Genomic DNA, 49,003 nt, shown 5'->3' with positions numbered 1-49,003 from the left:
GGGCAGGATGCATGGCGGCGGGGAGGAAGAACAGGGACAGTTACGGTCTGAAAAGGTCGTGTTTATCAGGATTCCCGAAAACATGCCGGAACAGAGGGGAATCGTGCTTGATTTCCACGGGGGAAGAGGGTAAAGCAGGCCGCATGCCGCGCCCCCCTCTCACCTGCCTGTTTTTTCTATGTCTTTCCCTGCTGCTGGCCGCCTGTTCCTCCACGCCGAAGACCCCTCATGGCAAGCCGCTGATGAAGGACGGCAGGTACGCTTCCTCTTATGACGCCTTTGTGGCGGATCCCCAATACCGCTTCACGCGGGATATCTGGTACCATGACGAACGCATCCGGCAGGCGCAGACGCGGAACAGCAAAATCGTGGTTCACCTGAAAGACCAGCGCGGCGTGCTGTGGGTCAACAACCAGGTAGCCATGGACTTTCCCGTATGTACCGGCAGGTCCACCCATGAGACGCCCCGCGGGAAATTCTCCATCATTCAGAAGGATGCGGACTACCGTTCCCGGACCTATGGGAGCGTGTTTGATGCAAGCGGCCTGTGCGTGAATTCGGACGCCACTTCTTCTTCCCGCGTACCGTCCGGCGGCAAATTCATCGGCGCCAAAATGCCTCTGTGGATGCGCATTCACGGAGGAATAGGGCTGCATGTAGGCACGGTGTTCCGGGACGCCAACTCCCACGGGTGCATCCGGGTGCCGGTGGAGGCATGCCGCATTTTGTTTGACAAATGCGGCATGGGAACCACCGTAATAGTTCAGGAATAAGCGCGAGCGTGAATAATCGTTGATTCCTTACGGCGCATCTGTCACACTCCTGCAAGCTGATGAAAATGAAGGTTCTGATACGCTCCCTGGTATTGCTGGCCGGATTTGCCGGCCTGACGGCGGATATGGTCTGGGGTCAATCTTCGTCACGCCACTCGTCTTCCCGCGGGGGTACGCCCGTGCGCCAGGCTGCGGCGGAGCCGCGCGGGGAGGATGACGCCGTAGAAACGGTTGACCTGGGAGACAGGAAGAGTGATTCCGGCACGGCGTCCGGTGAACGTGAAGGCGTGGCTGACGCCCCGGAGATGCCCAGGGAAACGAACAAGGAGCAGAACGGCCTGGATTCCCTGTCCCTGATTCCCTCCCTCAATGGAGGGCGGCTGGACGCTGCGCGGGAGGCGCATACCAGCACGCGGCCTTCCGCCAGAACCATGGCCCTGCTGATTCCGGCTCCGCGCGGCCCCATTCTGGATCGCAACGGGGAGCCGCTGGCCATAACCTCCGTAGCCTATCAGCTGGCCCTGCGGTTTGAAATTTTTGAAAATCCCGACCGTTCCCGTGTGGTGGAATTCGGACGCAACTGTCTGGAACAGGCCAAGAAAATTGCCGGAAAGGCATGGTCCATTTCCGATGACCAGTTCTGGAAGCATTACGAACACCGCCGCTGGCTGCCTCTCCCGCTCACCAACGTCATCCGGGCGGAGGAGGCGGAAAAGCTGAAGGACAAGGTGAAAGGAGTGCGCGGCCTTCAGCTGCTGCCCATTTACATCCGTTCCTATCCGGAAAAGGAAATCGCCGGCCACATCATCGGCTATGTGGGTTCCAAGGGGAAACTGCCTACCGGCCCCATCAACCACATGGACCCGCTGTGGGAACAGGTGGAAGGCCGCGCGGGGCTGGAGAAGGAATTCAACAAGGAGCTGACCGGGACGCCCGGCGTATGGCGCCTGATGTTTGACGAGGACGGCAACAAGATTCTGGATGAACTGCAAATACGGCCCAAGCCCGGAGGCGCCATCGTCAGCACCCTGAACCTGAAATGGCAGAAGGATGCGGAACGCATCCTTTCGCGCGGCAAGAGGCGCGGCGCCATGGTGGTGCTGGATTGCGTGACGGGGGAAGTGCTGGTGATGGCCTCCACGCCGTCCTATGACCCGAACATGTTCATTCCGAACATTTCCCAGAAGGATTACGACGCCCTGCGCAACGATCCCGCCGGCCCCCTGGGCGCGCGCGCTTTCCAGGGGCGCTACCCCCCCGCCTCCACCTTCAAGGTGATGACCGTAGCCAGCGCCCTGAGGCATAACAAGATTACGGAAAATACACTGGTTCACTGTGACGCTTACGTCAAGATTGGCAACCACGTTTTCAATAACTGGAGCAAGACGCCTCTGGGGGATATCAATTGCATCCGCGCGCTGGCGATGTCCAACAACCCGTTCATGTACCAGATGGGACTCAAGCTGGGAGCGGAAGCCCTGATGGACACGGCGCGCGCGTTTGGCCTGGGTGAGCGCACCGGCCTTCCGATTCCGGACGATCCCGGACTGGTGCCCACCAGCGAATACATGGTTCGCAACTACAAGCGCGATTTTATGCCCGGGGACGCCGCCAACCTGTCCATCGGCCAGGGAACTTTGCTGGTCACTCCTCTTCAGGTAGCTCACATGATGGCCGGCGTGGCAAACGGGTACCTGCCCAGGCTGCAGCTTATCAAACAGATTCAGGACGGCAACTCCAACGTCATTTACGCACCCAAGCCCCAGGAGGTCCAGCGCCCCCTGCCGGCCTATGAACGCGCCCTGGTGAGCGTGCGCAAGGGCATGAGGGAGGTGATTGAAGGAGGTACGGGCGGCCGCGCACGCCTTTCCTATGCCAGCATCGCCGGTAAATCCGGTACGGCCCAATGGGGGCCGGAACGGGAAGACAAGCGTCTGGCGTGGTTCGCCGGATTCATGCCTTGTGACAATCCCCGCTTCGCCTATGTGGTGCTGTATGAAGGCCGCGCCCACGAACGGCTGGGCGGGGGGGCCGCCGCCGCGCCCATCGTAAAGGAATTCTTTGAGACGGAGAAGAAGGACATCAAGGCCATCATTGATCCTCCCAAGGATGACATCCCCGTGGCGGAACCGGTGGAGGAAACCCCTGAAACGGCCGCGGCTGCACTTCGCGGGCGCGGGGAATCCCCAGCCGTGGTACCGGACAACCTGCCTCCCGGCCTGTATGATCCGGAAGGGGTGGAACCCATCAAGGTTCATGAAATTCCCGCTGACCTGGATGATTCTTCCGATGCGGAAATCAAGGCGACCCCGGTGGGCGGTTCCTCCGGGAACGCCGGCCCGTCGGCTCCTCCCCTTTCGGAAGATCCCTCCGCAGCCCCCCTTGCGCCCCGCCGCGGAGATTCCGACTACATTCCCGGACTTCCCCACCAGATTCCCCGGCATCTCAACCATGTCACCCCTGTGAGCTCTCCACCACCGCCGGCTCCTCTTCCAGAGGATGATATTCCCATGGCGGAACCGCTTTAGGCTGGCTTTCCGCTCTCTTTTGAAAGGTTCAGCCCTCTTTCCATGATGGGAGAGGAGGAAAGTTTTCAAAGTTCTTCATGGATTTTTGGAGCAGCTTATTCGGCAGGATGAAAAGGCTGCCCGGAAGAAGAGGCATGGAACAAATGGCCTTCTGGAAGGAATATCAGCTGAATGCTGGCCTGAAGGGGCGGGTATGCTTTACGGATTTGTTGAAGATGCTTCCAGAGGTTTTTCCCGGTTATAAAGTCATGCATGGTCATTTGCTTCTTGATGTTTTTCATTCTGCTTGCGTCATTGAGGGGAAGAGCCTATATAATGCGGATGGTGTACGTCGATGAGACTGTGGCCGTGAGGAACGGCGCTTCTGTCGAATGGCATCATGACCCCATGTTTCAAGATAATGAAAACGCATTATTTCTACTCCATACCCTGTTTTGCGCTGACCTGCGCTCTTGCCGCCTGCTCGGACGACAATAAATCCTCTTCCGCCAAGGACGGACAGGACGCCGCCGGCTTAACTCCGGCTTCCGCCCTTGATCCTTCCGCTCCTGTAGCTTCCGATCTGGTGGCGAAGCGCGCCGAACGGCTCGGCCTGGCCGCCCTGTTCCCCAAAGACATGGGTATGGTGGCTGGCGTTTACGACATCCCCGGCATTATCAAAGGCGTTCAGAGTTTAAACATGGTCAAGACCTGGTGTTCCTGCTCCGCAGTGGGGAACGCTGATGAATCCATTGCCATTCCGGGAGAAGATGCCCCCAAGCCTGCCCCGGCGAAGTGCTCCATCAACAGCCCTGTCATTGACGCGATGATCGGCCTCGGCCCCGAATGGGCTCCGTGGTTGGATGGCGCTCAGGATGCTTTTACCAACATGGGCCTGAACCAGATGAAGAGCGTTGTAAGCAGTCTCAAGCTTTACCAGGCCGCCACCAATGGGAACAAGGATGCCAATGACGCGGAAATGAGTGAAATGGTCAACGGATACGTGGGGATGCTCGTGCAGTGGGCCTCCCTGGTGGATCTTCGTCCGTCCCAGGCCCCTACGGCTCCCGTGATGGTGGCCGCCAAACTGACGCCGGAAGCCGTGGCCCAGGTGAAGGCCACCCTGAAGGACGCCAACCTTCCGGAGGACATGGAGCTGCATGGGTTGGTCTCCCTGTACGACAAGACTTACAACGGTCTGGCCTGCAAGGTGGCGGAAGTGGACTGCAAGAAAGTGCGCGTGAAACTGGAAGAAAAGCTGAATGAGGCGAAAGGCAATTTCAACATTTCCCAGGAAGACATGGACCGCCTTCAGGCTGCTCTCAAGCGTCTGGACGAGTCCAAGCTGTACGTGGCCGTTGGGTTCGTGGATGACACCCTGGTGGGTTTTGTGACCACCAATCCTGAAAAACAGGTCCACCTGGCCGCTTCTCCCCAGGATTCCGTTCTGGCCCGTCCGGATTTCTCCATGGCTGACGCCCAGTTCCAGCATCCGGCCTATGGCCTGTTGTTTGCGGACAAGGCTTCCGTGAAGGGGCTGATTAACTTGGATATGGCTTATTACCAGGGAGTTCTGACCGGTTTGAAGGGCGTGATGCAGATGCTTGGCACTGACTGGAAGGTTGCGGATATGGCTCCTTCCCTGTCTGCACTTGATTCCATCAAGGGCAACGTGCTTGGCCTGTATGAAAAACTGGCCGGGAATGCTACATCCATTTCCTACTATGCATGGCAGGACCAGGGGGTCCATGTGGAGGCACGCATCTATCCGCTTGATATTTACGATCTGAACGCTCCCTCCTCCATGAATTCCGTGCGTCCGGGGGCGAATACCGTGCTGTATTCCTCCTTCCGCGTCAATCCGCAGATTATTGACATGGGCTGCTCCCTGTATGAAGACGTTGCCCAAATCGTCTGGGATTACGGCAATGCGTACATCTCCAACCCGAAGAACGACGTGAACGACCAGGTGCGCATGGTCGCTCCCATGCTCCAGATGGCCCGGCCCACCATTGAAGAACTCTGGAAGGCTTACAAGACCGCTCTTTCCGGCATCACGGATTCCGGCGTTTTTGTCATGGACATGCAGGGCGCTCCCAGTCCCATGCTCCAGAATGTTCCGGCTCCGCGCTTTTCCCTGGCGTATGAGGTGAAGAACCGCGCCGCCCTGGGCGAAGCCTGGCAGAAAGTGTCTGACGCCGCCAAGACGATCGTTACCCTGGCCAGCCAGGGCAAGATGGCGGAACTGCCCGCGGCCAAGTCTTCCGTGGACGGGGACGTCACCACGTACGATTACGAGTGCCCGCTGGGCGCCGACCTGAATCCGGTGGTGAGCGTGTCCGATTCCCGCTGGGCCCTCAGCATGCCGAAAGCGTTCGGTCTGGAAGTCCTCAAGGAATCCATGAAGGCTCCTGGACAGGTGGCGCCGCTGGAATTCCAGTTTAACCTGGTTCCGGTCCGGGACGCCCTGAAGAGCGCGGCGGACAGCAACAAGGATATCCAGAAAGCCGTGAAGACGCTTGACGTGATTACCTCCGACGTTACGGGCGTGCATGCCACAGGCAGCAAGGCCGCGGACGGCAGGGACGTGTATCATCTCCACGTGATTTCCGCTGCCAAATAACAGAGGCTTCCAATGGCATTTACGGGCTTCCGGGAAGAAATTCCCGGAAGCTTTTTGTTGATGGAGGACGTCTTGTTGGTGCCGTTCCGGCATTCCTCCACGGAAATCCTTTGGCGCTCGGAAGAGAAAACAGGGCTCTATCACCGCGGGCCGGTGGGTGCTTTAAATTGTATACAAATGTATATAATTTGCGTGCGTGCCAAGTTTTGGACTTGCCAAGGGAAAGGGGAGAGTACACAATCAGCACCGTCAAATAAAGGGAATGGCTTCCCTTTTCCGTATTTACAGGAGTTGGCACGAGTAATGGTGAAAGATAGACGATGAGCAGATTTTTCCAGTTCCTGTGGTTGGCGGCGGTGGCAGTGCCCGGCATGATGGGCGGCAGCGCATGCGCTGCGGAGGAAAGTGCGGAGCACGGACTGGAACAGGCCGCCCCCCATTTGTTTTCCATCCCGCTTCCCGGCGGCATTGAATTGCCGGTGTCCAACTCCATGCTGATGCTTTTTCTGGCGGTTCTTTTGATAGGCGTGGTCGTATGGTCCGCCACCCGCGCCATGCGCATTCTCCCGTCCCGATTCCAGAATGCGGTGGAGTATTTTTTTGAGACCCTGTACAACTTTGTGGAATCCCTGCTGGGACCGCGCCTGACGCGCAAGTACTTCTGGTATTTCGGGACCATCTTCACCATCATCCTGGTCAGCAACTACATGGGGCTTCTCCCCGGGGTAGGGACCATTACCTATGACGGAGTGCCGCTGTTCCGCGGCGCGAATGCGGACATGAACGTGACGATGTTCCTGGGCATCTTTTATGCGCTGATGTGGCTTTACTGGTCCATCCGGGAACAGGGTCTGAAAGGCTTCTTCATTCACTTGTTCGGTCCCAAGGGAAGATTGCCCGGCTTCATGGGATTCGTGCTGGTGCTCATCTTCATCTTCGTAGGGCTGGTGGACGTTCTGAGCATCACGATCCGCCCGATTGCCCTGGCAGCCCGTCTTTACGGCAACATTTACGCCGGGGAAACGATCATTGACACCATGGCCCACATGTTCGGCCCCGTACTCAGCTCCCTGTGCGTTCTGCCGTTTCTGGCGATTGAACTGCTGGTGGGCTTCATCCAGGCCCTGGTGTTCCTGCTCCTGACGGCGATTTTCCTGAAACTCCAGGTAGGGGACGGCGACTCCCACGGCCATGCAGCCAAGGATGAGGAGAAGGAACCGCCCGCTCCGGCCAGCCTGCCGCCCGGGAAGACCCCATGAGCCGCCCCGCCAATTTTCCGTTCCGGACCATGGGCAACCTGTGGGGGAACGTTCAACAAAAACATAAACCATACCAATAACATGATTGATCCTACTGCAATGACCTCCCTGGCCGAACTGTCCGGCAACGTGGGCTTCGGTCTCGTCACCATCGGCGCCGGCATCGGCATCGGCATGATCGGCGCAAAAGCCGCGGAGGCCACCGGGCGCAATCCCGGCGCTTCCTCCCCCATCATGGTGATCGCCATTACGCTGGCCGCCCTGATTGAAGGCGTGGCCCTGATCTCCATTTTCGTGAAATAACCCGGAGGCTCCGTTTCCGGAGGGAGTTTTCTCCGCTCCGGGACGGCGCTGCCGTTCCTGCCGGTCCGGAAAACTTCCGGCATGTTTCAACCTGTTCATTTTATGCTGAATCTCATAGCCGACCAGTCCTGGAATCCCTTTGCGCCCTTTGGAGTGACAAGCTGGGAACCTTTTCTTGCCAATCTGATTGCCTTCATCCTGATGGTGGTGATTCTGCGCTACCTGGCGTTCAAGCCCATCCAGAATGTGCTGGAAAAAAGGCGCCAGCGCATTGAGGAGGGAGAGGAAATGCGTGAGGAAAGCGAACGCCAGCTGGCCTCCGTGAAGGAACAGACGCATGAAATGCTGGTGGAAGCGGGGGAAAAGGGGCAGGAAAAGATAGACGCCGCCAAAGCCGCCGCCGCCCGCCTGCTGGAGGAACAGGAAACCGTGGCCGCCCAGAAGGCGGAAGAAATCGTTAAAAAAGCCCGGCAGCTCGCGGAACTGGAGCAGCAGAAGGAGCGCGACGCGTTGAAAGAGCAGTTCGGCCAGCTGGTGGCCCTGGCTACGGCCCAGGTTACGGGCAAGGTGCTGACGGAAGAGGACCAGCGGAGAATCAACCGGGAAGCGATCGACAGCCTGGATTCCTGAAATACTTTATGAAAATCGGAAAGGACACGCAAAACGCCGCCCGCAGGCTGTTCCGGCTCTGCATGGACGGGAATTCCGTAGCGGAGGACCGCGTGCGCCTGATCGCCCGGAAAATTGCGGAACGCAAGCCCCGCAATTACGCCGCCCTGCTGACGGCCTTTTACCATATGGTGGAATACGCCGTAAAAAGCCGTACGGCCACCATTCAGAGCGCAGTGCCGCTGACGGAGGAGGAACGGTCCCAAATTCAGGCCAGATTGACGGCCAGATATGGCGACGGGCTTTATTACCACTGGGAAGTGGAGCCGGACCTGCTGGGAGGCGTACGCATCCAGGTGGGGGACGACGTGAAGGACGGCTCCGTGCGCTCCAAGATTGACCGCCTGGCCGACCTTGCCCGCAACCTTTCCAATTAACCAACGAATTATTTTCCCATGAGCAACATACTTCAAGAACTCGAAGCAGAAATTAAAAAAGCCACGGCTTCCGTCAGCCAGGAAAACGTGGGCGTCATCCGTTCCGTGGGGGACGGCGTCGCCAAGATCGAAGGGCTGAGCGGCGTGATGCTCAATGAAATGATTGAGTTCCCCGGCGGCGTGATGGGCCTGGCGATGAACCTGGAAGAGCATGAGGTGGGCGCCGTGATTCTGGGGGATGATTCCAATTTGAAGGAGGGGGACCTGGTCAAATGCTCAGGCCGCCTTCTTTCCGTGCCTGTGGGCCATTCCCTGCTGGGCCGCGTGGTAAACACGCTGGGAGAACCGATTGACGGCAAGGGGCCGATTGAGGCGGAAGCCTATTATCCTGTGGAAAAGATCGCCTCCGGCATTATTTCCCGCCAGTCCGTCTCCGTTCCCGTGCAGACGGGCATCCTGCCCATTGACGCCATGATCCCCATCGGCCGCGGCCAGCGTGAACTGATCATCGGGGACCGCGCCACCGGGAAAACCGCCATTGCCATGGATACCATGATCGCCCAGGCGGAACAGAACCGCCTGGCGGAGGAAGGCAAACTGCCGGACCACCAGCCCCTTTACAACATCTATGTGGCTATCGGCCAGAAACGTGCCAACATCAGCCGCCTGGTGGCGAAGCTGGAGGAAACGGGAGCCATGAAATATTCCATCGTCGTGGCGGCTTCCGCCTCCGATCCGGCCGCCATGCTGTACCTGGCTCCTTATGCGGGATGCGCCATGGGGGAATACTTCATGGACAAGGGGGAGGACGCCCTGATCGTGTATGACGACCTCTCCAAGCATGCCGTGGCCTACCGCCAGATTTCCCTGATTCTGCGCCGCCCTTCCGGACGTGAAGCTTATCCGGGGGACGTATTCTACCTGCACAGCCGCCTGCTGGAACGCGCCGCCCGCATCAACAAGGAGCACGGCGGCGGCTCCCTGACAGCCCTCCCCATCATTGAAACGCAGGCAGGCGACGTTTCCGCCTACATTCCCACCAACGTCATTTCCATCACGGACGGCCAGATTTTCCTGGAAACGGACCTGTTCTACCAGGGGGTGCGGCCCGCCATCAACGTGGGTATTTCCGTATCCCGGGTGGGTTCCTCCGCCCAGACGAAAATCATCAAGAAGCTGGCCGGATCCATCAAGCTGGACCTGGCCCAGTTCACGGAATTGCAGGCCTTCGCCCAGTTCGGGTCCGACCTGGATCCCAGCACCAAGGCCAAGCTGGCCCGCGGGGAGCGTATCGTGGAACTCTTCAAGCAGAACCAGTATGAACCCAAATCCCTGGGGCTGGAGGCCGCCGACCTGTACGCTATGCAGAAGGGTTATTTTGACGATGTTCCGGTGGACAGAGTCAAGGAATGCCAGAACGCCTGGGAAGCCTGCATGCAGGACCAGCATCCGGACCTGCTGGAAAGCATCCTGAAGGAAAAGGAGCTGACGCCGGAGATAGACGCCGGGCTTAAAGCCGCCATTGAATCCTTCAAGCTCAGCTGGAACTAACGATTACAGGAGCACTGACACATGGGCAACCTGAGAGACATCAGACGCCGGATCAAGTCCGTCAAAAACACGTCCCAGATCACCAGGGCGATGCAGATGGTGGCTTCCGCCAAGATGCGCCGCTCCCAGGATCAGGCCGTGAAGGGGCGCCCCTACATCCGCGCCCTGGCGGAAGTGCTCTACCACTTGCAGGATGAAATCGACACCAGCAACAGCCCGCTGATGCAGACCCACGGCGGCGCGGACCTGGTGCTGCTGGTGAATACGGACCGCGGCCTGTGCGGCGGCCTGAACGCCAATCTGGTCAAGATGGTCCGGGAACATGCGCCGGAAGGCGCCCATTACATCACCATCGGGCGCAAGCTGAACGCCACGCTGGCCAAGTGGAATGAACGGCTGGAAGCCACCTGGAGCCTGACGGACCCGCTTTCCCTGCTGGAATTGAAGCCGGTATTTGACTTCATTGTGCAGAAGTTCAAGACTGAGGAATACGGGCGCGTCTTTGTCGCCTTTTCCGGCTTTGTGAATACGATGGTCCAGAAACCCATCTTCCGCCAGCTCCTCCCCATTGAGCCGGAGCCTCTGATGAAAATGGCAAAGGCAGGGGGCGCTGCCCTGGACGAAGAAGACGTTCACAAACAGTTCCTGCTGGAACCCAGCCCCGCTGCGCTGCTGGATACCATCCTGCCCCTGTATGTTTTCCACGGTCTGGTCCAGATTGTGCTGGAGGCCCGTGCCTCCGAGCATTCCGCCCGCATGGTCGCCATGAAGGGGGCTACGGAAAACGCCAAGAACATCATCGACGGCCTTACCCTGGACTATAACAAGGCGCGCCAGACGCAGATTACCAATGAATTGCTGGAAATCACCACGGCCATGCGCGCCATGGAATAACATGGCCTCCGCTTTTCTTCCCCTCCTTTCAAACGAAACTCTCATCCCTTCTATTTCAATACCAACTTTTTTTCATGATGAATAACACAGGCACTCTCGTTCAGATCATCGGCGCCGTGGTCGATGCGGATTTTTCCCACGCTGAAACGCTTCCCGCCCTGCTGAATGCGCTGGAAGTGGATTATGAAGTTGACGGAAAGCGCAAGACTCTGGTGCTGGAAGTTCAGCAGCATATTGGAGACGGCTGGGTGCGTGCCGTAGCCATGAGCTCCACGGACGGCCTGCGCCGCGGCATGCCCGTGCGCGATATGGGGCATCCCATTGAAGTTCCGGTGGGGCAGTGCGTTCTGGGCCGCATTTTCAATGTACTGGGTGAAGCCGTGGACGAACGCGGCGAGATTTCCTGTGCCGGCATGAAGAGCATTCACCGCAGCGCTCCGCCGCTGGACGAGCAGTCCACCAGCACGGAAGTGCTGGAAACGGGCATCAAGGTGATTGACCTGATCTGCCCCTTCCTGAAGGGCGGCAAGATCGGCGCCTTCGGGGGGGCTGGCGTGGGCAAGACCGTGCTCATCATGGAGCTGATCAACAACATTGCCAAGGCGCGCAGCGGCCTCTCCGTCTTTGCCGGGGTGGGGGAACGCACCCGTGAAGGGAACGACTTGTACAATGAAATGATTGAATCCGGCGTGATCAACCTGGAAAAACCGGAGGAATCCAAGGTGGCTCTGGTCTACGGCCAGATGAACGAGCCGCCCGGCGCCCGTCTGCGCGTGGCCCTGTCCGCCCTGACGATGGCGGAATACTTCCGCGACGAGGAGCACAAGGACGTACTTCTCTTCATTGACAACATTTTCCGTTTCTCCCAGGCGGGCTCGGAAGTGTCCGCCCTGTTGGGCCGCACGCCGTCCGCCGTGGGCTACCAGCCGAACCTGGCGGAGGAAATGGCGGATTTGCAGGAACGCATCACTTCCACCAAGCACGGTTCCATCACGTCCATGCAGGCCGTTTACGTTCCTGCGGACGACCTGACGGACCCGGCCCCGGCCACCACCTTCGCCCACCTGGACTCCACGGTGGTGCTGGAACGCTCCCTGGCGGCCCAGGGGCTGTTCCCGGCTGTGGAGCCCCTGTCCTCCACCTCCAAGGCCCTGGCCCCGGAAATCGTGGGGGAAGAGCATTACAAGGTGGCGCGCGGCGTGCAGATGGTGCTGCAACGCTACAAGGACCTTCAGGACATGATCGCCATTCTGGGAATGGACGAACTTTCGGAAGAAGACAAGCTCATCGTAAGTCGGGCCCGCAAGATTCAGCGTTTCCTGACCCAGCCGTTCCATGTGGCGGAAGTCTTTTCCAGCATTCCCGGCGCCTATGTGCCCGTGACGGAAACTGTCCGCGGCTTTAAGGAAATCCTGGAAGGCAAGCTGGACATGATTCCGGAAGACGCCTTCTTCATGCGTGGCAGCATAGATGACGTTCTCAAGGACGCCAAATAACCCTTTTTTCCGTTGTTTCACATCATGAGCATGGAGTTCAAAGTCATTACGCCGGATGAAGTGGTGGTTGCCGCTACGGTGGAGTACGTTTATCTGCCCGGTAGCCTCGGGGAGATGGGCGTACTGGAACATCATACGGCCCTGATCACCTCCCTTGAGCCGGGGGAACTCCGCTACAAGCCCATGGACGGCCCGGAGGTAAGCATGGTGGTGGGGAACGGCTTTGTGCAGGTCAATGACGACCATGTTCTCATGGTGACTGATCTCGCGCTCAACTCCTCCCAGATTGACGAAGGCAGTGTGGAACGGGCCATTCAGGAAGCGCAGGAGGTGCTGAAGGCCCGCTCGGAAATGTCCCGCGAGGAACAGGCCCGCTTTGAGGCCAATCTGACCAAGCAGATCATGATGCTGAACTTCAAGCGCAAACACAAATCCCCGGGCCGGTGATGGAAGAAGACTGGAACGATACGTTTTACGACCTTTTCCGCGAAGCGGTGGGGCGCTATCATGAAGGCCACAGGAATGTGGACGGCTTTTTTACGGACCAGGAAATCATGTTCCTGTCTTCCATCGGCTGCCGCACGCGGGAATTGTTTGATTTTGTAGAGACCTACGCGCGCACGGGAGAGCCATCCCCCACCACGGTTCTGTTGATGGCGGCGGTGCGGAGGGACTTCTTCCTGACCATTCAGCACGGCCAGTTTTACCAGGGCAAGCCCGTGATTGGCTATGATCTTCCCGGCTTCGGGGATGAACTCAGCGGACTCCCCTACCTTCCGCGCCTCATTGCCAAGGCAAGGGCCAAGCTGGTCGGCTCCATGGGGGACGACATCATCTACTGCTGCGAGAACGACCGCCGCTTCCTCCGTGACCACGGCAACATCCACCCCGCCGATTTCCTGCGGGTGGTTTGGGCGGCCGGAGACAGTGATCCGAAGGTGTACGACTACGTGCGCCAGTGCACATTGAACTTTTCAGCAAAGTCCGTGGAGGAAGAGTAGCTGAGGCAGGAATTCCTTGATTCTCTTTTTCAGGGATTGGTTTTATAGGCCGGGTAAGTAGTTGGAGGATGGAGGCATTTTTGCGGCCATGCTTGGCAGACAAATGGGCCTGGTGCGTTTGGCATTGCTCAGGGATTCCCGGAATTCGGCCGCCGGAATAACCAGGCTGATTTTATCTGCAGCATCTCCCATGAGCTGATGGAAGATCAAATCCGGTAGGAAGGGAGTTTTGTCTGCCGGGACGGCAACCGGGAAAGCGCCCGGAAAGTGGAAAAAACATCCGATACTGCCTGCCGGGTGAACTCGTGTTCGTACGGAGTTAAGGTGGACACTTTCTTTAAAGCCATCTATGATACAGACGGCAGGCTGTCTATTGCCCTAAAGTTTTAATGGTATCTGATATCCGTAACCCCACTGGATTCCTTCCTTCTAAAGGGTTGTTTAGCCGATTCAGAGAAATAATAACAGGGAAACATCCGGAATATTAAATCAAAAGCACGTGAGGAAAATAGAAAGGGTAAATAAAGGTATTGCGTTTTTGATTTTTTGACGGGAATGGGCATTGGCTTTTTTGCCCCCTCTGGTTTCCCTTTCGGTCAGACGGTTGTTTTTGAAGGGGCCTTTCAACATGCACCGGGAGCAATGAGTAGAGTTCGCAGTTTGGAAAGGTGATGTCTTCAAGCCTTTTCATCAGCAGGGACATCCTCATGGCCTTTTAAAAGCAATAGTTCTTGACCCAAGTTTACAATTGTTTTAGTAAAAGATAGTTGTTTCTCTTTTATAATTTTCCCCTGTCATCTGGAATCCCGCCTGTTCTACTACCGTACCCCCTGAATTTGGTAATCTCCCATGCTTACGAAGAAACCGGCATAATACTGTTGTGTCCCATGCGGAATTTCCGGGAGGGTAACATAATCAACCCTTTGCCGAACGATGAAAAGAAATTGGAAATTTGTTTTTCTTGCCTTTGTATTAGCCGTCTTTTTTACAGGGGCAATGGCTTCTCCCGTACAGGAGAAGGCGGTTTCTCCACCGGAAAAGAATAGTAAAGTTGATAAGGATTGGTGGGAACTTCTGAAAGCTCCCTCGGTTCTCAGGCCTGCCGGGCGGGAAGTGCAACGAATGACGGAAATGTTGTCTGGAATTACCCGGCTGGAAGAAGGCGACCTTATCTGGCTGCAAGTGCCTGAGGATGTCTGCGACGGAGGAATAAGGCTGTGGGCGATTAACAGGGGGAATGTCTTGAAGGTAGCCCAACCTGTTTACTTTTATGAAGTTTACAGATTTTTTACTCAGTATGAGGAGAGTCCTCCTTTCCAGAATCTTGATCCCAAGGTGTTGAATTCATGGAGGAGGATGGAATTCCGCCATGTTTCTTTGGAGAGGGAGTTGAGTGCGGTTGTTGAGTCGTTGTACAAGGCACTCGGCCGGTATTATGATCAACCCGGCCTTGACGCTTCATGGGGCATGTGCGCTACGTGCAATCCGCAATATGACAATGAGATGATGGGGCAGGATGTCCTTGTGGCGGCTGGCAGGCTTGGAGGAGAATTCCACGGATTCAGTACCGGCATGTGCAGTGTGACCGTTGTCCAGGCATGGGAGTATTTATGCCTGCTGCTGCATGATTCAGCTCTTTTTGGAGTGCTTGGCCAGGATGAACAGTTATGGCTGGCGATGCAAGGGGAAAGGCTGCTGGATCTGATTGAGCGGATTGAGAAGGGGCCGAAGCCGGAAAAATGGAAGGGTGTTGTGGAGAAGGAGTCTTTTGGAATGGAATATCTGACATTGCCGGAAACTCTGAAGAATGAGGATATCTGGCTCCTGCTGTTTCCAGAAGGCGGAAGCGGTCTGAGCAGGATGTGGGTGGAGGAGAGAAGGGCGGCGAAAGGAAGGAACGGCCGGATGACGGTGGATGCCCAGGGCATCAACATGACGGAGTTCGGAGCCGATTTTGCTTCAGTGAATTGGAAGGTATCCGAAGGAGAGGAGAGTACGAGTGCGCCGCATTTTGCCTACGTTTGTTTGTATAATATGTTGCCGGAAAAAAGCTGGGAAGAGTCTGTGGCGGATTATAACAGGATGAGGAGAAAGAAGGGATGGAAAGAGATGGACGCAGAGGCTGTAGCCGTCATGGTATTCCGTCTGGGGTATATCAGCAGGGCCCGGGTCAAGTTATCTGAAGAGGAATGGAAGAGCCTGGCAACGAAGAAGGATGCCTGGGCATTGCGCTGGCATGGTCCGTGTAATGGAAAGGAAGCCAAAGCTTTTGCGGAGCAATGGAAGAACGGGTGCGGGGATTTTATTCGTCTTTCAGCATCCTCTTCCTGGCGGAATGTGAATCAGGTGGATTCCGATTTGGAAGAGGTACTTTATTATTTTATGAAGCTGGGTAAAAACCGGGGGATGGAGAGCAGAGTAGGAAAGGATAAGAAGAAAAGGGTTATGGAGATTTTGGAAAAATGAAGTTGAAAGAAAATTGGATGAATAGTGGAAATGGGCATGTGAATGAATGCCGTATCTGAAGAGCATGCAGCCTTTTAAATCAAGATGATTCTGCCGTATATACCCCCTGTTTTATGCGCCGTTGCGGCATGCCACGGAGAAGCTGTGCCCCGTGATCAAGAGGATGTGACAAGGAACGGTATTCTTGTATTGCAGGCATGCACGGATGAGAAGACTACGGCGGAGCATTCCAGGGAAATTTCTCTGATGTTCAAAGACGTTCTGCTTAATGAAACGATTCAGGCATTGTTCAAGGCCGACAGGAATCATTTATACCATGCGGTTCTCTTGGCTGAAGTGGAAAGAATGAATCATCATGAATGGTTCGGTCTTCCTTCCATGCAGGATTATTCTAAAAAGATACGGAATGATCGTTTTCCACTGACGGCAGCCATAGATCCCAATGCCGTCCTTTTTATCAGGGAGGTAATCATTAAAGAAGTGGGGAATCTGCAAAGCCGGAATCCCCAGGCGAATATACCAGGCTTGATTTCAGATCTGGTTGAGTTTTATAAGGTTTTTGATCCGGAACTGTATGTGAAGGTGATGGAGTTTGAGGATAACAGCCTGATCCGCAGTCTTCATATTCTTAAGAATATTGATTTTCAGGCTCTTGGCACCGATCCTCTTGCCGTGACAACCATTCGGCATTTGGTGGATGAAGTTTTCTGGAAGTATTCCCTGTGGCAGGAGAGAATACGGCAGTTTCAACGTGAAAAGAAATAAACCGGTTGTCTTGTTCCCGATGCAGCCGTGCATGTGATGAATTTACAGGAGGGAGATGGCCTTTTATCCCCCCTGGCCGAGCTTACTCGTTTTCATAAGGTTCCAAAGCCAGTTGCCCCAGCGTTTCCGGGCGGCCTTTCAGAGCCATGCGCTTAAGGTATTTGGCAAAGGCGGGGCGGCGGTGGTATTTGCCGACGACTTCCCCCGTCGTTTTCAGGCGCAGGAGGTATTTATACGTGGTGACGCGGATGGCGCCCGGCTTGGCGGCTGCGCACGGAACGGCCCCTATTTCCCGGCAGATTTGTTTCCAGCGCGGGCCATGAGTGCGCTCTCCGTGGCGTGTCCACGCCAGGGCGTGGGCTATTTCATGCAGGACGGTGTCACGGATTTCATGCGGGGCTTCCAGATTGGCGCGGACAAAGTGGACGGAGAGCGTGATGCTTTTTTCCAGCAGGCGGCACACGCCCAGCCGCCTGCGGGCGTGGTCCCAGCCGAACTGCCAGTCCGACAGGCCAAGTTCATCCATTTTCTGCCGGGCGTAAATTTCAATGTTCCGGAAGCTGTCGCGGTCGCCGGATTGGTTGGTCCCGATGGTCATGCTGCGGAAGCGAGCATAGCATGAAACGCAGGGAAGAGAATACGGAGAAGGGAATCATGACGGAGTTGCCGCAGAGACCACGATTTTTTTCCGGAAACAGCCGTTTTTCTTTGCGGGACTTGCAGAAAAGGGGAAGCATGGGGAAAGGTTGAAGGCCGGAGCTCCGTAGTTGGAATACTGTCATGAGTTCTCCTTCCGATACCAAGCCGCAGAGGATTGCGGCCATTGACGCCCTGCGGGGTTTTGACATGTTTTTCCTGACCGGGGGGCTGGCGCTGGTTGTGGCCGGCATCAATCTTTTTTATGACGGGAGCCCCGCCTGGCTGGTGAAGCACAGCACGCATGTGAACTGGGAGGGGTTTGCCGCCTGGGATCTGGTAATGCCGCTTTTCCTGTTCATTGTGGGTACGTCCATGCCGTTTTCCTTTTCCAAACGCATCGGCATAGAACCCTTGTGGAAGATTTACATGAAGGTGGCCAAGCGGGTGGTGGTGCTTTTTTTGCTGGGCATGGTGGTGCAGGGTAATCTGCTGAGCTTTGAGCCGTCCAAGATGTCCCTGTACTGCAATACGCTCCAGGCCATCGCCTCCGGCTACCTGATTGCGGCCATTTGCCTGCTGCATCTGTCCATCCGGTGGCAGGTGGTGGTGACGGGCCTGTTGCTGGTTGTTTATTGGCTGGTCATGAAGTTCGTTCCCTTTTCCGATCCGGCGGTGGGTTCCTGCGCCGCAGGGATGCTGGAACCGGGGCGGAACCTGGCTTTGCTGCTGGATAAGTATCTGATGGGAGACTGGCAGGATGGAACGAATTATGCGTGGATTCTGGCCCAGTTTGGTTTTGGCGCCATGACCATGCTCGGGCTGTTGGGTGGCCAGATCCTGAAGCGGGTGCAGGGACACGGGAAGAAGCTGCTCTGGCTGCTGGGCGCGGGAGCGGGCTGCCTGGGACTGGGATATGTCTGGAGCCTGGATTTCCCGATCATCAAGCATTTGTTCACCAGCTCCATGGTGTTGTGGGCGGCCGGATGGTGCTATTTCCTGCTGGCCCTGTTTTACTTGCTGACGGATGTGCTCAAGTTTCACTGGCTGACGTTCTTTTTCTCCGTGATTGGGAGCAATGCCATTTTCGTGTACATGTGGGCGGAGCTGTGCCCCCCCACGCGTAATTTCTCCCGCGTGTTGTTTACAGGGTTCAGCGAGTGCTTTGGGGATGCAAGCCGGTTTGTCTTTTATTTGTGCAATTACGCCCTGATCTGGGGCGTCCTGTATTACATGTACAAAAACCGGACCTTCATCAAGGTCTAGGCTTGTTTTCAACCCTTCATTCATAGTAGGGTTCTCTTCATGCGGTCGACGTTGCTACGGGAACGTCCTCCGCAGGAACCGGCATGCCCGCTCCGGGTGTTCGTCATGAACCGGTTCTTTCTGGAGAGTCATGGAAATTCCCTTCAACCAACCTCACAAACACGGTCCCGAATTGGATTATATCCGGGACGCCATCCAGCGCGTCCATTTATGCGGGGACGGTTATTATACAAAAAAATGCCATGAGCTGCTCATGGAGCGTACCGGGGCAGAAAAGGCCCTGCTGGTTCATTCCGGAACCGCCGCTCTGGAAATGGCCGCTCTGCTGATCGACTGCCGCCCGGGAGACGAGATTATCATGCCTTCCTACACGTTTGTTTCCACGGCGAACGCGTTTGTCCTGCGTGGTGGCGTTCCGGTGTTCGTAGACATCAGGCCGGATACGCAGAATATTGACGAGACGCTGATTGAAGCGGCCATTACGGACCGTACCCGAGCCATCTGCGTGGTTCATTATGCAGGAGTGGCGTGCGAGATGGATGCGATCATGGATATTGCCCGGCGCCATCATTTGTACGTGATTGAAGACGCAGCCCAGGGCGTCGGTTCCTGCTACAAAGGGCGCAAGCTCGGTTCCATCGGCCATTTGGGATGTTACAGCTTCCATGAGACCAAGAACGTCATTTCCGGAGAGGGAGGAGCCCTGCTGGTGAATGACGCCTCCCTGGTGGAACGTGCGGAAATCATCCGCGAAAAAGGGACCAACCGGACCAAGTTTTTCCGTGGGCAGGTGGATAAGTATACCTGGGTGGACCTAGGCTCTTCCTACTTGCCCGGAGAGATGACGGCTGCCTATTTGTATGCCCAGCTGGAACACGAGCTGGAGATCAACGGAGAAAGGCTGAAGTGGTGGAACATGTACCATCGTGCGCTGGAGCCTCTGGAAAAACAGGGCGTCCTGCAGCGTCCCTGCGTTCCGGAACACTGCGTGCACAATGCCCATATGTATTACATCCTTCTCCATTCCCTGGAGGAACGCACCCGTTTGATCAACAAACTGGCGGAACGCGGAATCAAGGCTGTTTTCCATTACATCCCCCTGCATTCCTCTCCTGCTGGAGTTAAGTTCGGGCGTTGCTCCGGCGCCATGCCGCATACGGACCGCACCAGCGAGACCCTGCTGAGGCTCCCTTTGTATTACGATTTGGGAGAAGAGGGCTGCCGGAAAGTGCTGCGGACGGGTTTTGATTTGGAAGGGATTGAGGCATCATGAAGATTCACCTGGTCAACGTGTCCGACGTGGACGAAGGGATGCGCCGGCAGCTCCGCATATGGCGCAATTCCGATAAGGTCAGCCCTTTTTTTCTGCTGGACCAGGTTACTGAGGACCAGCACCGTGCATGGCTGGAAAGGAATATACGCGGGGAGGATGCCCGTGCCTGCGTGATTTATGCGGACGATATTCCTCTGGGACTGGTTTATCTGCCCTGGCTTGACCGGGGCGCGCGCCGCGGGGAGATAGGCATTTATCTTTATGACAGGAGGTTCTGGGCTCTCCATCCGGCCCCCATGGCGTATGCCCGAATGATGGAAATGGCTGCGGAAGAGCTGGGGCTGGAACGGTTGTACGCCCGGATTCTGGAGGACAACGTCAAATCCATCTGCTTTCACGAGCGGCTGGGGTTTGCCCGTGTTCCGGAAGAGGACGCGGAGTGTGAGAAGGACGGAGCAAGAAAGCGCGTTCTGATGTATGTAAAAACGTTATGACTGATCCTCAGATTCAACTGTCCATCGTGGCTACCGTGTATTGTACGGGCGGCTATTTGGCGGAGTTCTGTTCCCGCAGTTTTGCCGCCGCTATTGAGGCGGGTTATGACCCTTCCCGCACGGAAGTGGTGCTGGTCAACGACGGATGCCCCAGGGGTGGGCTGGAACAGGCCCTGAAGGAACGGGAGAAGGACAGCCGGGTGCGCGTGGTGGATTTGTCCCGCAATTTCGGGCACCATCTGGCCATGTATGTGGCCTGCGAGGAAGCCCGTGGAGAGCGTGTTTTCCTGATTGACAGTGATTTGGAGGAAGCGCCCGAGTGGCTTGTGGATTTTTCCCGCAAGATGGATGGCTCCGGAGCGGACGTGGTGTACGGCGTGCAGGAGAAGAGGAAGGGAGGCTTGTTTGAAGCCGTTTCCGGAGAGTTGTTTTACACGGTGTTCAACCTGCTTTCCGACCAGCAGATTACAAAGAACATGGTCACGGCGCGTCTGATGAGCGCGCATTTTCTGCGGGAGATGCTGAAATTCCAGGATCGGGAGCCCTTTTTCTTTGGCCTGTGCGTCTCCGCCGGTTTCCGGCAGGAACCATGCACGGTGAATAAGGCGTCCTCCTCCCCCACCACCTATACGTTCCGCAAGAAGGTGTCTCTGGCGGTGAATTCCGTGGTTTCCTACAGCGCCAGGCCGCTGGTATACATTTCCTACTTCGGCATGGGGGTCACCATGGTCGCCATGCTGTACGTCATCTGGGTGGTGGTGCGACAGCTTTTGTACAATGTGGCACCCACCGGGTGGGCGTCTTCCGTGGCTTCCATCTGGCTGGTCGGCGGCCTGATCCTGATGAGTCTGGGCGTTATCGGCATTTACATTTCCAAGATTTACAAGGAAACCAAGCACAGGCCCGCCGTAGTGGTGGCCCGCCGGTACGAGTAAGTTTGCCCGGCTCTTTTTTCTCTCATGATCAACTACCTGATACTTCATCTGCTGTTCATCATTTACGCTCTGAATACCGTTCTGGGCCGCATGGCGGCTCCCTACGGCTGGACGGACTGGCACAGGTTCGCCCTGCTGGCCGGTGTACTGTTCCTGCTGGGCATTTATGCGGCCGGGTGGCAGGTCATGCTGAAAAAGTTCAATCTGGGGGTGGCTTATGCCAACCGTTCAGCCGTCGTCATCTGGGGAATTCTGCTGGCCTGGCTCTGTTTGGGGGAGGCCCTTTCCTGGACGCTGGCGGTGGGAGCGGTGCTGATGATCGGAGGCATTATTCTGGTTTCCACGGAAGGGGATGCGCATGAATGAGGAATTCTATATTGGCCTGAACCTGTTTTCCGTTTTCCTGGCGTCCTGCACGCAGGTGATCCTGAAAAAATCCGCCATGAACGGACAGCTGTCCGGCGTTTCCTATTTCGTAAATCCGGCTACAGTAACGGCGTATTCCATCTTCCTGGGCTGCTGTCTGCTGACGTTTTATTGCCTGTCTCATCTGCCGATGATTACGGTGAATGTGCTGGAATGTTCCGCGTACGTGTACATCCTTTTCTTTGACCGGATTTTTTTCAACAAGCCGATTACCATGCGCAAGGTGGCCGGCAACCTGATGATTATTGCGGGCATCATCATCTGCCTGAACCGTTGAGGGGCTCCAAGGGCTTTTTGAACCTTCCCCGGTACGCGCCGGGATCGGCTCTTGACTTTCTTTTTCTCCGTTTCTAGTATGCGGGCCCCGGTAGCCTGAAAGGACCGGAAATTCACGGAATTTTCTTATGTTGAAACAGGTTTGGAAATGGTTATCGCTTTTTCCCTTGCTTCATCCCATATGGTTTAATCTCCTTTTGCTGGTGCTGGCCTGGAGCATTGTTGGCGTGGCCTACCAATCCAATGATGATCTGGTGATTGCGTCCGTGCTTGACGGTTGGGGGGATCCTTCCTACGCAGATGCCCACGTCATTTTCGTCAACCCCCTATTGACCGGATTTCTGCTGAAAGCGGCCCCCGTGCTGGGAGGCCTGTCCGTCTGGCCCGTTTTTCTGGCGTTTGCCACGTTGTCCAGCGGCGCGGCTATTTTCACGATATTGACGGCGCATGCCCGCAAAGTGCGCAAGTATGATTTCAATACGCTGGTCCTGCTGCTGGTGTGGCTGTTGATCATGCCGGGTTTTTACGCCGCCCTGCAATTCAGCCATGCCGCTTTTCTGGTGGGGTTCACCGGCGTGCTGGTATGCCTGAAGTACGGAGCCGCTTCCTGGAAAGGAGCCTGCGTGGGAGGTTTTCTTTGTGTGCTGGGCAGCATGATCCGGCTGGATGCCGCCCTGGTGTGCGACGCCTTCTGGGGGGCCATCCTGCTGGCAGGCAGCCTGGACGGGTTCAAGTTGTCCGGCGAGAAACTGCGCGCCCAGAGCCGTCTCTGGCTGGCTCTGGCCTGCGTGCTGGCCGTTTCCTTCGGGCTGAATGAGTATAACAAGCATGCCCACCGGAACGTGCTGGAGGGGTGTGACGTAGCGGCATGGAACCAGGCGCGCGCCCTTCTTTCGGACACGTGCCCCATCAGGCCGGAGAGCGCCTACCAGTGTGAGCAGTACGGAGTGTTCGCCAACGATATCAAAATGGTGCGGATGTTTACCAATTGCGATATGGAGGTGTTCAACACGGATTATCTGGAAAGGCTCCTGCTGGCCCGGGATGGAGGCGAATGGTGGCCCAGGGCCTGGGCCCGCGGAGAGAAAGCTCTCCATTTGTTTTTCTGGGATTCTATCATGGATCTTCTGCCATGCTGGATTTTGTTCGGCCTGGCCTGCCGCGTCTCCTTCAGGCGCGGGGATTCTCCCGCACTGCTGTTCTGTGTGGGAGGACTGCTGGTGCTGATCCTGCTGTACATGTCCAGCATAGACCGCCTGTATTTCCGCGTGGTGTATCCCACGTTCCTGATTGCCGGGCTGTGTCTTTTGTGGTCGGAGAAATACCGCCCCATCCGCATCAGATGGTCGGGGAAGGGGGCTCTGACAGGCGGAGTGCCTATGTTCTGCGCGTTTGCCGTTTCCCTGTCCCAGGCATGCGCCGCCGTATGGGAGGCCAATCTGGAGTCTTTTTCCCCGGATGCCGGGCGTCTGCTGTGCGAGCGGGTGGATCGTGAACCGGATTCCCTGTTCTGCGTCCAGATGTCCGGAGGCACCATTGACGACCTGGCTCCCGGGCAGTCCGTTTTCCGCAAGGCATGGAGCTGTTCCCGGAAGAATGTCGTGACGCTGGGCGGCTGGAATTTTCCGTTGAAGCCCGTGCAGCAGAAACTGAAGGAGATGGGGTGGGAAGGGCAGTCTTCCCTGAATTTGTGCAGAGACAATGTGTATATTGTCTGCCTGACGCCGCAGGGAGATGTTTCCGACATGGACAGCAAGTTTATGGGCATGCTCTGCCGCCATATCTGGGAGCAGCATGGCGTACGCACGGCGTGGCACCTGGATGAAAACATCCAGGGCGTGCGCGTTTACCGCCTGCGCAAGACGTGGTTCCAGCCCGGCAGGTAGGGAATTCCAATTCCCTGCGCCATGTTAGTCGCCGTGCCGGAAAGCAGTATCCCCCGATGTGCAGGGCACGCCGGGGGACGAAAGGAAACGTGATTATTTGACCGTTGTTAGAAACGCGGACCGCCGGGCATGCGCCTGTTCATGCGTTCTTCACGGAGTTTTGCCTGTTCCGCGGGGGTAAGGAGCAGGAATTCCAGATCCCGGATGGCGCGTTGTTTTTCAGAAGGATCCTTGATGCTGGAAATCAGGCTCTTCATCTTTTCAAGGGCAGCCACCTGGTCGCCAAGTTCAAAACAAGCCTTTTCCCGTTCCCACTGTCTTTTAACCAGGAAGTTGGCTTTTTCCAATTCCGCCGTTTTCTTGTCGCTGGCGGAGTTGTTTTGCAGCAGGGTCGCTTCCAGTCCGATGCGCTTATTCCAGAGTTTCCGGAAATTTTCAACATCTTTTTTCTCCTTGTAGGGAGCCAGAAGCACGCGGTCAAAAATGGTGTTGAGGTCCATCATATTGTCCGGGAGGGTTTCCGAACGGTAGTCGCTGATGTTCAGATAGGTGCGTATCACTTCACTGGCTCCGCCCACCATGGGGAGCTGTTCTCCCACATCCTTGGCGTTGGCGGCCACTTCATCCAGCATGGACAGGACGCTGGAGGAAACGTTGAGTTCGCGTTCGTTCTTCTCGGCATCCGCCTTTTTCAGGCAGAGGAGCATCCATTTGCACTGGAGCTGAAGAGCCTTTTTGAAGCCGGGTGCCACGTTGTTGCCCGTGTTCTGCTTGCGCCAGTTGGAAAAGGCGGTGCTGGGGCTGTCCGGCTTGCTGCTGCCGTTGCTGCCTCCCCTTCCTCCAGTGGCCGGCATGCGCATCATGCGGAATCCACCTCCACCGCCCCGGTTCAGCATGCGGGACATCATGCTGGTGGGGTTCAGGAAACGGTCTTTCATGGCGTCCACGTAAAGTTTCATGGCGGCATTTTCCGTGCTGATGGCCGTGGTGAGGGCCGCCACAGCCTTCTGGATGCGGGCGGAACTGGTATTCAAGTAGCCGGATTTGACTTCCTTAAGCCACTCGGAGGCTTCCTTCCTTGCGGAGTCGGTAAGCATTTCCTGGGCCTGGCAGAAACCGGAGCCCAGCATGAGAAGCATCAGCGCGGAGAGCGCCGGACGTTTGCGGAATGGGGTGAAGTGTATCATGACGGTATGAGGTTACAGGGTATTTAAACAAACCCCGTTCGTGAAGAGAAGTTGCATCTTTTCTTCAAAAAAGAACCGCACATATTGTCGCGGGGGATAAATGCTTACCCCAGTACCTTGCGGATGCAGGCAGCGCAGATGGACACAGCTTCCTCCATTTCCTCCGGGGAAATGACGAGAGGCGGATTGAAGTACAGGACGTCCCCCAGCGGACGGAGGAGAAGACCTTGTTTAAGAGCTTCCTTGTAAATCTGGTACCCCAGCCGGCGTTCAGGGGGGAAGCTCTTTTTGGTTTCCCTGTCCTCTACCAGTTCAATGGCGTTCACCAGCCCCAGGCTGCGGATTTCCCCCACGTGGGGATGGTCTCCAAGGGCTTCCACGATCAATTGGCGGAACAGGGGGGCCTTTTCCTGTGCCCGGGGAATAATTTGTTCCTCGTCCAGAACCTTCAGTACGGCCAGGGCGGCGGAGCAACCCAGAGGGTTGCCGGAATAGGTGTGGCTGTGCATGAAGGCCTTTCCTTCCCGGTAATCCGCGTAAAAGGCATCGTAAATCTTCTGCGTGGTGATGGCGATGGACATGGGCATGTAACCGCCCGTCAGTCCCTTGGAAATGCACATGATGTCCGGTGAAATTCCGGCCTGGTCACAGGCGAACATGCTGCCTGTGCGGCCGAAGCCGGTGGCGATTTCATCCGCAATGAGATGTACGTTATAGGAATCGCACAGGGAACGGAGCTTCGCCAGATAAACGGGGGGATACATCCGCATGCCTGCGGAGCCCTGAAGCAGGGGTTCCACCAGCAGGGCGGCGCATTCGTCGCCGTGGCGCGCAAAGGTCTCCTGCGCCGCGTCAATGCATTCCCCCTGGCAGCAGCCGCGTTTTTTCCCCTTGGGGCAGCGGTAGCAGTCCGGAGCGGGGATGCGTACGATGTCCAGCAGAAGGGGCTTGTAAAGTTCCGAGTAAAGGTCAAGGCCGCCGACGGAAAGAGCCCCCAGGGTTTCTCCATGGTAGCCGTCGCTCAGGGACATGAAGCGCACTTTCTGGCGGTTTCCAGTCTGGTAGTGGTACTGGAAGCTCATCTTCATGGAGGATTCAATGGAGGCTGAACCATTGTCAGAAAAATTGAATTTGCAAAGTCCCTGCGGGATTTTCTTCATCAACTCCTCGCACAGGGTGATGGCCGGCTTGTGGGAGAAGTTGGCGAAGATGACGTGCTCCAGGGAGTCAAGCTGGCTTTTAATGGCCTGATTGATTTTCGGATGGGAGTGGCCGAGCAGATTGCACCACCAGGAGCTGACTATGTCCATGTAGCGTTTCCCGTCCACGTCGTACAGGTTGATTCCCTGCCCGCGGTCGATCACGATGGGAGGCAGCGTTTCATAATCCTTCATCTGGGAACAGGGGTGCCAGATGTATTCCAGATCTTTTTTTGACCAGTCGGAGTGATTCATGGTGAAGGGGCGGGAAACGGAAAGCCTTATTTCATGCGGACTTCATAGCCCAGTTCCGCGAGCATGGCCAGGTCTTCCCGGATGGTGACGCCGGAGGTGGTGAGCATGTCCCCGGAGATGGCGGCATTGGCTCCGGACATGAAGATTTTCCGGCCGTGGTCCTTCATCGTGTTTCTGCCGGCGGCAATGCGGACGAAGCCGTCCGGCATGATGAACCGCACCAGGGCGACGATGCGCAGCTGGTCTTCCTCCCCCAGCGGAGTCATGTCCGCATAAGGCGTGCCGGGAATGGGCGTCAGGAAATTGATGGGGGTGGACTTGATGCCCAGTGCAGCGATGTCCATATACATGTCTATCCTGTCTTCCAGCGTTTCCCCCAGCCCCATGATGCCGCCGCTGCACACTTCCAGTCCGGCTTCCATGGCCCACTTGATGGTCTGTATCTTGTCATCGTAAGTATGGGTGGTGCAGACATTCGGGAAGTTACGGCGGGAGGTTTCCAGATTGTTGTGGTAGCGTGAAACGCCCGCAGCTTTTAATTGTTCGCAGTGCTTTTTGGCGATAAGGCCGTGGGAGGCGCAGAGGGAAATGCCGCACCGGGCGGCAATGTGCCTGTAGCTGGCGCAGAGCTGGTCTACATCCGCATCCGTCAGCCTTTTGCCGGAGGTGACGATGGAGTAGCGCAGGATTCCCCTTTCATCATTGTACCTAGCTCCCGCCAGCAGGGCTTCGTCGTTTAACAGGGGGTATTCCTCCACGGCGGTGGAGTAATGGGCGGATTGGGCGCAGTACTTGCAGTTTTCCGAACATTTACCGCTGCGGCCGTTGATGATGGTACAGAGGTCAAAGACGTTTCCGCAGAAGTGCTCCCGGATGGTGTTGGCCGCCTGGCACAGTTCCTCCAGCGGTTCACGGCTGAGGGCTATCAGTTCTTCTCTGGTGCAGGAGCCGCCCCCGAGCACCTTGGAAAGAAGGGAAGATGTCAGACTCATGCGTGAAAGACTACCCCCGGCGCGTTTCACGTCAAGGGTAGAATGAGGGGGGCACGGATCGTGGGAAATCCGTCCGTTCTTTCTCATTTGTCCGGCTGTTCCGGGGCCTTGCAGTGCAGAATCGGGAATTCGGAAAGGGCTTGCACTTCCTGTTTGGGATGTCGGCGGCCTTGTCATGAGACCGCAGTTTGCGGCGGTAATGGTGGTTCTGCCCAGCGTGCTGTGTTGAGGCCACCCCCTGCGTTTTAATCCGGGGAGGAATGCCGCTTTTTCACCTGCCGCCAGAGACAGACGCCGCAGACCAGGAGCAGCGTGGCGATGATGATGCAGTAATAGGCGTTCTGGCGGTGGTCCCTGTATTGAAGGAGGACATGCGCAGGCGTGCCGGAAACGGGAAGGGGAATGGTAATGCCGTAGTTTTCCGAGCATTCCACGGGAACGGGCTCCCCTCCGTTGATGCGTGCCGTCCAGCCTTTGGAATAGCTTTCCAGAACATCCAGTGAGGAGGCCCCCGGCGGGACGGTGAAGTCCATTTTGTTGTACGTGAGCCAATTGGGGTGTATAGCAGCGCTTTCGTCCGTGGCAGGGCCGTTTGCAAAGTATCTGCCCCTGTAATGCGGATTGGCAAAGAGGACATACCGGGAAGTGTTTTCCACCAGGTTCCAGCCTTTGGTTTCCGGGAGCTTCTGGCGCGGGTTGACGAGAAGGTGGGAAATGCCTGCCCTGGCAGCGGCTTCCGGATGGGTCAGGATGTTCTGAAGGGCGTGGAGGCGTTTGGGCCTGACGGTTTCATAGCCTTCCGCCTGTTTGATGCCGAAGCTGGAAAGGTGATTGTCGTGGAAATAGTCCTTGTCCCGGTGGGAGGTGTAGCACAGGACGGAACCGTCCCCTACCTGTTGTTTCAGGCGCGGCAGCCAATCGGGTTCTCTGTACAGACTTGCGGATTCAGGCTTGTCCGCATAGTGGACCCAGGTGGCCTGAACGAGAAGCTGTTCCCCCAGAGAGCAGAGTATAACCAGGGAGGCCAGTAGAATCTTGTGCCGGGCATGTACATGAATACGGGAGGCGGCCCACAGTCCCCCCCACAGCAAGGCGAGCAGGGCAAGCGTGCGGGGATACCAGATGCAGGTTTGCTCCAGCAGCCGTTCGGTCCGGAGCATGTACCATGTTTCCCTGCCCGTTTCAGAGACGGTCAGGCGGGAGGCAAGCTTTTCTTGGAGTGTTGAGAGGATGTCCTGGTGAAAAATTTGAATCAGGATGGAGGAGAGAAGCCAGCCTAGCGTCAGGATGCCCAGGGTGATGAAAATTTTTTTCCAGATGGTTCTTGCAGGTTCCTGAGTGAAGGCTTGCAGCTGCCACGCGGCCAGCCAGGAGGCTCCCAGGGCATATACCGTCGTAGAACGGGAATAAAGGTAGGTGATGAGGGGCGTGAAGGCCAGGGCCAGGCTGATGACCATGAGGAATTTGGCTGCCAGAGGGGCTTTTTTGTTGAAGAGGCCCAGCACGGAAAGAACAAAGATGATGCCCCCGGTAAATTTCAGGTCAAAGAGATCCTGTCCCATGAGTTTGAACAGGTCAATCGTCTCCGGAATGCCAAGGAGCGTGGGGAACAGGGCGGTAACAAGGGAAGGAAGATGGGTGATTCCGGTCAGAAAGGGAAGGGAGCGGCATCCTTCCATGAGAGGTGGAATGGTTTGGGCCAGCACGTCTATGGAGAGAAGAGCCCCTACGATGCCGGATACGAGATAGGGTATGGAAATGTTCCAGAAGGTTTTTAACTTCCAGCGTGAGGAGGAGGTCCACCAGTCCGCCAACCACACGCATCCTGTGAGCAGGACGATGAACAGGCACGCTTGAAGGTGGCCGCCCCGGAACCCGAGAGCGATAAAAAGGATGGAGGGAAGGTCGATGATTCTCTTTTCTCTGTTGCGCATCAGGGCCCAGAGTATCCACGGAGCCCAGCACATAGTTCCCAGCACCCACCGATGGTAAATCCACAGAACGAATTGGGAGTAAAAACCGTAGCCTATCGCCCCCAGCAGGCAGTAGGGAGCCGGAATCTGCCGGTTGCGCAGGAAGACGATCATGCCGAGGCCCGCAATGAAGAATTGCAGGATGATGCCCGCATCCCAGGCTGTCCAGAAGGGCAGGAAGAAATAAAGGGCGTGATGCCAGTCTCCGGGGCACAGCATTGTGTTTTCCGCAATGGCTGTTCCGTTATGGGTATATGGATTCCAGCCCATGTAACCGTCCTGCCGGAAGCTTTGCGCTACGGAATAGTTGTAGGGCAGATATTGGGAGATGGCGTCCACGGTAAAGTGGTTGTGGACGTTTTCCATGGGCTGTGTGGCATAAGGGGAGATGAGGCAGTCCATGATATCCATAGGTGCCAGGACTTTCCCTCCGAAGACGGCCGGAGCAAAGTAAGCGGCAACCAGGACGGTCCAGAAGAGACAGCAGATCCAGAGAGAGCGCCTGGAGAAGGAATCAGTGTTTTTCATGCTTAAGATTGCGTTCCTCCCAATGCATCAGAGAAAGGACATGGTCATACCGCTGGGAGGAGCGCAACCCGTGAAGAATAAAGGCAATGGTCAGGGCAAGCGCCGATACGGTGAAAAGTCCCATGGACAGGACGGCCAGGGGAAGGTGGAAAACGTATTCATACCGGAAGTAATCCAAAACGGCAGGAAGGCCGGCCAAGATGGCAAGAATGAGCAGAATGGCGCTGATGATGGAGAAAAAAAACAGGGGGCGGTGGTTCATTAAGATAGTGAAGATTGTCTTGATGACCTTTACTCCGTCGGAAACGGTGGAAAGCTTGGAAAAGGAGCCTTCCGGACGGTCCATGTAATTTGTCGGCACTTCCACAACAGAGTAGCCGTTATCCAGGGCATGAATACTGATTTCCGTTTCCAGTTCAAAGCCCGTAGAAAGAATGGGGAAATTTTTGACGAATCGCTTGGAGAAGACGCGGTAGCCTGTCAGGATGTCCTGCAGGTTGCCCTGGAACAGTTTGTTGATGAGCATCCGGACGGCTTTGTTGCCCGTATTGTGCATGGGGCGTTTATTTTCCCGGCTATAAATGCCGGCATTATGGCGGTCTCCGCATACCATGTCCGCATCTCCCTGAAGAACCGGTTCCAGCAGGCGGGGGAGATCGGCGGCCGGATAGGTCAGGTCCGCATCTACCATTACATAAACATCCGCATCTATTTCCCGGAATGCTTTTTTGATGGCCATGGCTTTTCCCCGTCGCTTTTCTTGAAGCAACGCGCCCAAACAGCCTAATTTTTCATAAGTTTCCCTGGCTATTTCCGCAGTTTTATCGGAGGAATTATTGTCAATAACATAAATGGCGGCTTCCGGACAGTGGGCATGAAAATCCTGCATCACTTCCCGGATAGTCAATTCTTCATTATAAGCAGGGATAATGATGGCAATGGAAGTCATGTGATGAGCCTTGAAAAATGAATATCTTGCCAAAGGTTACGGATTTCGAATTCGGAGTCAAGCCCTCAAATTTGAAAGAAAAACGATTTCAGAAATTTTGCTTGTCCATATCGAGGAACTGTCAGAGGCGCTCTTGGCACCATAGCTTATCGTTTCACTACCGCGGACCATGGTGATTGACTGAGGATTTGCGGCTGCGGCGCCTGGGAACGGAAGGCTCCCGCCTTTCGTGATTAAAAACTTTTCTGGAGCGTAGCGGAAGCTCTCTTGTTTCAAGCCTGTCACTTTAGCATTAGGGCTTGGAGGTCCTAACTCCCAGACGGTGTGCGTCCGTGAAAAAGAGGTAAAGGGACAAGCGGAGCTGGCCGTAAATTGACGGTTTTCTCCAAAAATCGTGGAGCATCGTGAGAAGAAGCTTTTCCGGGCTGTGGAATTTCGTACGAATTCGAAATTCGCTGGTCTTTTTCATCGTGAATGGAGGCAAGACTCTTCAGCTGGGGGACATGAATGCTGCCGGTACAGGTAAATGCATTCCGGCAAATGAAGCTGTATTTCCTACCTGGTATCTTTTTACAGAAAACAAAAAGACGCCTGTTTTTTATGCTTTCCCATCTGCGGGCGGAGGGAAAAGAAAGAGGCCATTTTTTCCGGACAAGGAAAGAATCAGGAGAGGATGATTTCTTCCACAGCAGTGCGCAGGGGTTCATCACTGAATTGCTCCAGAGCATGTTTCAGGAAGCCTTGGGCAATCATTTTGCGCGCCGTCTGTTCCGGAATGCCGCGTGAAAGCAGGTAGAAGATTTCTTCCGGAGAGATGGAGGAAGTGGCGGATCCGTGCGAGCACTGTACCCTGTCTGCCAGAATTTCCAGGCCGGGAATGGAGTTGGCTTCTGCCCGGGGGCTGAGGATCAGATTGCGGTTGCTTTGGTAGGCACTAGTGTCATGTGCGCCTTCCGCTACCAGGATCATGCCGCTGAAAATGCTGCTGGATTCATCATCAAGCACATTGGCGTAAAGCAGGTTGCTGGAGGCTCCGCGGTAGACGTGCTTCTGGTAGGTTCTCTGGTCCAGTTTTTCGTTTTCCTTCAGGTGATTGGCGGAAAGCAGGCGTACGCTGGCGCTGTCTCCGTTCAGGATGCAGACCGTCTCCTGCCTGGCCCACGCGGCACCGGGATGGCTGACGAGGTGCTCCATTTCTGCGGCATCGTCCGCCATGATGTGGCAGAGTTCCACGGCCCGGGAACGGCTGTTGAGTTCCTGAACCAGGGCATATTTGACGGAAGAGGCCGAGGAAAGATGATGCTCCTGCATGGCTCCGCAGAATTGGTGGCCATGGTCTGCGCTGATGTGGCGTTCCAGAATGCGCAGACGGCCTCCGGTTTCTGCAATGACCACCGTGGAGGGGAAGACGGCCACCTTGTCCCCGGAGACGAAGTGGAGGATTTCCAGCGGGCGGGAGATTTCTCTATCCGCCATGATGACCACGCCATTGTGCTGGAGAGCCGTGTTCAGGGCGGCCAGTTTTTCAGATCCGAGTGTTTCCGGCGTTATTTCCAGATGTTTCCGGGCGGCGTCCGGATTTTGCAACACAAAGTCTTCCAGATCCATTACGGTGAGGCCTTCCGGCAGGTCTTCCGGGATGGAGACGGGAAGTCCGTTGGCATAAACGATGCGGATGGTGTCCGGCAGGGAGGCGTGCTCCCTGATGGAGGCAGCCAGGGTTTCCGGGGAAACAGGAGAGGCTGTCTCAACGTCTTCCAGAGATTCGTTGCCGGGAGCTCCAAAACGCCAGGATTCCATGCGGCGGGAGGGTTCCGGAAGCTGGTCCGCCTGTTCCAAGGCGTGGCGGCGCCTGGCTTCAAACCATGCGGGGAGGAAGCCTGTGGGGAATTGTTCTTCGTTGAGCGAGTAGTTCATCATTTCCCTCCTTATCCGATGCTGTCTTCCATTTCCAGGTCAATGAGCCTGCGCAGCTCCACGGAGTATTCCATGGGGAATTCCTGAACGAGGTCATTAATGAATCCATTGACGGCCAGAGACATGGCTGCCGCCTTCGGGATGCCCCGCTGCTGCATGTAAAAGAGCATTTCTTCAGAAACCTGGGAGACGGACGCTTCATGTTGCACCGTGTTTTTGTCCCCTTTCACCGTGATGGCGGGGTAGGTGTCCGTGCGGCTGTTGGCCGCCAGAAGAAGGGCGTCACATTCCGTATTATTTTTGCAGCCTTTGAGGCCTTTGCCCATGACCACCTGGCCCCGGTAGCTGGCGCGCCCTTCACCGATGCTGATGGATTTGGAGACGATGTTGGACGTGGTGTCGTCCGCCGCATGAATCATTTTGGCTCCCGTATCCTGATGCTGGCCCGTGTTTGCCAGGGCAATGGAGATGACTTCCCCCCTGGCGCGCTTTCCCTTGAGCACCACGGCCGGGTACTTCATGGTAAGGCCGGAGCCTATGTTGCAGTCTATCCAGCGGATTTCCGCGTCTTCCATGGCGAGACCGCGTTTGGTGACCATGTTGAAGACGTTGGAGGACCAGTTCTGCACGGTGACGTACTGGATTTTTGCGCCCTTGAGGGCCACCAGTTCCACTACGGCGGAGTGGAGGGTGGACGTTTCAAACTGAGGAGCCGTACATCCTTCCATGTACATGAGTTCAGCTCCTTCATCCGCGATGATGAGGGTACGTTCAAACTGCCCGAAGTTTTCCGAGTTGATGCGGAAGTACGCCTGAAGCGGGTGCTTGAGCTTGACGCCCTTGGGAACGTAAATGAAGGAACCGCCGGAAAATACGGCGCTGTTCAGAGCGGAGAATTTGTTGTCTCCCGTGGGGATAACCTTTCCGAACCAGGGGCGGAAGACGTCTTCATGATGCTTCAGGCCTTCGGTGGAGTTGACGAAGATGACACCCTGGCTGCGGAGTTCCTCCTTCATGTTGGAGTAGGCGGACTCGGAGTCATACTGGGCTTCCACCCCTGCCAGGAACTGGCGTTCCTGTTCCGGAACACCCAGGCGTTCAAAGGTACGCTTGACGTCCTCCGGAACGTCGTCCCAGCTTCGCTTGGGCCGTTCTCCGTCGGAAAGATAGTAGCGAATCTGGGAGAAGTCTATTTTTTCAATGTCCGGAGATGCCCAATGAGTGGGCATGGGCTTGCTCTCAAAGACGGCAAGGGCATTCCTGCGGAACTGTCGTACCCAGTCCGGGTCGTCCTTGACATCGCAGATGTAGTCAATAGTGGCCTCCGTCAGGCCGTAGCCGGCATCGAATTTATGGCGTTCCGGGAAGGAAAAGTTTCCCTTGCTCCGGTCGAAGTCAAACAGGTTCTGTGTGTTCCCTGCCTCTGACATGTCAGGTGTATCGCTCATGATATGACTGCCGGATGGGCGGCGTTATGCCTTTGCCGCTCCTTCCACCTCCTTCAGGAATTCGTATCCCCTGCTTTCCAGTTCATCCACCAGTTCTCCGCCGCCCGTCCGGACGATCTGTCCGTCCGCCAGCACATGGACCACATCCGGCTTGATGTAGTCAAGCAGGCGCTTGTAGTGGGTGATCACCAGGAAGCTACGGAAAGGGGAGCGCATGGAATTGACCCCTTCTGAAACGATTCGGAGGGCGTCGATGTCCAGGCCTGAATCCGTTTCATCCAGAATGGCGTAAAGGGGATCCAGAAGAAGCATTTGCAGTACTTCATTGCGCTTTTTCTCTCCGCCGGAGAAACCTTCATTGACCGCACGGGAGGTGAACTTGCGGGACATGCCGAGCTGATCCATTTTTGCATACAGCGTCTTGTAAAAGGTGACCGCATCCAGTTCTTCTCCTTGGGGCATGCGGGCCTGCATGGCCGCACGCAGGAAGTTGGCGTTGGAAACGCCGGGAACTTCCATAGGATACTGGAAGGCCAGGAAAAGACCTGCGCGGCTGCGCTCGTCAATACTCATGTCCAGCAGGTTCTGCCCGTCCAGCCAGACCTCTCCTTTTGTCACTTCATAGTCCGGATGGCCGCAGAGAACTTTGGAGAGGGTGCTTTTTCCGGAACCATTGGGTCCCATGATTGCATGCACTTCTCCCTTGGGGATTTCAAGATTGATGCCTTTAAGTATTTCCGTGCCTTGCACGTTGGCGTGCAAATTTTTAATGACCAGACTCATGATGATGAAAGGGGATTAGCCCTGCGGTGTGATGATGGAGCCTCTCAGGGTAATCTGGGCCTCTTCCACGCACACGTTGTCGGGCAGGTTGATGAATTCCTTCAGATCCACTCCCTCCTTGATGGTGATGTCGTAAATGCAACCGGTCCGGGTGTCCTGAAAGTGTCCATGATCAACGAGATTGGGACAGAACCGGGATGAGCTGCGTTCAAAGTTGACCTGATTGACCAAGCCGTGGTTCACCAACGCTTCCAGGCAGTTGTAAACGGTAGCCAGAGAGATGCTGGGCAATTTTTTGCGGACGCGCTGGTAAACTTCATTGGCAGTGGGGTGGTCTCTCTGTTCCAGAAGAACCTGGTATACTTCCTGCCTTTGCTTGGTGAGCCTCAGACCGGAAATAACCGGGAGGGTGGAGGTGGTTCTGGTAGCTTGCTTGGAATCTGTTTTGGGATTCATATCTTATTTTTCATGTTCTGCGTGGATAGTGGGACAGGGACAATTGTTTTGCAAGAACAATTCCTGTTATTTATTCGGGTAGCGGAGGAGGATAAAAAAGGGCGGTCATCCCTGTGGATGGCCGCCCCTGCAGGGAGATAACGTTATCTGTAATTTAGTTGGCGGCGTCGGAACTTTCCGGAGCCACGTTAACGCGGCGGCCTTCGCGGTCAAAGAACACGCGGCCGTCCACGAGGGAGAAGATGGTGTAGTCACGGCCCATGCCCACACCCTTGCCGGGGTGCCACTTGGTGCCGCGCTGGCGGATGATGATGTTGCCCGCGATCACTTCCTGCCCGCCGAATTTTTTAACGCCGAGGCGCTTGCTGCGGGAGTCGCGACCGTTCTTGACAGAACCTTGACCTTTCTTGTGAGCCATAAGATTGAGATAAAATTAAGGGTTGAAATTAGGCGTTGATAGCAGTGATTTCCACTTTCGTCAGGGCGCGGCGGGAACCTTTTTTCTTATGGAAGCCCTTGCGGCGCTTGAACTTGAAAGCGATGATCTTCTTGTCGCGGAACTGGCTGACGACTTTAGCGGAAACCGTAGCTCCCTCCACCGTGGGGGTGCCGAGGGTCACGTTTCCGTCATTTTCCACCATAAGCACCTGATCAAAGCTTGCTTCAGCACCCTCTTCAAGGGTATTGATGCATTCAACGTCGATCACGTCGCCCGCCTGAACGCGGTACTGCTTGCCACCTGTTTTGAAAATTGCGTATGCCATTGCTATCACTGTTAAGGTTCATCCGCAGATGCGGGAGCCGCAATAAACCATATCACTTCCTTTTAGACAAGCAAAATTTCATAGAAAAATGAGCGAATGGCATAAAATTTTTAAAAATGGCCCGGTTTTAACTCATTCTCCGGAGGAAATGAGGGAGCTGGGCAGGCAAATAGGTAAAATTTTAATACCGGGCGAGGTATTGGGCGTGGTGGGGGAACTGGGCGCCGGAAAGACGCACCTGACGCAGGGTGTCATGGAAGGGCTGGGGAGTTCCGATGCGGCGGCCAGCCCGACGTTTTCCCTGGTGCACGAACATGCGGACGGCCGTCTGCGGGCGTGCCATTTTGATTTTTACCGGCTGAAGGATGAATCCGAACTTCTCGGCATAGGCTGGGACGAATACCTGGACGGGGACGCGGTGCTCATTGTGGAATGGGCCAACCTGTTTCCGGATGCCCTGCCGGAGGAAACCTCCTGGCTGCTGCTGGAGCATGAAGGGGAATGCCTGCGCCGGGTGTCTCTGGCCCCGGCGCATGAATCGGATCAATAGCTGATGCTTTTGGAAAATGCCTGGTCAAAACCGGGGCTGAGCCAGATGGTATTGTGCATGGCTCCGGGGAATTCCTGGTAGTTAACCGGTGTGGAGAAGCAGTCCCGGAGCCGTTTGGCATGATCCGGAGGAATGACTTCATCCGATCCCGCCGCCAGGATGGTGACAGGGCACGCCACTTTGGGAGCCGCCAGGTCGGACCGGAAATGATCCGGCAGCAGGAGTTTGACAGGAAGGCAGGGGAAAAGGCCGCGTGCGGTTTCCAGAAGACTGTCAAAGGGAACCACCAGAACCAGTTTTTTCACGTTTCTGACGGAAGCTATCTGGGTGGCAACTCCGGAACCAAGGCTTTGCCCGACCAGGATAACGTCATCAGGCGTTCTTCCGGTTTCCTTCAGCACGGAATCAAGAATCGCCAGGGAGTCCCCCATGATGTCCCGTTCCGTAGGAGTTCCGGTGCTGAGTCCGTAGCCCCGGTAGTTGACGAGGAGCTTGGCGTGGGGGAACCGATCCAGGTAGGGAAGCATCATGGAGATGTCCATGGCGTTTCCTCCATAGTACACAAGCAGGGGCTGCCCTTTCTTTTCAATGAGCCAGCCGCTGAGTTTGGCCCCGTTATGGTGGAAGGTCCTCCGGTGGGGTTCCCAGGCGGCGCGTTTTTCCAGGTAGACGGTTTTATCCTTGGGCTGGGGAGGCAGATAAACCAGGGAACGGACGGAACACTGGCTGCACGCCAGGGCCAGCACTCCGGCCAGCACGAACGTGGCCAGGATTTTCCATTTTCCCGGTTTCAGCATCTGCCTGAGGTTCATTGCTCTGGATTTTCCGTGGTGATATTCCCGGCAGTTCCGGTGCGGGGGAATTCTGTTCCCTGTTCAAGGCAGCTCCAGCCGTTCAGGGAAGCCGTTTTGCCGTCTGCGTCCAGGCGGCGTACTCCATGGAGGATTATTTCACGGGAAGAGGTTTTAAAATGGAGGACGGTGGGAGACGTCCCCCTTTCATACGTCACCGCGGCCGTTTCCGGTAGCGCTCCATTGACGGAGAGTGTTCCTCTGTCGTCTTGCAAAGAGTTATAGGAGAGAGTCATTCCGGATTTCTCCAGCCGGATTTTCCGGGCGGGAACGGGTTCCGTTTCACTTTCCAGGACAATGGTTGTATGGCTGCCTTTGGGGAACCATTCCGCTTGTACGTTGTCCGTTTCAAGCGTAGCGCCTCCTCGCCCGCAGGAGGAAAGCGTCAGCAAAATGCCGGGCAGGATAAGGAAAGCAGGTTGCATGGAAACAGTTTCCCTGAATTCGGGGGAGAAGGCAATCTCTGTTTTCCTCCAGGATAAGCTTCCGGACGGATTGGCTTTTTTATGATAGAAGGCAATCGGGAAAAAGGTATAATGAAAGTTATGTTCAACCGGATGTTTTCATGGAGTTTGATGGCCACGGCATGCGCTACGGGATTGTTCCCGATGCTGTCCCCGGGGCAGGAAGGTGCAGGAGGGGGCGATGTTGTGGCAGTGGAGGTGCCTGCCGCCAGCCTGCTGATGGCCCGCCAGGAGACTGGGGAGACCCGTTTGAACCGTTCTTTCAAGGATAAGGAATTGAGTGTGGGGGGTAAAAAATACGCTACGGGCATTGGGACCCATGCTACATCCATGATCCCCCTTCCCATTCCGGGAGGCGACGGCGCAAGGGTGGAGAGCTTGGAGGGGGCATGCGGCATTGATGACGGTACGGACGGAGACGGTAGCGTGGAGTTCCGCGTGATGAGCGGTTCCGAAGTCCTGTGGAGTTCCGGCGTCATGAAGAGGGGAATGCCTGCAAAAAGGTTTTCCGTCCCGGTGGCGGAGAATGAAATACGGCATCTTTACCTGATGGCTGACCGGGTGGAAAACAATTCTTACGACCACGCGGACTGGGTGGATCTGGCCTGGAAAATGGGAGGAAAGCCGCAGAGCGTGAAGGGCGGGACGGTGAATGCCGCTCAATTCAGCATGGTCCCCGGTGTCAAAAAAGACCAGGGGCCGGCACTCCGTTCCGCGATTTCCGCCTTGCGGAAGCAGGGCGGGGGCGTTTTAACCATTCCCAGGGGTGTCTATCATTTTTATCCCGAAGGAGCTTTGAACATGAGCTTCAATATCTCCAATCATGACCAGCCCCTGATTCATCCGGTGTGCGTGCCTCTGACTGATTTGCGGAATGTCCGCGTAGAGGGCAACGGCTCCTTGTTCCTGTTTCACGGAAGAGTGATTCCCCTGCTGGTAATGGACAGCGAAAATGTTTCCATCAACCGCCTGGCTGTTGATTATGAGCGGTCCATCTGTACGGAAGCGCGTGTGGTGGGGGTGGATGACAAGTTCACGGAAGTGGAAATAGATAAAAAAGCCTATCCTTATGAACTCAGGAATGGCAGGTTCGTTTTCCTGGGTGAAGGCTGGGAAGAGGGAATGGGCGTCTGCATGGCTTTTGAAAAGGGCACCGGCCGCATTATTGCCAATACGGCGGACATCGGGTGGAACGGACAGGTGCAGCCCATGGGGGGCAGCCGGCTCCGGCTGGAATGGAATCTCAAGAGCAGGGGAATCAAGCCCGGGGATACGCTGGTGCTCCGGAACTACCACCGCCCCCATCCGGGCTGTGTGGTGTACCGCGCACAGAAAACGCGTCTGGAAGATGTGGCTATCCATCAAAGCAGCGGCATGGCCCTGCTGGTCCAAAGGTCTAAGGATTTTCTCATGAAAGGGGGTGGCGTGTTTATTAGAAAAGGCACCGGAAGGGTGCATACTGCCGGAGCGGACGCCACCCATTTTTCCAACACCCGGGGCGAGATTATTGTGGAGAAGGCCCTGTTCGAAGGAATGATGGATGACGCCATCAACGTCCATTCCACCTGCCTGGGCATCACGGAGGTGGTGGACAGCCGTACGCTGAAATGCAGGTACATGCATGGCCAAGCGGTTGGGTTTGAAGTGTTCCTGCCTGGTGAAAAAATCCGCTTTATCAATGGCCCCACTCTGGAACCGGGCAGCACGGGAACGGTGAAAACCGCCGTTAAAAAGAGTTCCACGGAATTGGTGATTACGCTGGAAGAGCCTCTGCCTGCGGAGGTGAAAGCCGGGGATGCTGTGGAAAATGCGGATTTTTATCCTTCCGTGGTGTTCCGCAACAACATTGTCCGCAACAACCGCGCCCGCGGTTCCCTTTTCACGACTCCTGAAAGGGTGCTTGTGGAAGGCAATTTGTTTGACCATTCCTCCGGGTCCGCCATTCTGCTGGCGGGGGATGCCCAGGGCTGGTATGAGAGCGGCGCCTGCCATGAAGTGGTGATCCGCAGGAATACGTTTATCAATAACCTGACCTCCCGCTACCAGTTCACGAATGCCATTATTTCCATTTATCCGGAAGTCAAGCAGCTGGACAAGCAGAAGGCTTACTACCACCGCAATGTCCTGATAGAAAGCAATGTGTTCAAGACGTTCGATGTGCCGCTGCTGTTTGCCATTTCCACGGATAATCTTAAATTCATCAACAACAGGATCATTTACAATAAGGATTTCAAGGGCTGGGGGCAGAAGCCTTTCCAATTCAGGAGATGCGCCAACATCCTGATCAAGAATAACAAGGTGCAGCCGCCACGCACATGGACCATTGAGGACTGCAAGCTGGAGAATACTCCGGCAGACCAGGTGCACATCAATTGAATAAGATTTTTATCTTACGTAATTTCTATATAGATATCCGTTATCCCTTTTCTTAACCTGGAATAATATAGTTTTTTAGAATTTTTTAGGAAAATCAGTTTTATTAAGGTTTTTAAGATGTAGAAAAATGCTATAAACAATATATTTTGCGGATTACATATCCGCAAACTGATTTTTGACAAGATAACTTCATTATCTATAAGAATATAAACAAAAAAACAGAAACTCTCTGATTTTTCTTCTTATTTTTATGTCGTGAAAAAGCTGTTAGCCTTTTTGACTTAGAAAAATATGTTGTCATCGGATATGTAATCCGCTATGTTGTCTTGCACAATGTGCAAGGGACAAGGGAATACGGGGGGAAGCAATTGTGGCAGAATAACTTATTGGTGGATTTTAGCTTTTTTATCCTTCTTTTTTTCTCTGAATAACCAAAGTTTTTGGATTGACGAATGTTGTACTGCATTATGCGCCATGCAGCAAAATGTGGAAGGCTGCTGGCAGCAAATCAGGGGAATTGGTGGAAGTGACGCTCAAATTGCCTTTTATTATTATCTTTTATTTTTGTGGCATCATCTAACTGGCGCATCATCTGAGCTAACGCTAAGGTTATTCAATGTATTTTGGGTACTTTTGGCAGCCTGGTTTTTCAGAAAGGAACCAAAGGCGCTGGTAATTCTTTTGATTTCGCCATTTTTTGTTTATTATGCTAATGAATTGCGCCCTTATATCTTGCAGATAGCGGCCTCCTGTGCTGTTTCTATGTTGTTTTGGCAGGTTAGCCGAGGAGAATCGGTAAGGTTCCATGCGTTTTTTGCAACCTTGTTCTTTTTATGCCTTACAAGTTTAACGGGATGTGTGTGGGCGCTCGGCTTTGCTGTTGCATTCCTGGTAATGGCGTTCCGTCAGTTTAGGGGATGGATTTTTTGGAAATCCCTGCTTTGGTGGATTTTTCCGTTTTCCGGATTAGGTGCATATTATCTTTACACTCTTTTTATTGGTGCCCGGGCGGTTTCAATATCCTCCTCCTGGATTGTCAATGTATGCGCTTCAATTTATGAATTGTCGGGGTTGGCTGGCATGGGGCCTTCCCGTCTTGAATTGAGGGGGTGTACGTCCGTTGATGCATTATGGAAGGTAAACGGATTGGGGTTGGGGGTAATCTCCGGCATGATTCTCCTAGCTGGTTTGGTCTACGGAATTATTTTGTGGAACAAGCAGGCTAAAAGGCCGGTGTTGCCTGCTTTGCTAGTGTTGGCATTGATTCCCGGGGCCGTGTTTTTTTATGGAACGGAAATGATGAATTTTCGTTTTTCCGGTCGACATTGTGCACCTTTATTGCCTGTATTATGTCTAGCCTGGTCCCAGGTGATGTCGTGGAATTGGTCGTTCTCCAAGATTTTTCAGACTGTCTTGTTTCTATTAATGATGGTTATTTGGTTGGTAAGCGATTTTCGTATTCGTTACAATGATTTATACAGCCGCGAAGATTACCGGACTGCTATTTCTTATTGCAAATCATTGAAAGAGAATGGTGTTAACATTCTTCTTTTGTGCAATGGAGCAGGAGAGAAATTTTATGGATGGAGACCCGTGTCAATGAATGCCAAATGGTCTGATTATGAGGAAATTGTGGTATCCAGACCATCCCAATATGCTTCTTTTCTCTATCTCGTAGAGTCTTCCGGCAAGTACAAACGTTCCGAATTATGCCACGGGTTTATCATTTATCGCCACGAAGGAACCTTTAAAAATAAGGAAGATTGACGTTTTTTACGGTTGTTTCAACGTATTGACGCAGAATAGTGTCATTACCGGGATGACAGATGTTCCTTCTTATCTGGTTAAACGCTGCAGAAAGTTTGTTGAGCCGTACCGGGTGACGGATGGCAAGGGATTCAAATTGTCCCATTACGATCCAGGGGATTTGGGAAAGCTGGACAAGGACAGCAAGAAGGAGGCCGTTGAAAAGCTGGAGAAGGGGATAGAGCTGCTGGAACAGCTTCAGGAGGTTCTTTATGCCAGTGAGTCCCATGCGCTGCTCGTGGTTTTGCAGGCGATGGACAGCGCGGGTAAGGACGGCATTGTAAAGCATGTGATGGGGGGCATTAATCCCCAGGGATGCGTGGTCAGCAACTTTAAACAGCCCTCCACCCTGGAACGGAGCCATGATTTCCTATGGCGTTGCGTAGCCCGTCTTCCCCGGCGGGGAATGATCGGCATTTTTAACCGGTCCTATTATGAGGAAGTGCTGAGCGTGCGCGTGCATCCGGAATTTCTGGCCGGGGAAGGTTTCAATCCCGACCATGCCACGGGAGCGTTCTGGAAGGAAAGGTTCAGGTCCATCAATAACCTGGAACGCCATCTGCTCGCCAATAAAACGCGGATCGTGAAGATATTTCTTCATCTTTCCTGCGAGGAACAGAGAAAGCGCCTTTTGGCACGGCTGGACACCCCGGACAAGAACTGGAAGTTTTCAGAGGGGGATATTCATGAACGGGAGTTCTGGGACCAGTACCAAAAGGCGTATGAAGAGATGATTCGCCATACATCCTCCCGGGACGCTCCGTGGTATGTGGTGCCGGCGGACAACAAGTGGTATTCCAGGCTTGTGTGCATGTGCGCCATTGTAGAATCCCTGGCGGACATGAAGTTGAAATATCCGAAGGTTGCCGGGGAATTGAAAGCGTTCTTCCCTAAATTCCGGGAAGAATTGGAGCGCCCCCTGTCCAAGGGCAAGGATTGAGCCGGATGAAAGGGAAAAGGAAGAGGAAAAGCGGGAAAACGGCGCATTCTGCGGAGACTGTTTTTCTCCCTGCGCGCCGCATTTCCTTCCGTACAGGTTTTCCCGTTTTCCGTTTAGCGCCTGCGTTCCCAGGATTTCACCTTGCCATTGATGAACAGCACGTATCCGGTATCCACCGGAACATAGGTGATGTCGTTGTAATACGGATAGTAGGGATGGTAGAAGCCCGGTCCCCAGTAAGGACCGCCCCAGTAGGGACCATACCAGAAGGAAGGCGGCGGAGAATAAACGGGCTGGAGGGAAGAGTAAATCCAGCGGGTAGCGGCCTTTCCGTTAAGGTTGCCTTCCGCTACGGCGGAGGGGTCTCCCCATGCCAGGAAGACGGCGGGCGGCGACATGCCTTCCGCAATTTGTCCGGTTTCCACCAGCGTTTTCTGGCTGGCCGGAAGGGAATTGAAAAGGGCCGGATTTTTCTGGATGCGGGATGCCGGAGTGGATACGCAGGAAGCAAGGCTCAGAGCGGCGGCCAGGGTAGTGAAAAGTAACTTCCAATTCATGATGTACATACGGATAACACTCACTTTGACTCTTGCCAAGGGTCTTTTGTTGAGTAAAATGTACGAACACGTTATGAAAGCGCTCCGCAATCTGGCTTTAGCCCTGATGGTCCCAGCTCTGGTTTCTTCCCTGTACGCAGCAGAAAAACCGGAAGTAATTGATGAATATCTTCCGGTCGGCAAGATGGTGGAAGCCTCCGCCGTCAGCGTTCTGCTTGATGAAAGCCTGCAGCCGTTCATGGAAAAGATTGACAAGGTGTTTGTCACGTTGCCTGAAAAGGACAAGAAGGAGCTCGTCAGCCAGATTGTTCCCGGACAGCCCGTTCCTTATGACGAACGCCTGGGCTGGACGAAGGATGAGTATACCAAGTACCTGGAATGCTGGAACAAGAAGAAGATTCAGGAAGTGGCTCCCGTAGCTCTGGGTGTTTTCTCCTCCGAGGATCGCGGCATCTGGAGCCTGGCCGCGGTAGCCCAGCAGGGACCGTTGCCGATGAGCACGCTGAAGTATGACTCCAATACCAAGTCCTGGATTTCCCCCAACGGCACCCTGGCCCTGAAAGGGGATGTGTCCTATGACGAATGGAACGTGTATGGCGCCTGGAGCGGCAAGGAATGGACGATGGAAAAGAAGACCATTCTTTCCACTCTTACGGAGACTATCATTGTGGGCAAGACCAAGGATGGCAAGTATGTCTATTTCGTATATAACATGTCTGAAAAGAACCCGGACAATGTTGCCATTGCCAACCAATCCATCGTGCTGCGCATTCCCGTCATCAGCGTCAAGGGAGACCCTCTGCTGGAGAAGGCCAAGGCCAAGGCACGCCAATAGGGACAGGACGTTCCTTTCATTTCCGGTAAAAACATGCGTATTATCAGCGGAAAGGCCGGCGGCATAGCCCTGTCTGTTCCCAAAGGGGAAGTACGGCCCACAACCGACCGGGTCAGGGAGGCCCTTTTTTCCATCCTGCATCCGCTGATTGACCATGCCGACGTGCTGGATCTGTTTACCGGTTCCGGAGCGTTCGGACTGGAAGCCCTCAGCCGCGGAGCAAAAAGCTCCCGCATGGTGGATTTTTCCCGTCTTTCCTGTGCTGCGGCCAAGGCCAATCTTGTCAAAACCGGCCTGGAAGGCGGAACCGTCATCCAGGGAGACGCCGTCCAGTTTGTGAAAAGGGAGTTGCTTGCCGGCAGGAAGTACGACGTTGTTTTTGCAGACCCTCCCTATTGCAAAGGGCCTGCGGACCGTGATTTTATTGTGGAGCTGGCGGAGGCGGGAGTTTCCGGGCTGCTGAAGGATGGCGGCCTGTTTATCGCGGAAGTGCAGGAAGGGTGGGGTACCGGCAGGGAGGGCGCCGCGGAGTTTGACGGCCTGGACCTGGTGGATACGCGCCGGTACGGGAAAAATATGCTGTTGTTCTATCGATTGCCTGAGAAGTAAGATGAAAGCCTTCCTATTGTCCTTTTGTTACAACGTTCTGTACACCATCGGGTGGCTGGTGACGCTGCCTTCCTATCTGCTCAAGCAGAAAAGGCGCGGCGGGTTCGGCACGGGGCTGCTGGAACGCTTCGGCCTGTACCGGGTTTCCTACAACCGGGAGCCGAAAGGGGTGCTGTACGTGCATGCCGTGAGCGTGGGGGAGGTGGTGCTGGCCCTCAAGTTTCTCCGGGCATGGCTCCGGGAGCGCGGCGGTTCCGCCGTGCTGGCCACCAGCACGGCTACCGGGCATGACACGGCGGTGAACGCCCAGGTGCCCGGGGTGCGCGTGATTTATGCCCCCTTTGACCTGCTGGGATTGCCGGGACGTTGTTTTGACCGTTTTGAACCGGAGGCTATTGTGCTGGTAGAGGCGGAATTATGGCCCAATTTTGCCCGCGCTGCCAAAGTCCGCGGGATTCCCATGGCGATGATCAATGCCCGGATGTCCGCCAGATCTGAAAGCCGCTACCGGGCCTTTAAATGGTTATCGCGGTATTATTTTTCCGCTCTGGACGCCATGGGCGTGCAGGATAAGGGAGACGTCCGGAGGTTTGAATCCGTGGGGGTGCCTCCTTCCATTATCCACGTGACGGGCAGCATCAAGTTTGACCAGCAGACGGCAGAGCGGAGGGAAACCAATGCGGAGTTTGCCGCCATTCTGGACAAGCTGAAGCGCGGCAAGCCCGTGGTGCTGGCCGCCAGCACGCATGACGGGGAGGAAGTGCTGATTGCAGAGGCGGTGCGCAAGGCCGGAGGCTTCCCGCTGATCGTCCCCCGGCATGCGGAACGCCGCCATACGGTGGTGCGGGAATTGGAAGCCCAGGGCTGGCAGTGCGTGCTGCGCACAGATGGAGAAATTCCGGAAACCCTGAAGGAGCATGTCTGTTATATTGCGGATACGACGGGGGAATTAAGGGACTGGACCGCGCTGGCAGACGTGGCCGTGATCGGCAAGAGCTTTTTGGCGGACGGAGGACAGAATCCGGCGGAGGCCGTCGCCTGCGGCGTGCCTGTGCTGGCGGGGCCGCACATGGAGAACTTTGATGCCCTGGTCCAGCTGCTGGAAGGCGTGGACGGTATTACGCGGTGTGATGAAGAGCGTCTGGCGGATGTGCTCAAGGAGATGCTGGACAACCCGCTTCTGGCTCATGCGCAGTCTTCACGCGCCCAAGTGGCGCTGAAAGCCCACTTCGGGGCTACGGCCCGCACCATCCGCATGATCTGCATTATGCTCAAGATTCCCGTTTAACGGCGGGCGCCTTGTTGCCGCGGGCCTCCGGCCTGGAATGGGGCGGCAGAGCGAATACTTCCCCCTGCGGAGCGTCAATGATGATGTCAAAGTGCCTGAGGGTGTCTACGCCGATCTGGCGCCTGCCGCCTGTTCCCGTTACGGCGAATGAAAGGCCATCTATCTGGAAATCCGGTCCCATGCGGAGTGTGGAGGGAATGCCCAGTTTCATGATGTTGCGGTCCCCACTATGTCCGTTGATGTCGGAAGCTTTGGCCGTAAGCTGGTTTCCGTTTGGGTCTGCCGGCCACTGTTCCAGAGGGGCCAGGGAAAGAGAGGAGCCGGAATCAAGGGCCAGGAGGAAGGAGTCTCCTCCCCGGGAGCAGCGGACATAGAAAATCCCGGAGGGATGGCGTTCCACTTCCAGCGGTTTCATGTTCCGGATGGGAAAGCGGGAGCGTTCCAGGAATTGCAGGGATGCGTCTTTAACGGAGAGCAGGAACGGGGAGAATCCCAGGTAGTTGATTCCCAGAATGCCATCCACCCGGACCTGCATATCCCGTTGAAGGGGGGTGAGGTCCATGGCAAAGCCAAAGAAGTTTTTAATTTGAAGCCCCCCGATGGAGAAAGACTGCATGGAAAACAGCTGGGGGATGGTATTGACGTTGGATCCGGGAGCGATCTGCGCATTTTCAAGCGGCAGGGCGGGGAAATGCTTCTTGATGAATTTGATGTCAAACGTAGTGTGGGATGCCGCCGTGTCTACGATAAGGTTGCAGGGAACGCCGTTGATGGTGCATGGCGCCACGAGAAGCTTGCTGTGGGCATCCCTCGTCAGCCGGATGGGATCCAGGCTGGTGATGGCGACAACAGGTTTGGCCTGGGTGGGATCCGTCTGTTCCGAGGCGCAGAGAGGGAGCACGCCCAGCGTCAGAATGACCGCAGACATGCAGAAAAGACTGCGTGAGAAAAGCATCCCTTACAGGTAGGCATCCCTATGCGGTTTGACAAGCCAATTTGATAGAGAATCAGTCATGACTGCGGTGGTTGGGCTTGTGGCGGCGTTCCAGTTCCACGCGGTCCTCATAGTTGCGGGCCTGCACTTTCCGGTCTCTCTTCCCGGCCCGTTCCATATTCATTTGCCTTTTTTTCTGGCGTTTGGCAAGCCGGGCAATTTCATCTTCCAGATTCAGGAAGTTCAGATACCGCTGCTTGTCCAACTTTTCTTCCTCCACCGCTTTCCTGATGGCGCAGCCGGAATCCGCGCCATGGCTGCAGTCCGCAAATTTGCATTCACGGGCCAGTTCCGTCAAATCCGCAAAACTTTCCCGGAGGGTATGTTCATCCGTCCACATCTGGATTTCACGGATGCCGGGGTTGTCAATCAGCAGGCCGCCGTGCTTGAGGAGCACCAGTTCACGCGCTACGGTCGTATGGCGTCCTTTGCCGGTCACTTCATTGACTTTCCCCGTCCAGAGCCATTCATCCCCCAGCAGCGTATTGACCAGCGTGGATTTTCCAACGCCGGAGGAACCGACGATGGAGATGGTCTGCCCCTTGGAGAGGCATTTGCGGAATTCCTTGATCCCCTTGTTGTGCAGGGCGCTGATGCTGATGATGGAGCATTCCGGGGAAAGCTCCCGGAGGGTCTGCATGGCTTTGTCCACTTCCTCTTTGGAGAAGAGGTCCGTCTTGTTAAGCAGGATGAGAGGGGTGGCGCCGCTGCGCCGGATGAGCGCAAAGTAGCGCTCCATGCGCCTGGGATTGAAGTCCGTTCCCGGCTCCGTCACCACGGCTACAATGTCCACATTCGTTCCAAGCACCTGTTCTGCGCTGCTTTTCCCCGGGGCCTTGCGGGAAAAACACGTACGGCGGGGAAGAATGGCGCGGATGACGGCTTCATCTCCCGCTTCTCCGGGATCAATCGCCACCCAGTCCCCAACGGCGGGCAGTTCCGCATCCGTGGCTGCATCATGCCAAAGCTTGCCGCTGACGACGGCGTCCACGTCTTCCCCTCCCTCCAGCAGGGCGGTGAAGTTGATTTTTGTTTCCCGGATGAGGCGTCCTGGAATCCAGCCGGGTTTGGCGACGGCGTCAAAAGCGCGTTGAAAGTGGTCGTTCCAGCCTAAATCCTGAAGAGTGACGGGCATGAAAGGTGAAGATGCAGTTCTGGGTGGGGAAGGCAACCGTCCGAAGGCGGCCAGTATTTAATCATGGTAAAAACTTCCTTGCGGTTCAAGCACGGAACGGGTGTACCGGTCAGCATGACGGCCCTTTTCCAAGTCCAAGCCGGCTGGCGCGTTCGATGATCTGGAGGGCAATGTGTGTTTTAGGCGCCTTTTCCAATAGTTCCGTCCGGTCCGGATAAACGAGCAGGACTTCATTTTCCGAGGAATTGAAGCCGATATCCCTGCGGGAAAC

48 protein-coding genes (1 of these 48 running past the window's edge) are annotated in these 49,003 nt (G+C 55.5%); 30 read left to right on the top strand and 18 right to left on the bottom strand.

The features are described from left to right. Window positions 1-143: 143 nt before the first annotated feature. The 15 genes from LIO64_RS09740 to LIO64_RS09670 all read left to right on the top strand — a co-directional run bounded on the left by LIO64_RS09740 (window position 144) and on the right by LIO64_RS09670 (window position 16,684). Complete coding sequence (locus LIO64_RS09740) at window positions 144-773, top strand: L,D-transpeptidase (RefSeq protein WP_290549250.1); 630 nt, start codon at window positions 144-146, stop codon at window positions 771-773. 59 nt (window positions 774-832) lie between these two features. After that, window positions 833-3,301 carry a penicillin-binding transpeptidase domain-containing protein gene (locus LIO64_RS09735; RefSeq protein WP_290549249.1) on the top strand — a complete coding sequence of 823 codons (2,469 nt, stop codon included), beginning with the start codon at window positions 833-835 and terminating at the stop codon, window positions 3,299-3,301. 77 nt (window positions 3,302-3,378) lie between these two features. Continuing rightward, the gene (locus LIO64_RS09730; protein ID WP_290549248.1) at window positions 3,379-3,639 is read left to right on the top strand and encodes a hypothetical protein; all 261 of its coding nucleotides are present in this window, start codon (window positions 3,379-3,381) and stop codon (window positions 3,637-3,639) included. A gap of 62 nt (window positions 3,640-3,701) precedes the next feature. Then, window positions 3,702-5,903 carry a hypothetical protein gene (locus LIO64_RS09725; protein WP_290549247.1) on the top strand — a complete coding sequence of 734 codons (2,202 nt, stop codon included), beginning with the start codon at window positions 3,702-3,704 and terminating at the stop codon, window positions 5,901-5,903. Window positions 5,904-6,223: 320 nt separating this feature from the next. After that, complete coding sequence (gene atpB / locus LIO64_RS09720; protein WP_290549246.1) at window positions 6,224-7,162, top strand: F0F1 ATP synthase subunit A; 939 nt, start codon at window positions 6,224-6,226, stop codon at window positions 7,160-7,162. 81 nt (window positions 7,163-7,243) lie between these two features. Then, a complete protein-coding gene (locus LIO64_RS09715) occupies window positions 7,244-7,465 on the top strand; it encodes an ATPase (protein ID WP_290549245.1) in 222 nt (73 codons plus the stop codon). A 102-nt stretch (window positions 7,466-7,567) separates the two neighbouring features. After that, entirely contained in the window at window positions 7,568-8,095 is a 528-nt protein-coding gene (locus tag LIO64_RS09710; RefSeq protein WP_290549244.1) for an ATP synthase F0 subunit B, read from the top strand. An 8-nt stretch (window positions 8,096-8,103) separates the two neighbouring features. Beyond that, window positions 8,104-8,511 (top strand): ATP synthase F1 subunit delta, encoded by a 408-nt coding sequence (gene atpH / locus LIO64_RS09705; RefSeq protein WP_290549243.1) that lies wholly within the window; start codon window positions 8,104-8,106, stop codon window positions 8,509-8,511. Window positions 8,512-8,529: 18 nt separating this feature from the next. After that, window positions 8,530-10,062, top strand: coding sequence for a F0F1 ATP synthase subunit alpha (atpA, locus tag LIO64_RS09700; RefSeq protein WP_290549242.1), 1,533 nt, complete (start codon window positions 8,530-8,532; stop codon window positions 10,060-10,062). 21 nt (window positions 10,063-10,083) lie between these two features. After that, on the top strand, window positions 10,084-10,956 hold the full coding sequence (gene atpG, locus LIO64_RS09695; RefSeq protein WP_290549241.1) for an ATP synthase F1 subunit gamma: 873 nt from the start codon (window positions 10,084-10,086) through the stop codon (window positions 10,954-10,956). A gap of 77 nt (window positions 10,957-11,033) precedes the next feature. Next, on the top strand, window positions 11,034-12,452 hold the full coding sequence (gene atpD / locus LIO64_RS09690) for a F0F1 ATP synthase subunit beta (RefSeq protein WP_345779584.1): 1,419 nt from the start codon (window positions 11,034-11,036) through the stop codon (window positions 12,450-12,452). Between the two features lie 24 nt (window positions 12,453-12,476). Next, window positions 12,477-12,899: an ATP synthase F1 subunit epsilon gene (gene atpC / locus LIO64_RS09685; protein WP_290549239.1), complete on the top strand. Its 423-nt coding sequence runs from the start codon at window positions 12,477-12,479 to the stop codon at window positions 12,897-12,899. Next, window positions 12,899-13,453: a DUF5069 domain-containing protein gene (locus tag LIO64_RS09680; RefSeq protein ID WP_290549238.1), complete on the top strand. Its 555-nt coding sequence runs from the start codon at window positions 12,899-12,901 to the stop codon at window positions 13,451-13,453. The genes atpC and LIO64_RS09680 overlap by 1 nt, the downstream gene beginning before the upstream one ends. Window positions 13,454-14,386: 933 nt before the next feature. Beyond that, on the top strand, window positions 14,387-15,919 hold the full coding sequence (locus LIO64_RS09675) for a hypothetical protein (protein ID WP_290549237.1): 1,533 nt from the start codon (window positions 14,387-14,389) through the stop codon (window positions 15,917-15,919). 84 nt (window positions 15,920-16,003) lie between these two features. Continuing rightward, a complete protein-coding gene (locus LIO64_RS09670; protein ID WP_290549236.1) occupies window positions 16,004-16,684 on the top strand; it encodes a hypothetical protein in 681 nt (226 codons plus the stop codon). 82 nt (window positions 16,685-16,766) lie between these two features. Here the strand turns inward: LIO64_RS09670 and LIO64_RS09665 are convergent, their stop codons facing one another. Continuing rightward, the gene (locus LIO64_RS09665; RefSeq protein WP_290549235.1) at window positions 16,767-17,282 is read right to left on the bottom strand and encodes a SprT-like domain-containing protein; all 516 of its coding nucleotides are present in this window, start codon (window positions 17,280-17,282) and stop codon (window positions 16,767-16,769) included. Between the two features lie 182 nt (window positions 17,283-17,464). Between LIO64_RS09665 and LIO64_RS09660 the strand changes: the two genes are divergently transcribed. The 7 genes from LIO64_RS09660 (at window position 17,465) to LIO64_RS09630 (ending at window position 23,876) form a co-directional block, all read left to right on the top strand. Continuing rightward, a complete protein-coding gene (locus tag LIO64_RS09660) occupies window positions 17,465-18,586 on the top strand; it encodes a DUF5009 domain-containing protein (protein WP_290549234.1) in 1,122 nt (373 codons plus the stop codon). A gap of 130 nt (window positions 18,587-18,716) precedes the next feature. Beyond that, the gene (gene rffA, locus LIO64_RS09655; protein ID WP_290549233.1) at window positions 18,717-19,859 is read left to right on the top strand and encodes a dTDP-4-amino-4,6-dideoxygalactose transaminase; all 1,143 of its coding nucleotides are present in this window, start codon (window positions 18,717-18,719) and stop codon (window positions 19,857-19,859) included. Next, complete coding sequence (locus LIO64_RS09650; RefSeq protein WP_290549232.1) at window positions 19,856-20,353, top strand: GNAT family N-acetyltransferase; 498 nt, start codon at window positions 19,856-19,858, stop codon at window positions 20,351-20,353. The genes rffA and LIO64_RS09650 overlap by 4 nt, the downstream gene beginning before the upstream one ends. Beyond that, on the top strand, window positions 20,350-21,288 hold the full coding sequence (locus tag LIO64_RS09645) for a glycosyltransferase family 2 protein (RefSeq protein WP_290549231.1): 939 nt from the start codon (window positions 20,350-20,352) through the stop codon (window positions 21,286-21,288). Before LIO64_RS09650 ends, LIO64_RS09645 begins: the two co-directional genes overlap by 4 nt. A gap of 24 nt (window positions 21,289-21,312) precedes the next feature. Continuing rightward, the gene (locus tag LIO64_RS09640) at window positions 21,313-21,654 is read left to right on the top strand and encodes a hypothetical protein (protein ID WP_290549230.1); all 342 of its coding nucleotides are present in this window, start codon (window positions 21,313-21,315) and stop codon (window positions 21,652-21,654) included. Next, a complete protein-coding gene (locus LIO64_RS09635; RefSeq protein WP_290549229.1) occupies window positions 21,647-21,991 on the top strand; it encodes a hypothetical protein in 345 nt (114 codons plus the stop codon). The genes LIO64_RS09640 and LIO64_RS09635 overlap by 8 nt, the downstream gene beginning before the upstream one ends. A gap of 166 nt (window positions 21,992-22,157) precedes the next feature. Further along, entirely contained in the window at window positions 22,158-23,876 is a 1,719-nt protein-coding gene (locus tag LIO64_RS09630) for a hypothetical protein (RefSeq protein ID WP_290549228.1), read from the top strand. 107 nt (window positions 23,877-23,983) lie between these two features. Here LIO64_RS09630 and LIO64_RS09625 read toward each other — a convergent pair whose 3' ends face one another. From LIO64_RS09625 to LIO64_RS09605, 5 genes are all read right to left on the bottom strand, one after another. Beyond that, window positions 23,984-25,063 carry a hypothetical protein gene (locus tag LIO64_RS09625; protein WP_290549227.1) on the bottom strand — a complete coding sequence of 360 codons (1,080 nt, stop codon included), beginning with the start codon at window positions 25,061-25,063 and terminating at the stop codon, window positions 23,984-23,986. Window positions 25,064-25,167: 104 nt separating this feature from the next. After that, entirely contained in the window at window positions 25,168-26,517 is a 1,350-nt protein-coding gene (bioA, locus tag LIO64_RS09620; protein WP_290549226.1) for an adenosylmethionine--8-amino-7-oxononanoate transaminase, read from the bottom strand. 26 nt (window positions 26,518-26,543) lie between these two features. Further along, window positions 26,544-27,509: a biotin synthase BioB gene (gene bioB, locus LIO64_RS09615; RefSeq protein WP_290549225.1), complete on the bottom strand. Its 966-nt coding sequence runs from the start codon at window positions 27,507-27,509 to the stop codon at window positions 26,544-26,546. Window positions 27,510-27,754: 245 nt separating this feature from the next. Continuing rightward, complete coding sequence (locus LIO64_RS09610) at window positions 27,755-30,010, bottom strand: hypothetical protein (RefSeq protein WP_290549224.1); 2,256 nt, start codon at window positions 30,008-30,010, stop codon at window positions 27,755-27,757. Then, the gene (locus tag LIO64_RS09605; protein ID WP_290549223.1) at window positions 29,997-30,959 is read right to left on the bottom strand and encodes a glycosyltransferase family 2 protein; all 963 of its coding nucleotides are present in this window, start codon (window positions 30,957-30,959) and stop codon (window positions 29,997-29,999) included. The genes LIO64_RS09610 and LIO64_RS09605 overlap by 14 nt, the downstream gene beginning before the upstream one ends. 404 nt (window positions 30,960-31,363) lie before the next feature. On the opposite strand from LIO64_RS09605, the gene LIO64_RS09600 reads away from it, so the two are divergent. Beyond that, window positions 31,364-31,636 (top strand): hypothetical protein, encoded by a 273-nt coding sequence (locus LIO64_RS09600; RefSeq protein WP_290549222.1) that lies wholly within the window; start codon window positions 31,364-31,366, stop codon window positions 31,634-31,636. Here the strand turns inward: LIO64_RS09600 and LIO64_RS09595 are convergent. The 6 genes from LIO64_RS09595 to rplU all read right to left on the bottom strand — a co-directional run bounded on the left by LIO64_RS09595 (window position 31,623) and on the right by rplU (window position 36,327). Beyond that, on the bottom strand, window positions 31,623-32,879 hold the full coding sequence (locus LIO64_RS09595; protein ID WP_290549221.1) for a SufD family Fe-S cluster assembly protein: 1,257 nt from the start codon (window positions 32,877-32,879) through the stop codon (window positions 31,623-31,625). The two genes, LIO64_RS09600 and LIO64_RS09595, sit on opposite strands and share 14 nt — an antisense overlap. A gap of 8 nt (window positions 32,880-32,887) precedes the next feature. Further along, window positions 32,888-34,324, bottom strand: a complete 1,437-nt coding sequence (gene sufB, locus LIO64_RS09590; protein WP_290549220.1) for a Fe-S cluster assembly protein SufB — start codon at window positions 34,322-34,324, stop codon at window positions 32,888-32,890. Window positions 34,325-34,348: 24 nt separating this feature from the next. Next, a complete protein-coding gene (gene sufC / locus LIO64_RS09585) occupies window positions 34,349-35,107 on the bottom strand; it encodes a Fe-S cluster assembly ATPase SufC (protein ID WP_290549219.1) in 759 nt (252 codons plus the stop codon). Window positions 35,108-35,122: 15 nt separating this feature from the next. Then, entirely contained in the window at window positions 35,123-35,563 is a 441-nt protein-coding gene (locus LIO64_RS09580; protein WP_290549218.1) for a transcriptional repressor, read from the bottom strand. A gap of 154 nt (window positions 35,564-35,717) precedes the next feature. After that, entirely contained in the window at window positions 35,718-35,981 is a 264-nt protein-coding gene (gene rpmA, locus LIO64_RS09575; protein WP_290549217.1) for a 50S ribosomal protein L27, read from the bottom strand. A gap of 28 nt (window positions 35,982-36,009) precedes the next feature. Continuing rightward, a complete protein-coding gene (gene rplU / locus LIO64_RS09570) occupies window positions 36,010-36,327 on the bottom strand; it encodes a 50S ribosomal protein L21 (RefSeq protein ID WP_290549216.1) in 318 nt (105 codons plus the stop codon). An 88-nt stretch (window positions 36,328-36,415) separates the two neighbouring features. Between rplU and tsaE the strand changes: the two genes are divergently transcribed. Then, on the top strand, window positions 36,416-36,877 hold the full coding sequence (gene tsaE, locus LIO64_RS09565; RefSeq protein WP_290549215.1) for a tRNA (adenosine(37)-N6)-threonylcarbamoyltransferase complex ATPase subunit type 1 TsaE: 462 nt from the start codon (window positions 36,416-36,418) through the stop codon (window positions 36,875-36,877). On the opposite strand, the gene LIO64_RS09560 is transcribed toward tsaE, so the two are convergent. Together LIO64_RS09560 and LIO64_RS09555 are read right to left on the bottom strand one after the other, a co-directional pair. Beyond that, window positions 36,871-37,689: an alpha/beta fold hydrolase gene (locus LIO64_RS09560; RefSeq protein ID WP_290549214.1), complete on the bottom strand. Its 819-nt coding sequence runs from the start codon at window positions 37,687-37,689 to the stop codon at window positions 36,871-36,873. The two genes, tsaE and LIO64_RS09560, sit on opposite strands and share 7 nt — an antisense overlap. Continuing rightward, a complete protein-coding gene (locus tag LIO64_RS09555; protein WP_290549213.1) occupies window positions 37,686-38,153 on the bottom strand; it encodes a hypothetical protein in 468 nt (155 codons plus the stop codon). Before LIO64_RS09555 ends, LIO64_RS09560 begins: the two co-directional genes overlap by 4 nt. A gap of 120 nt (window positions 38,154-38,273) precedes the next feature. Here LIO64_RS09555 and LIO64_RS09550 point away from each other — a divergent pair, with 120 nt between their 5' ends. The 3 genes from LIO64_RS09550 to LIO64_RS09540 all read left to right on the top strand — a co-directional run bounded on the left by LIO64_RS09550 (window position 38,274) and on the right by LIO64_RS09540 (window position 43,314). Beyond that, the gene (locus tag LIO64_RS09550; protein ID WP_290549212.1) at window positions 38,274-40,568 is read left to right on the top strand and encodes an NPCBM/NEW2 domain-containing protein; all 2,295 of its coding nucleotides are present in this window, start codon (window positions 38,274-38,276) and stop codon (window positions 40,566-40,568) included. A gap of 474 nt (window positions 40,569-41,042) precedes the next feature. After that, window positions 41,043-42,335 carry a hypothetical protein gene (locus tag LIO64_RS09545; RefSeq protein WP_290549211.1) on the top strand — a complete coding sequence of 431 codons (1,293 nt, stop codon included), beginning with the start codon at window positions 41,043-41,045 and terminating at the stop codon, window positions 42,333-42,335. Window positions 42,336-42,387: 52 nt separating this feature from the next. Beyond that, window positions 42,388-43,314, top strand: coding sequence for a polyphosphate kinase 2 family protein (locus tag LIO64_RS09540; RefSeq protein ID WP_290549210.1), 927 nt, complete (start codon window positions 42,388-42,390; stop codon window positions 43,312-43,314). 113 nt (window positions 43,315-43,427) lie between these two features. On the opposite strand, the gene LIO64_RS09535 is transcribed toward LIO64_RS09540, so the two are convergent. Further along, a complete protein-coding gene (locus tag LIO64_RS09535) occupies window positions 43,428-43,871 on the bottom strand; it encodes a hypothetical protein (RefSeq protein WP_290549209.1) in 444 nt (147 codons plus the stop codon). A 73-nt stretch (window positions 43,872-43,944) separates the two neighbouring features. On the opposite strand from LIO64_RS09535, the gene LIO64_RS09530 reads away from it, so the two are divergent. The 3 genes from LIO64_RS09530 to LIO64_RS09520 are packed head-to-tail and all read left to right on the top strand — an operon-like array spanning window position 43,945 to window position 46,603. Next, the gene (locus LIO64_RS09530) at window positions 43,945-44,706 is read left to right on the top strand and encodes a hypothetical protein (RefSeq protein ID WP_290549208.1); all 762 of its coding nucleotides are present in this window, start codon (window positions 43,945-43,947) and stop codon (window positions 44,704-44,706) included. A 33-nt stretch (window positions 44,707-44,739) separates the two neighbouring features. Next, entirely contained in the window at window positions 44,740-45,315 is a 576-nt protein-coding gene (locus LIO64_RS09525; RefSeq protein WP_290549207.1) for an RsmD family RNA methyltransferase, read from the top strand. Between the two features lies 1 nt (window position 45,316). Next, entirely contained in the window at window positions 45,317-46,603 is a 1,287-nt protein-coding gene (locus LIO64_RS09520) for a glycosyltransferase N-terminal domain-containing protein (protein WP_290549206.1), read from the top strand. On the opposite strand, the gene LIO64_RS09515 is transcribed toward LIO64_RS09520, so the two are convergent. The 3 genes from LIO64_RS09515 to LIO64_RS09505 form a co-directional block, all read right to left on the bottom strand. Further along, entirely contained in the window at window positions 46,587-47,531 is a 945-nt protein-coding gene (locus LIO64_RS09515; RefSeq protein WP_290549205.1) for a retropepsin-like aspartic protease, read from the bottom strand. The two genes, LIO64_RS09520 and LIO64_RS09515, sit on opposite strands and share 17 nt — an antisense overlap. 79 nt (window positions 47,532-47,610) lie before the next feature. Beyond that, window positions 47,611-48,732 (bottom strand): ribosome small subunit-dependent GTPase A, encoded by a 1,122-nt coding sequence (rsgA, locus tag LIO64_RS09510; protein ID WP_290549204.1) that lies wholly within the window; start codon window positions 48,730-48,732, stop codon window positions 47,611-47,613. 109 nt (window positions 48,733-48,841) lie between these two features. Continuing rightward, on the bottom strand, window positions 48,842-49,003 hold the 3' portion of the coding sequence (locus LIO64_RS09505; protein ID WP_290549203.1) for a phosphopantothenoylcysteine decarboxylase. The gene runs 489 nt beyond the window's last position; 162 of the gene's 651 nt are visible here — the last part of the coding sequence; its start codon lies off the right edge, out of view — the gene reads right to left on this strand; its stop codon occupies window positions 48,842-48,844.

This window comes from Akkermansia sp. (assembly GCF_020860705.1).
In the GTDB taxonomy this organism is placed as follows: domain Bacteria; phylum Verrucomicrobiota; class Verrucomicrobiia; order Verrucomicrobiales; family Akkermansiaceae; genus Akkermansia.
Note: the sequence above shows the minus strand (reverse complement) of the source record. Positions and strands in the feature narration are given on the sequence as shown.

What these genes read in the sequence shown, in the direction of transcription:
- atpH (WP_290549243.1), top strand. Translation starts at nt 8,104, where the DNA reads ATGAAAATCGGAAAGGACACGCAAAACGCCGCCCGCAGGCTGTTCCGG.
- LIO64_RS09710 (WP_290549244.1), top strand. Translation starts at nt 7,568, where the DNA reads ATGCTGAATCTCATAGCCGACCAGTCCTGGAATCCCTTTGCGCCCTTT.
- sufC (WP_290549219.1), bottom strand. Translation starts at nt 35,107, where the DNA reads ATGAGTCTGGTCATTAAAAATTTGCACGCCAACGTGCAAGGCACGGAA.
- LIO64_RS09540 (WP_290549210.1), top strand. Translation starts at nt 42,388, where the DNA reads ATGACAGATGTTCCTTCTTATCTGGTTAAACGCTGCAGAAAGTTTGTT.
- LIO64_RS09645 (WP_290549231.1), top strand. Translation starts at nt 20,350, where the DNA reads ATGACTGATCCTCAGATTCAACTGTCCATCGTGGCTACCGTGTATTGT.
- LIO64_RS09545 (WP_290549211.1), top strand. Translation starts at nt 41,043, where the DNA reads ATGCAGCAAAATGTGGAAGGCTGCTGGCAGCAAATCAGGGGAATTGGT.
- LIO64_RS09660 (WP_290549234.1), top strand. Translation starts at nt 17,465, where the DNA reads ATGAGTTCTCCTTCCGATACCAAGCCGCAGAGGATTGCGGCCATTGAC.
- atpC (WP_290549239.1), top strand. Translation starts at nt 12,477, where the DNA reads ATGAGCATGGAGTTCAAAGTCATTACGCCGGATGAAGTGGTGGTTGCC.
- LIO64_RS09725 (WP_290549247.1), top strand. Translation starts at nt 3,702, where the DNA reads ATGAAAACGCATTATTTCTACTCCATACCCTGTTTTGCGCTGACCTGC.
- LIO64_RS09550 (WP_290549212.1), top strand. Translation starts at nt 38,274, where the DNA reads ATGTTCAACCGGATGTTTTCATGGAGTTTGATGGCCACGGCATGCGCT.
- LIO64_RS09715 (WP_290549245.1), top strand. Translation starts at nt 7,244, where the DNA reads ATGATTGATCCTACTGCAATGACCTCCCTGGCCGAACTGTCCGGCAAC.
- LIO64_RS09515 (WP_290549205.1), bottom strand. Translation starts at nt 47,531, where the DNA reads ATGTCTGCGGTCATTCTGACGCTGGGCGTGCTCCCTCTCTGCGCCTCG.
- LIO64_RS09530 (WP_290549208.1), top strand. Translation starts at nt 43,945, where the DNA reads ATGAAAGCGCTCCGCAATCTGGCTTTAGCCCTGATGGTCCCAGCTCTG.
- LIO64_RS09595 (WP_290549221.1), bottom strand. Translation starts at nt 32,879, where the DNA reads ATGATGAACTACTCGCTCAACGAAGAACAATTCCCCACAGGCTTCCTC.
- LIO64_RS09735 (WP_290549249.1), top strand. Translation starts at nt 833, where the DNA reads ATGAAAATGAAGGTTCTGATACGCTCCCTGGTATTGCTGGCCGGATTT.
- LIO64_RS09555 (WP_290549213.1), bottom strand. Translation starts at nt 38,153, where the DNA reads ATGCAACCTGCTTTCCTTATCCTGCCCGGCATTTTGCTGACGCTTTCC.
- LIO64_RS09650 (WP_290549232.1), top strand. Translation starts at nt 19,856, where the DNA reads ATGAAGATTCACCTGGTCAACGTGTCCGACGTGGACGAAGGGATGCGC.
- LIO64_RS09520 (WP_290549206.1), top strand. Translation starts at nt 45,317, where the DNA reads ATGAAAGCCTTCCTATTGTCCTTTTGTTACAACGTTCTGTACACCATC.
- LIO64_RS09640 (WP_290549230.1), top strand. Translation starts at nt 21,313, where the DNA reads ATGATCAACTACCTGATACTTCATCTGCTGTTCATCATTTACGCTCTG.
- LIO64_RS09665 (WP_290549235.1), bottom strand. Translation starts at nt 17,282, where the DNA reads ATGACCATCGGGACCAACCAATCCGGCGACCGCGACAGCTTCCGGAAC.
- bioB (WP_290549225.1), bottom strand. Translation starts at nt 27,509, where the DNA reads ATGAGTCTGACATCTTCCCTTCTTTCCAAGGTGCTCGGGGGCGGCTCC.
- LIO64_RS09525 (WP_290549207.1), top strand. Translation starts at nt 44,740, where the DNA reads ATGCGTATTATCAGCGGAAAGGCCGGCGGCATAGCCCTGTCTGTTCCC.
- LIO64_RS09625 (WP_290549227.1), bottom strand. Translation starts at nt 25,063, where the DNA reads ATGATACACTTCACCCCATTCCGCAAACGTCCGGCGCTCTCCGCGCTG.
- rplU (WP_290549216.1), bottom strand. Translation starts at nt 36,327, where the DNA reads ATGGCATACGCAATTTTCAAAACAGGTGGCAAGCAGTACCGCGTTCAG.
- tsaE (WP_290549215.1), top strand. Translation starts at nt 36,416, where the DNA reads ATGAGCGAATGGCATAAAATTTTTAAAAATGGCCCGGTTTTAACTCAT.
- bioA (WP_290549226.1), bottom strand. Translation starts at nt 26,517, where the DNA reads ATGAATCACTCCGACTGGTCAAAAAAAGATCTGGAATACATCTGGCAC.
- LIO64_RS09605 (WP_290549223.1), bottom strand. Translation starts at nt 30,959, where the DNA reads ATGACTTCCATTGCCATCATTATCCCTGCTTATAATGAAGAATTGACT.
- LIO64_RS09610 (WP_290549224.1), bottom strand. Translation starts at nt 30,010, where the DNA reads ATGAAAAACACTGATTCCTTCTCCAGGCGCTCTCTCTGGATCTGCTGT.
- LIO64_RS09580 (WP_290549218.1), bottom strand. Translation starts at nt 35,563, where the DNA reads ATGAATCCCAAAACAGATTCCAAGCAAGCTACCAGAACCACCTCCACC.
- LIO64_RS09730 (WP_290549248.1), top strand. Translation starts at nt 3,379, where the DNA reads ATGGATTTTTGGAGCAGCTTATTCGGCAGGATGAAAAGGCTGCCCGGA.
- rffA (WP_290549233.1), top strand. Translation starts at nt 18,717, where the DNA reads ATGGAAATTCCCTTCAACCAACCTCACAAACACGGTCCCGAATTGGAT.
- LIO64_RS09560 (WP_290549214.1), bottom strand. Translation starts at nt 37,689, where the DNA reads ATGAACCTCAGGCAGATGCTGAAACCGGGAAAATGGAAAATCCTGGCC.
- LIO64_RS09535 (WP_290549209.1), bottom strand. Translation starts at nt 43,871, where the DNA reads ATGAATTGGAAGTTACTTTTCACTACCCTGGCCGCCGCTCTGAGCCTT.
- rpmA (WP_290549217.1), bottom strand. Translation starts at nt 35,981, where the DNA reads ATGGCTCACAAGAAAGGTCAAGGTTCTGTCAAGAACGGTCGCGACTCC.
- LIO64_RS09635 (WP_290549229.1), top strand. Translation starts at nt 21,647, where the DNA reads ATGAATGAGGAATTCTATATTGGCCTGAACCTGTTTTCCGTTTTCCTG.
- atpB (WP_290549246.1), top strand. Translation starts at nt 6,224, where the DNA reads ATGAGCAGATTTTTCCAGTTCCTGTGGTTGGCGGCGGTGGCAGTGCCC.
- atpD (WP_345779584.1), top strand. Translation starts at nt 11,034, where the DNA reads ATGAATAACACAGGCACTCTCGTTCAGATCATCGGCGCCGTGGTCGAT.
- rsgA (WP_290549204.1), bottom strand. Translation starts at nt 48,732, where the DNA reads ATGCCCGTCACTCTTCAGGATTTAGGCTGGAACGACCACTTTCAACGC.
- sufB (WP_290549220.1), bottom strand. Translation starts at nt 34,324, where the DNA reads ATGAGCGATACACCTGACATGTCAGAGGCAGGGAACACACAGAACCTG.
- atpG (WP_290549241.1), top strand. Translation starts at nt 10,084, where the DNA reads ATGGGCAACCTGAGAGACATCAGACGCCGGATCAAGTCCGTCAAAAAC.
- LIO64_RS09680 (WP_290549238.1), top strand. Translation starts at nt 12,899, where the DNA reads ATGGAAGAAGACTGGAACGATACGTTTTACGACCTTTTCCGCGAAGCG.
- atpA (WP_290549242.1), top strand. Translation starts at nt 8,530, where the DNA reads ATGAGCAACATACTTCAAGAACTCGAAGCAGAAATTAAAAAAGCCACG.
- LIO64_RS09675 (WP_290549237.1), top strand. Translation starts at nt 14,387, where the DNA reads ATGAAAAGAAATTGGAAATTTGTTTTTCTTGCCTTTGTATTAGCCGTC.
- LIO64_RS09740 (WP_290549250.1), top strand. Translation starts at nt 144, where the DNA reads ATGCCGCGCCCCCCTCTCACCTGCCTGTTTTTTCTATGTCTTTCCCTG.
- LIO64_RS09670 (WP_290549236.1), top strand. Translation starts at nt 16,004, where the DNA reads ATGATTCTGCCGTATATACCCCCTGTTTTATGCGCCGTTGCGGCATGC.